Source organism: Pseudomonas sp. Pseusp21 (assembly GCF_059492145.1).
This window is the reverse complement of the sequence record NZ_CP168520.1, coordinates 4,909,399-4,965,697: the sequence shown is the minus strand read 5'-3', so window position 1 is coordinate 4,965,697 and position 56,299 is coordinate 4,909,399. Positions and strand designations below refer to the sequence as shown.

The following is a 56,299-nucleotide window of genomic DNA, read 5'->3' as shown; positions in this document are numbered from 1 at the left end:
GAAGGCCCGGCGCATCACGGCACCAAGGCAGTGGTCGAGCGTCTGGCCGCCCGTAACGAGCGTCTGGACTGGTGCATCGTCGGTGAACCGTCGAGCACCACGCTGGTGGGCGACGTGGTGAAGAACGGTCGTCGCGGCTCCCTTGGCGCCAAACTGACCGTACGCGGTGTGCAGGGCCACGTGGCCTATCCGCATCTGGCGAAGAACCCGATCCACCTCGCTGCCCCGGCTCTGGCCGAGCTGGCAGCCGAGCATTGGGATCACGGCAACGACTTCTTCCCGCCGACCAGTTTTCAGATTTCCAACGTCAACTCCGGCACCGGCGCGACCAACGTGATTCCGGGCGATCTGGTGGCGGTGTTCAACTTCCGCTTCTCCACCGAATCGACGGTCGAAGGCCTGCAAAAACGCGTCGCCGACATCCTCGACAAGCACGGCCTGGACTGGCACATCGACTGGGCGCTGTCCGGTCTGCCGTTCCTCACCGAGCCGGGTGCGCTGCTCGATGCGGTGTCGTCGAGCATCAAGGACATCACTGGCCGCGAGACCAAGGCGTCCACCAGCGGCGGCACCTCCGACGGTCGTTTCATCGCGACCATGGGTACGCAGGTTGTTGAACTGGGCCCGGTCAACGCGACCATCCACCAGGTCAACGAGCGCGTGCTGGCGGCCGATCTCGACGTGCTGACCGAGATCTACTACCAGACCCTGATCAAGTTGCTCGCCTGATGCTCGCGTGCCCGATCTGCAGTGAACCGCTGAACGCGGTGGACAACGGCGTGGTCTGCCCCGCCGGCCACCGCTTCGACCGCGCGCGCCAGGGTTACCTGAACCTGCTGCCGGTGCAACACAAGAACAGCCGCGATCCCGGCGACAATCAGGCGATGGTCGAGGCCCGCCGCGACTTTCTGAACGCCGGGCATTACGCGCCGGTGGCCAAGCGTCTGGCGGAGCTGGCGGCGAGTTATGCGCCGGCGCGCTGGGTCGATATCGGTTGTGGCGAGGGTTACTACACCGCGCAGATCGCCGAGGCTTTGCCCGACGCCGACGGTTACGCGCTGGACATCTCGAAGGAAGCGGTCAAACGCGCCTGCAAACGCAATCCGGCGCTGACCTGGTTGATCGCCAGCATGGCCCGGGTGCCACTGGCCTCCGGCAGTTGCCAGTTTCTGGCCAGCGTCTTCAGTCCACTGGACTGGGAAGAAGCCAAACGCCTGCTCAGCGTCGGCGGCGGTCTGATGAAAGTCGGCCCGACCAGCGGCCACCTGATGGAACTGCGCGAACGCCTGTACGACGAAGTGCGCGAATACACCGACGACAAGCACCTGGCCCTGGTGCCGGAAGGCATGGCGTTGGCGCACAGTGAAACCCTGGAATTCAGACTGACGCTGGACAAGCCCGAGGATCGCGCCAACCTGCTGGCGATGACGCCCCACGGCTGGCGCGCCAGTGCCGAGCGCCGCGCGGCGGTCATCGAACAGGCCGAGCCGTTCGTGACCACGGTCTCGATGCGCTACGATTATTTCGTTCTTCAATAACTTTTGGTCTCGGGCAACGACCCGGGGCCGGCTAAATCCGCGAATGGATTTTTCAGACCCGCAGTGAGGATATCCATGCGCCAACCGGACATCGAGATTTACCTGAAAGACGCCGACGTCGACCACAAGGCCATTTCCGCCTGGCTGGGCGCCGCTCTCGGCCCGTGCAGCGACTGGGTACAGAAAGGTCAGACGTACAAGTGCAAGGCCGGCAACATCCCGGTGACCTGGCTGCCGAAAGCCGTGGGCAAGTGGAACAGCCTGTACCTGGAAAGCGATGCGACCCCATGGGACGACGACATCGCCTGCGCCCGCGCAGCCTTTGCCGCGCTGAACGTCGAAGTGCGCTGTGCGCCGGGGACGTGGGTCGAGGAAGAAGGTGAGGAAACGGCGGATCGCTGGATCCGGATCAGCGCCGATGGTGAAGAAGAAATCACCTGGAAAACTGCATAAAAGCAGCTTCGAGCTGCAAGCCTCAAGCTGCAAGCCTGACCGCTTGAAGCTTGTAGCTCGAGACTGGCCGCAGGTCCTCCCTTACAGGCCTACAACGTCTTCAGCCTGCAACCCCTTCTGCCCTTCCACCACCGCGTATTCAACCTGCTGACCCTCGGTCAGCGAACGGTGGCCTTCGCCGCGGATCGCGCGGTAGTGCACGAACACGTCCACCCCGTCTTCGCGCTGAATGAAGCCGTAGCCTTTGGCGTCGTTGAACCACTTCACGTTGCCGGTTTCACGTGTTGCCATCTGTTCATACTCCTTTTTTATTATTGAACAGGCTTTTCGCAGGAAAGCCTTTGAGGAACGTCAGCCTGCGTCCGACGTCCATAAAAGGGCCCCGGCGACAGATCGCCGAGTATATGACAGGCGGCAAAACTCTCAACAGGAGATTACTTCGCCGCTTTTTTGCCGATTTTCGCCCAATACGGCAAACTGTCGCCCTCCCGAGCAAACGCTCGGTTTATCCACTCACGCAGAAGCCGTATGACCCGTTCCCCGTTCCGCCGTCTTGTGTTTGGCACCTTGCGCCGACTGTTGTATCTCTGGGTTCGCTCCGAGACGATCAACCAGTCGTCGTTCACCCTCAACCTCGACCGCAGTCGTCCGGTGTTCTACGTCCTGCAAAATCCATCGCTGACTGATCTGGCGGTGGTCGACACCGAGTGCACCAAGGCCGGCCTGCCGCGCCCGGTGCTGCCGGTGTCCGTGGGTTCGCTGATCGAACCGGCGGCGTTTTTCTACCTGACGCCGGATCCCGACTGGCTCGGCCGCCAGGACAAGCGCGGTGCGCCGCCGACCCTGACCCGACTGGTCAGCGCCCTGAGCCAGAATGCTGCCGAAGATGCACAGATCATTCCGGTCAGCGTGTTCTGGGGCCAGTCACCGGACAGCGAAAACAGCCCGTGGAAACTGCTGTTCGCCGACAGCTGGGCCGTCACCGGGCGTCTGCGTCGCCTGCTGAGCATCATGATTCTGGGGCGCAAGACCCGCGTGCAATTCTCCGCACCGATCCACCTGCGCGAATTGATCGAACACAACAAGGGCCACGAGCGCACCGTGCGCATGGCCCAGCGGATCCTGCGGGTGCACTTCCGCAATCTTAAAGCTGCGGTGATCGGCCCGGACATTTCACACCGCCGTAACCTGGTCAAAGGTCTGCTCAACCAGCCGCTGGTCAAGCAAGCGATCCTCGACGAAGCCGAGCGCGAAAACATCTCCCCGGAAAAAGCCAAGGCCCAGGCCCTGCGCTACGGCAACGAGATCGCCTCGGACTACACCTACACCGCGATCCGTTTTCTGGAAGTGGTGCTGAGCTGGTTCTGGAACAAGATCTACGACGGGATCAAGGTCAACCACATCGAAGGCGTGCAGAAGGTCGCCCAGGGTCACGAAGTGATCTACGTGCCGTGCCACCGCAGCCACATTGACTACCTGCTGCTGTCGTACTTGCTGTTCCGCAATGGCCTGACCCCGCCGCACATCGCCGCCGGCATCAACCTCAACATGCCGGTGATCGGCAGCCTGCTGCGCCGTGGCGGGGCGTTCTTCATGCGCCGCACGTTCAAGGGCAATCCGCTGTACACCTCGGTGTTCAACGAATACCTGCACACCCTGTTCACCAAAGGTTTCCCGGTCGAATACTTCGTCGAGGGCGGTCGCTCGCGTACCGGGCGCATGCTGCAACCGAAAACCGGGATGCTCGCAATCACCATGCGCAGCTTCCTGCGCTCGTCGCGGATGCCGATCGTGTTCGTGCCGGTGTACATCGGTTACGAGCGCGTGCTCGAAGGCCGGACCTACCTCGGCGAGCTGCGTGGCGCGAGCAAGAAGAAAGAATCGATCTTCGACATCTTCAAAGTCATCGGCGCGCTAAAGCAGCGCTTTGGCCAGGTGGCGGTGAACTTTGGCGAGCCGATCAAACTGGCGGAATTCCTCGACAGCGAACAGCCGGACTGGCGTCAGCAGGAACTCGGCCCGCAGTACAAGCCGGCGTGGCTCAACGAAACCACCAACCGCCTCGGCGAGAAAGTCGCACAGCACCTGAACGAAGCGGCGGCGATCAACCCGGTCAACCTGGTGGCGCTGGCGCTGCTCTCGACCACCCGCCTGGCGCTGGATGATCGGGCCATGGCGCGGGTGCTGGATCTGTATCTGGCGCTGCTGCGCAAGGTCCCTTACTCGCCGCACACCACGTTGCCGGAAGGCGATGGCCGCGCGCTGATCGAGCACGTGAAGGACATGGATCTGCTGTCCGAGCAGAACGATGCGCTGGGCAAGATTCTTTATCTGGACGAACAGAACGCCGTCCTGATGACCTATTACCGCAACAACGTGCTGCACATCTTCGCCCTGCCGGCTTTGCTGGCGAGCTTCTTCCAGAGCACCTCGCGCATGAGCCGCGAACAGATCCTGCGCTACACCCGCGCGCTGTATCCGTACCTGCAATCGGAGCTGTTCATCCGCTGGACCCTGGACGAACTGGATGCAGTCATCGATCAGTGGCTGGAAGCGTTCGTCGAACAGGGCCTGCTGCGTTTCGAAAAAGACGTGTACCTGCGCCCGGCACCGAGCTCGCGGCATTTCGTGCTGCTGACCCTGCTGTCGAAGAGCATTGCCCAGACCCTGCAACGCTTCTACATGACCGTTTCCCTGCTGCTCAACAGCGGCCAGAACAGCATCAGCGCCGAAGAACTGGAAGACCTGTGCACGGTCATGGCCCAGCGCCTGTCGATCCTGCATGGCCTGAACGCACCGGAGTTCTTCGACAAGAGCCTGTTCCGCCACTTCATCCAGACCCTGCTCGACCTCGACGTACTGCGTCGCGACGAAGCCGGCAAGTTGAGCTACCACGAACTGCTCGGCGAACTGGCCGAAGGCGCAGCCAAACGGGTGTTGCCGGCGGAGATTCGCTTGTCGATCCGTCAGGTGGCACTGCACCGCAGTGAAGATGCGGCCGATCAGCCCGCCGCCCCTGTGCAAAGCGACTAAATTCCTACAGGCGCCAGGCTTCTTCTGGCGCCGTCGATACGGAGATCTCCGATGAAAAAACTTTCCCTGCTTGCCGCCGCCACGCTGCTCAGCGCCTGCCAGTCGACCTCACCGGCCGGCAAGGTCAGCCTCGACGGCGAAGTGTTCTACCTGCAACGCATCGCCCTGCCACCCAGTGCGACCTTGAGCGTAAGCCTGCAGGACGTTTCGCTGGCCGACGCTCCGGCCGTGGTACTCGACGAACAGAAAGGCCCGGTCAAAGGCCAGGTGCCGCTGCCGTTCCACTTGAGCTACGATCCGGCCCAGGTCAAACCCGGCCACCGCTACTCGGTCAGCGCACGCATTGAAGTCAACGGCGAGCTGATGTTCATCACCACCGAAAACCATGCCGTGCAGCTTGATGGCAAGGATCCGCAGCCGCTGAAGATCCGCGTCGACGCCGCACGCTAACCCTCTCCGAACAAGGAAGCCGCCATGCTCCGCCCTACCCTTCGCTTCGCCGGCCTGTGCGCGGGCCTGATGATCTCCGCCAACGCACTGGCCCTGTCCCTCAGCGACCTGTCGCAAGGCGACGCCACCGGCGGCCTCAAGGACGCCCTGACCCAGGGCGCGCAACTGGCCGTCAAACAACTCGGCACCCCGGGCGGTTTCAGCAACAACCCGGACGTGAAGATCGAACTGCCGGGCAAACTCGGCAAAGTCGCCGGCAAGATGAAAGCCTTCGGCATGGGCGCTCAAGTTGAAGAACTGGAAACCGCCATGAACAAGGCCGCGGAAACCGCTGTCACCCAGGCCCAGCCGATCCTCGTCGACGCCGTGAAGAAAATGAGCGTGGAAGACGCCAAAGGCATCCTCAGCGGCGGCAACGACTCCGCCACCCAATACCTGGACAAATCCAGCCGCGAACAGATCCGCACCAAGTTCCTGCCGATCGTCAAACAGGCAACCGACAAAGTCGGCGTAGCCCAGAAATACAACGCCTTCGCCGGCCAGGCCGCGACCTTCGGGGTGGTGGATGCGAAAAGCGCCAACATCGAAAGCTACGTGACCGAACAAGCGCTCAACGGCCTGTTCGAAATGATCGGCAAACAGGAAGAAACCATCCGCAAGAACCCGGCCGCTGCGGCGACGAGTCTGGCGAAGAAAGTGTTTGGTACGCTCTAAACCGACACGACACGGGAGTGAGCTGTCTCACTCCTGTTGTTCAATCCGCCACCAGCGGAAACACGTAAAAAGTACACCCACTCGCGCCCCATTTTCTTCTTCTCGAAAACCTGCAGCTCAACCAACCCGCTCAACGTCGACACCGCTGTGTTGTAGGCACAACCAAGATGCTCCTTGACGTTCCCCGCCGTGAACTCCTTCGCCACCCCGCTCCTGGCCACCTGATAAATGGCCCGCTGCCGCTCTGTCAGCCGATCAAAAAAGCCCGAACAGGTCAGCCAGCGCTCGAAGTCTTCGCTGTACGCCACACTCTTGCGGTACACATCGGTAAACCCCTCCACCGCCCGCAGAATCACCGAACACTGAAACTCGATGAAGTACGTCAGGTCGAGCTCATCAGCCTCGCTGTGCAAATACGACCGCCCGTACTTTACCGGCGCGTTGCGCAGTAAAAGACTGATCGCGATATAGCGGAACGCCGAAAACTCGTGCTTGAACATGAACCAGTAAAACAGCGCCCTGGCGACCCGCCCGTTGCCATCGCGAAAGGGATGTTCATAGCCCAGGGCAAAGTGCAGCGAGATCGCCTTGATCAGCGGATGCAGGTAGTTTTTTTGCTGAGGTGAACCCTGTGGTTGATTGATCCACTGCGAGAGCAAATCCAGTCGCCTCACCAATCCGGCGGCAGGCGATGGCGAGTGGACGGTATTCCCCTCGCCGTCCTGCACCACGACTTCATCGTTCGTCCTGAAAAGCCCGGGGTCGTACAGCTCGTCATCAATACCCTCGACACCGACTCGGTGCATCGACGCAATCAACTCCACGCTCAAAGGCTCATAACGTTTTTCCCAGGCGAAATTCATCATTCGGTAATTGCCCATGACCATCCGCTCATCCGGCGTCCGGGGCTGACGCCGTTGCTTGAGCATGTCCTTGGCAACACGGGTAGTGGTCGCGGCGCCCTCCAGCTGACTGCTGCTGATCGCCTCATCCTCGATCAGATCGTTAAGCAAATAACTGAAATGCGCCCGCTCGCCTATCTGGCTGGTCATGTACTCCAGCGACGCCGTCGTGGTTTGCCGATCAACCACTGAAAGGGCCTTCTGCGCGGTGGGCGTCGGCACAAACTTTCCCCACTGGGCCGGCTCCCCCAAAGGCAGAAGATGAATGTACTGAGCGGCCCGCGCCTTCTTGACCAACGCCCAACACAATCGCGAATCCAGCCCGCTGGCCCAGCGATACCGCAAATCCTCAAAAGGCAGATACCGCCCCTGATCATCCAGCGGCTTGAGCAACGCAAGATAGTCCGCCAGACGCTGCTTGTGAGGCGCGCGCATCAACAACTCAAAGACCGGATCGGCCCGACCTTTCAATACCGGCGGTTTCTTCATCAACGCTGCTCAACCAAGGCTGAAAAACAGCCTCGAGTACAGCACTGCAAACACAGCGACTCAATATCGGAGGCGTCTGAAAAACATGTAGGAGAGAACACCCCCTCCTACAACGAGCAAATAAAGGCGTAAACCACAATGAGCGTTAGCTCGAGTACCGCTCTTGACGTGCCGGCCCCTTCGGCCGGCTGAGTGGAGGGATTTATCCGGGGGGGAGGCGCGTAGCGCCGTTCGACGAAGTCGAACACATCGAGAGGAGGTGCAGCGAAGCAAACCGGAGGCGATGCCCCCGGATGAATCCCGGAACGAAGGAACCCCGAGCCCCAGCGAGGGGCCGAACGCCGGGGCGCAGCGTTTTGGTTCCTTTTGGGCGTTTGCAAAAGGGACTCGCCGTAAGGGCGAAACCGCCAGTCGCAACACCCGCAGAAACGGATATTCACCCAAAACCCCAAGAGTCTGGTCGGCCCGAAGGCCGCCAAGCTCACCAAACCAAATCAAGACTCCTTGCGAACCCTGAACCAAGCCGCATACAACGCCGGCAAAAACAAAAGCGTCAGAGCAGTAGCAACAATCAACCCCCCCATAATCGCCACCGCCATCGGCCCGAAAAACACACTGCGAGAAAGCGGAATCATCGCCAACACCGCCGCCAAAGCCGTCAACACAATCGGCCGGAACCGCCGCACGGTCGCCTCGATAATCGCCTGCCACGGCTTGAGCCCGGCGGCGATGTCCTGCTCGATCTGATCCACCAGAATCACCGAGTTACGCATGATCATCCCCGACAGCGCGATCGTCCCGAGCATCGCCACAAACCCGAACGGCTGACGGAACACCAGCAGAAACAGCGTTACCCCGATCAACCCCAGCGGCGCGGTCAGAAACACCATCGCCGTGCGCGAAAAACTGCGCAATTGCACCATCAGCAACGTCAGCACCACGACAATGAACATCGGCACCCCGGCGTTCACCGACTTCTGCCCACGCTCCGAATCCTCCACCGTACCGCCGACATCCAGCAGATAACCGTCCGGCAATTCGGCACGAATCGGATCAAGCGTCGGCAGGATCTGCTTCACCAGCGTCGCCGGCTGCTCCTTGCCATAGATGTCGGCGCGCACCGTCACGTTTGGCAGACGATTGCGGTGCCAGATGATGCCTTCCTCGAAGCCATATTCCAGCGTGGCAATCTGCGACAGCGCGACGCTGCGACCGTTGTCGGTCGGCACCGCCAGACTCGGCAGCAACGACAGTTCGGTGCGCTCGTGCACGGTGCCGCGCAGGAGGATTTCGATCAATTCGTTGTCCTCGCGGTACTGGCTGACGCTGGAGCCGGTCAGCGAACTCTGGAGGAATTTCGCCAGATTCGCCGTGCTCACACCCAGTGCCCGGGCGCGATCCTGATCAATGTTCAGGTACACGACCTTGCTCGGCTCTTCCCAGTCCAGATGCACATTCACCACATGCGGGTTCTCGCGCACCTTGGCCGCCACCTTGCGCGCCAAAGCACGGACTTCCTCGATGTGCTCGCCGGTGACACGGAACTGCACCGGATAGCCAACCGGAGGACCGTTTTCCAGGCGCGTGACCCGCGAACGCAAGGCCGGGAACTGCTCGTTCAAGGTGTCGATCAGCCAAGTGCGCAGCGCTTCACGCTCCTCGATGGTTTTCGCCAGAACGACGAACTGGGCGAAGCTCGCCGCCGGCAGTTGTTGATCCAGCGGCAGGTAGAAACGTGGCGAACCGGTGCCGACGTAAGCGACATAGTTGTCGATGCCGGCGTGATCCTTGAGCATCGCTTCCAGTCGTTTGACCTCGGCGGTGGTGTTGGCCAGCGAAGCGCCTTCGGCAAGCTTCAGATCGACCATCAGCTCCAGTCGCCCGGAAGCCGGGAAGAACTGCTGCGGCACGAACCGGAACAACGCCAGCGACGCAACAAATAGCAGCACGGTGAGCACGATCACGGTTTTGCGCCGACGTACGCACCACTCCACCAGACGCCGTACCCGTTGGTAGAACGGCGTGCCATAGGGATCGGTTTGGCCGTCAGCCGTACCGTGTTTGGCCGCGTGAATTTTCGCCAGATCCGGCAGGAGCTTTTCCCCCAGATACGGCACGAACACCACGGCCGCTACCCAGGATGCGAGCAAGGCGATGGTCACCACCTGGAAGATCGAGCGGGTGTATTCGCCGGTGCCGGATTGCGCCGTGGCAATCGGCAGGAAGCCTGCGGCCGTAATCAGCGTACCGGTGAGCATCGGGAACGCGGTGCTGGTCCAGGCATAACTGGCAGCCTTGATCCGGTCGAAACCCTGCTCCATTTTGATCGCCATCATTTCCACGGCGATGATCGCGTCGTCCACCAGCAAACCCAGCGCCAGCACCAGCGCGCCGAGGGAGATTTTGTGCAGGCCGATGCCGAAGTAATACATGCAGGCGAAGGTCATCGCCAGCACCAGCGGAATGGTCAGCGCCACCACCATGCCGGTGCGTACGCCGAGGGAGAAGAAACTCACCAGCAACACGATGGCCAGTGCCTCGACAAGCACCTGGACGAACTCGCCGACACCGGTTTTCACGGCGGCGGGCTGGTCGGAGACCTTGCGCAACTGCATGCCGGCCGGCAGGTTTTTCTGGATGCGGGCGAACTCGATTTCCAGGGCCTTGCCCAGCACCAGAATGTCGCCGCCATCCTTCATCGCCACCGCCAGGCCGATCGCATCCTCGCCCATGAAGCGCATGCGCGGTGCCGGAGGATCGTTGAAACCGCGCCGCACGTCAGCGACATCGGAGATGCGGAACGTACGATCACCGACCCGGATCGGGAAGTTCTTGATCTCGTCGACTGTCTGAAAATTCCCCGACACCCGCAGCTGCAAACGCTCGCTGCCGGTTTCGAAAAACCCTGCGGTGGACACCGCGTTCTGTTCCTCCAGCGCCTGCTGCACGACTGCCAGCGGCAAGCCGAGGGTGGCGAGCTTGACGTTGGACAATTCGACCCAGACCTTCTCGTCCTGCAAACCGAGCAGATCGACCTTGCCCACGTCCTTGACCCGTTGCAGCTGGATCTGGATGCGGTCGGCGTAATCCTTGAGCACCGCGTAGTCGAAACCGTCGCCGGTCAGCGCATAGATATTGCCGAAGGTGGTGCCGAACTCATCGTTGAAAAACGGCCCCTGAATGCCCGGCGGCAGGGTCTGGCGAATGTCGCTGACTTTCTTGCGCACCTGATACCAGAGATCCGGAATCTCCACCGAATGCATCGAGTCGCGGGCAATGAACGTGACTTGGGATTCACCGGGGCGCGAGAACGAAACAATCCGCTCGTACTCGCCGGTTTCCATCAGTTTCTTTTCGATGCGTTCGGTAACCTGGCGCGAGACTTCCTGAGCCGTTGCGCCGGGCCAGCGGGTCTGGATGACCATCGCCTTGAAGGTGAACGGCGGGTCTTCGCTCTGGCCGAGCTTGGTGTAGGACAAGGCACCGACAATCGCCAGCAAAAGCATCAGGAACAGTACGATCTGACGATTGCGCAGCGCCCAGGCGGAAAGATTGAAACCCATCGGGGATTACTCCTTGTCCGCCAGATTGACCACACGGTTGGAGCGATCCACCGGACGCACCTGCTGCCCTTCCAGCAATACGTGAACGCCAGCGGCAACCACCCAGTCGCTGGCGTTCAGGCCTTCGAGCACCGGCACGGTTTTCTCACCGAACGGGCCGACGCGCACCGGGGTCTTTTTCAGGGTGTTGTTGGCGCTGACGACCCAGACGTAGGTCGCGCCGTTTTCGGCGGTCAGTGCCGAGAGCGGCACCGACAGCGGGATGACATCGGCGGTCTGCACGAAGACCCGGGCGCTCTGGCCCAGTTCTGCCGGGACCTTGCCGGCGGTGAATGCAATGCGTGCGGCGAAGGTGCGGGATTTCGGATCGGCGGCCGGCGACAGCTCACGGATCTGCCCGGCAAAGCGCTGGTTCTGTTGAGTCCACAGCTCTACCGACACCGGCTGGCCGACCTTGAAGCGACCGAAGCTCTGCTCCGGCAGGCTGATCAGCACTTCCCGTTCGCCGTCAGTGGCGAGAGTGAAAACGGTCTGCCCGGCGGCGACCACCTGCCCGACCTCCACCGAACGCTTGGCCACCACGCCATCCTGGGGCGCGCGCAGCACGGCGTAACTGGCCTGATTGGTCGAGACGTTGAATTCGGCCTTGATCTGTTTGAGGCGGGCTTCGCCGGAGCGGTAGAGGTTCTCGGCATTGTCGTAGGCCGAGCGGCTGACCATCTGCCGTTCCATCAGGGTCTTGTAGCGGTCACGCTCGGCACGCACCAGGTTCAGGTTGGCTTCGGCCGCCGCGACCTGGGCCCGGGTGGCTTCCAGTTGCAGGCGTACATCCTGCGGATCAAGTTCGGCGAGCGGCTGATCGGCCTTGACGCGCTGGCCTTCCTCGACCAGTCGTCGGCTGACTTTGCCGCCGATGCGGAACGCCAGATCGGGTTCGTAGCGGGCGCGAACCTCACCCGGATAACTTTCCATCGCCTGCGCCGAAGGCTCTGGCTGCACCACCATGGCCGGTCGCACGCTGACTTGCGTTACCTCTTCCTTGCCACACGCCGACAACAAAAACGCCAGACTGACTGGCACCGCAAAGGACAACGCATGGCGGAACATGGTGAAGGACCTTTCGCTAAGGAGGCTTGGAATAATTATACTGGCCGGTATGTTATTAATAGCAAACTCACCAGTCCAGTATTAAAAGCGAAGAATGTCGAACAATCTTTCCACTCCAAACGGCCCGGGCCGACCGAAGGATCCGGCCAAGCGCCAGGCGATTCTCGAGGCGGCGAAAATCCTGTTTCTGAGTCACGGCTATGCCAACACCAGCATGGACGCGGTGGCCGCCGAGGCCGGGGTGTCGAAGCTGACGGTCTACAGCCATTTCAACGACAAGGAGACGCTGTTCTCTGCCGCTGTAGTGGCCAAATGCGAGGAGCAATTGCCGCCGCTGTTCTTCGAATTGCCGGACGGCATCGCCGTGGAAAATGTGTTGCTGAACATTGCGCGAGGTTTTCATCACCTGATCAACAGCGATGAATCGGTGAACCTGCATCGCCTGATCATGGCCTTGGGCAGTCAGGATCCCAACCTGTCACTGATCTTCTTCGAGGCCGGCCCTCAGCGCATGGTGCAGGGCATGGAACGTTTGCTGCGGCGGATTCACGAAACCGGCGTGCTGAGCATCGACAACCCGCACAACGCCGCCGAGCACTTCTTTTGCCTGATAAAGGGTGCCGGGAATTTCCGTCTGTTGTACGGCTGCGGTGAGCCACTGACCGGCGAGGCGGCAGAAAGTCATGTGCAGGAAGTGGTCGGGCTGTTCATGCGGGCCTTTCGACCCTGAAAACAAAAATCCCACGCCATGCGTGGGATTTTCTTATGCGACGGCTCAGGCCTTGAGCGCTTTCTTCGGGTAGATGTCGTAACGACTGGATTTACCATCCAGCGCATGGCTCGGCTTCGGCCCTTCGATGCACGGCGCCTTGCGCGGGCGCTTGACCACCACCCGGTGCGTGGCCAGCGCCAACGCCGCTTCCAGCAACGCCGGTGCATCCGGATCATCGCCTACCAGCGGACGGAACAGGCGCATTTCCTTTTTCACCAGCGCGGTTTTCTCACGATGCGGAAACATCGGGTCGAGGTAGATCACCTGCGGCGGCTCGCCTTCCCAATTGCGCATCACGTCGATGGAGTTGCCCTTTAGCAGCTTCATCCGCGCCACGATCGGCGCCACCTCGAAGTCTTCAGCCGCACGGGCCAGACCATCTTCCAGCAACGCGCCGATCAATGGCTGGCGCTCGATCAGGTTCATCTCGCAACCGAGACTGGCCAGCACGAACGCATCCTTGCCCAGCCCTGCCGTGGCATCCAGCACCCGTGGACGCACGCCTTGGGCGATGCCGACCGCCTTGGCGATCATTTGCCCACTGCCGCCGCCGTACAACCGGCGATGGGCCGCACCACCCTCGACGAAGTCGACCCGCACCGGCCCCGGCGCATCCGGCCCCAGTTGTTGCAGCTGCAAACCCTGCTCGCCGACCTGCAGGGTAAACTCGCCGTCAGCCACCTGCAACGGCAGGTTCAGGCGTTGCGCCCACTGCTCGGCCTGCGCTTCGAACGTCGGGCCGAGGGCCTCGACATGGATGCGGCAGGCCGCGGGTTGCTCAATCATGGAAAACACGCTCAAAAAAGTTAAGGATCGGCAAAAACCGCCGATAACCCAATCAACGCGCATTTTGCCAGAGCTGAGCGTCAACCGAAAAAAATGTCAGGCATTCTTCCCACATCGATTGGCTACATTTCGCCCACAGGCGATTTCAGCCGTCATAACACTCAAGCATTGGGCGGCGTCAGCCACCTGTGGCAGGATTTTTTTGCCCAGGCACTGGCCGAACAGTCGAGTGATGTGGTGCCAGCGTGCGGCACGTTTCCACCGGTTGACCTGGAAAGCCCTGAAGAACCGACTGTCGGCAGCGAACTGTATGCGCACATCGTCAGCCAGCGCGAATGCGATGTGGTGGAAACCGAGGTGCGTCCGCCGGAGCCGCTGTTCCTGCCGATCGCCGAAATCGACATGACACTGGCCGAGCCGTACCCTCCGTTCCCGCCAGAAGAAATCAAGACTCAGCAAAAGCAGCAGGATTTCGACAACAGTTGGGTTCGCCCGGTAGTGATCAACAACGGCCAGCCTATTCCGGAGCCGGGCCCTGCCCCGCAGAAAAAACCGCTGTACCTGCCGATTGCCGAGTTCGACCTGGATCTGCTGCAGCCTTACCCGCCGTTCCCGCCGGAAGCCATCGTCGAGCAGCAGAAAGCCCTGGACTTCGATAACGGCTGGGTGCGCCCGATCGTTCAGCAGAACCTGCGCATCGCCGCCTGATCCCTCAGCGACACACGCTCCAGCGCCCGACATCGACATGAAAGTGATTGCGATGGGCGGCGTTGTAATCCGGACTCAACACCACACTGAACGCCTCGCAGGCGCCATCACGCACCTGACGTAGAAACTGCGCGTCCTGATTTTGCTTCGGCCAGTCCCTGAGCACACTGATCGCGCGACCATCCGCCAGGCGGAAGCCGGCGATGTCCAGCGCATCGGCGCGGGCATGGCGGCTAAGCGCGCCGCTATCGCGGTTGTAGACGTTGCGGCAGGCGAAGCTGCCGAGGTGATCGACCCGCGCCACCGACTGACCGTAGGCCTGCTGCGCCGCCGGTTGCAGCGTATGGTGCTCGAACATCGCGAACGCCACGGCCAACGGGCAACTGGCGAGAAAGCTGCTGCTGAGCCCCACCCCGCCGCCCTGCACGCGCAAAGCGCCGATCAGCGGGCATTTGGCATCGGGACTGTCGGCCTGTGGCGAAACCCTCAGGCCGGAGCTGCCCAATGCCTGCTGGCACAACAGCGGATCGCTGCGCAGGCGCATCAACTTGTAGCCCGTGAGCCAGTTGGGCGTCGCCTGCACATCCAGCGGCGCCCACGGGTTCCACTGCGGCGGCACATCGAGCCAGCCGCGCCAGACGCCGATCAGCCCGCCACCAATGATCAGCAGCCCTGCCAACACCAGCCAGCGCCCCATGCTCATCCCTTGAAGAATTGATTGGCCTTGGCGTACGGCATCGAACGGGAGGTGAAAGTGAAGGTGCCGGACTGCTGGATTTCTTCCGTCGCGCGGAAAAACTCACCCAACGCCGCCAGTGCCAGCGCCGAGCCGGTGCTGATCCGCTTCACGCCCATTTCTTCCAGCTGTTGCACCGTCAGCTTCAAGCCGCCGGACATCAACACATTGACCGGTTTCGGCGCCACCGCGCGCACCACCGCCAGAACTTCTTCGGCGGTGCGCAGGCCCGGCGCGTACAACACGTCAGCGCCGGCTTCGGCAAAGGCCTGCAAGCGGCGGATGGTGTCGTTGAGATCGGGATTGCCGTGCAGATAGTTTTCCGCACGGGCGGTCAGGGTGAAGGGAAACGGCAAGGTGCGCACCGCAGCGACGGCGGCTTCGATCCGTGCCACTGCGTGTTCGAAGCAGTAGATCGGCGAGTCTTCCCGGCCGGTGGCATCTTCGATCGAGCCACCCACGGCGCCCGCCTCGGCGGCCCGGATCAGACTCTGCGCCGATTCGGCCGGGGCGTCGGCGAAGCCGTTTTCCAGATCCACCGCCACCGGCAGATCGGTGGCCGCGACAATCGCCCGGACATTGGCCAACGTATCGTCAAGACTCAGGCCACCATCGGGCTTGCCTTGGGAGAACGCATACCCGGCGCTGGTGGTCGCCAGTGCCTGATAGCCAAGACTGGCGAGCATCTTCGCGGAACCGGCATCCCATGGATTGGGAATCACGAAAATCCCGGGGCGTTCGTGCAGGGCTTTGAAGGCTTCGGCTTTACGGGCTTGTTGTTGAGGGGCTTGGGCATCCATCGGCAGGCTCCTGGGCAGGAAAAAATCCGCCTCAGAGCAGGCCAAGTTGCTCCGCGGCGGGTTCTCTGTATAGCTCAGGCAAAGGTCGCAGGCCAGGCAAACGTTGCATCAGTTGTGCGTGAAAACGTTGCGCCAGCTTCGCCGCAAGAATGTTATCGGCGGTGTGCAGGAAGATGTACGGCGTGCGGCCCTCTTCGATCCACTCGGCAATCTTCGCCACCCACGGCACCAGGAACGGGTCGTTGGCCTCAAGTTCCGGATGGCCGATGAAGCGCACCTGCGGGAACTGGGTGAACGCCGCCGGACGCGTCGGAACGCGGGGCTTTTTCGATTGAGCGTGGATCACCGACGACTCGGTTGACAGGCAACTGAACAGTGCGCGCGGATCAAGACAGATGCGCTCCACACCGCGATCCAGCAACAGCCGGTTGAGCAGTCGCTCACTCTCACCCTTGGCGAAGAACTGCTCGTGGCGCACCTCCACCGCCAGCGGACAATCCAGCGCGTCGATGAACGCGGCGAGCTCCGGCAAGCGGTGCGGCGTGAAGCTTTTCGACAGTTGCAGCCACATTGGCGAGACACGCTCACCGAGTGGCTTGAGCAACTGGAGGAAGGTTTCGGCGGCGGTCAGTTGATCGCGCAGGTCGCCGCTGTGGCTGATGTCACCGGGAAACTTGGCGGTGAAGCGAAAGTGCTCCGGCATGACCTCAGCCCAACGCTGCACGGTGGCCGGCGACGGGCTGGCGTAGAAGGTCGTGTTGCCTTCCACGGCGTTGAACACTTGCGAATAGAGTCCGAGGAAATCGGAGGTCTTGGCGTCTACCGGATACAGATACTCGCGCCAGGCGTTTTCGCTCCAGGACGGGCAACCGAGGTAGTAAGGCAGATCCATCAGATGTACAGATCGAGGCCCAGCACGTCTGCATCCCAATCGACAAAACCGGCGGTGCTCAGGTAGCTGGCCAGGGCCATGGCCACGCTTTTCTTCATCGCGCGGTGATAAATCATGTCTTGTTGGCGGGCGGGCAGATTGCTCAGGCGTTGCGCGGTGGCTTTGGCGGCACGGGCAGCCAGTTGCTCTTCGGTCGGGAATTCCAGCTCGCCGTCGATATCGTCGACGGACTCATCCAGCGCCGGATTGCCTTTGCGAGGCTTGCGCTTGATGGGGTAGGAATGAGTGGAAACGCCGTCTATACGCATAAAGTCATGCTCGGTATCGATGATGGCAATTTAGCGGCACCTGACCGACTTAGCAAATCGCCGAGTGATAACTAGAACACATAAAAGGCAAAAGGTTTAAAGCGCGGGGTTAGAAACGGACGATTGGCAGATCGGGTGGGACCCTGCGGCGAATGCCACAGGGTGAATGGCCTCAGCGGGCTTTCGGGGTGGCCACTTTGTCGCGCAGGTAAACCGGCTGGGCGTCGTCTGCCGGAATCGCTTCACCGCGCTCCCAGGCAAATCGCGCCAGGGTCAGCAGGTCTTCGGCGTGGGGCAGCATGCCAGCGTCAGATCCAGTGAGGTTTACAGCGATGCGCTCACCATAACCCCAGCCAGTGCCGGCTCCGAACCAGTCACCCGAAGCATCGTCCGGCAGCGCAGCGACTTCCGGCGGCAGCACCGCTTCGGTGCCGACCAGACGCATCTCCCCGGCCGTCTCGCGATAGCAGCCCCAATACACCTCATCCATCCGCGCATCGATGGCGGCCGCGACCTGGCTCACGCCGTGCTCGCGGTAAGCCCGTTGCGCCAGCACGGCCAGGTTCGACACCGGCAACACCGGGCGATCCAGCGCAAAGGCCAGGCCTTGCACCACGCCAATGGCAATCCGCACACCGGTGAATGCGCCCGGGCCACGTCCGAAGGCGATGGCGTCCACCGCTTGCAGGGTGGTGCCGGCGTCGGCCAGCAGTTGCTGGATCATCGGCAGCAGTTTCTGCGCGTGCAGGCGCGGGATCACCTCGTAATGGCTCGTGACCTTGCCGTCATGCAGCAAGGCAACGGAGCAAGCTTCAGTCGCGGTGTCCAGGGCCAGCAAGGTGCTCATCGATGTGTCCGTAAATCAGGTGGGGGAAAAAGTGCGCCAGTATAAACAACTACGGCCCGCAAGCGGGCCGTGGATGATGCAGCGGATCAGGTTTTTCAGCTCAGCGCTTCAAGCACCTTGGCGGTGATCGCTTCAACCGAACCGACGCCAGGGATATGGCTGTACTTCGGCTTGCCACCGTTTTTGGCGGACAGGTTCTGGTAGAACTCCACCAGCGGCTTGGTCTGCGAATGGTAGACCGACAGGCGATGACGCACGGTTTCTTCGGTGTCGTCCTTGCGCTGCACCAGCTCTTCGCCGGTGATGTCGTCTTTGCCGGCCAGTTTCGGCGGGTTGTAGACGATGTGGTAAACGCGGCCGCTGGCCTCGTGAACGCGACGACCGGCGATACGCTGAACGATTTCTTCGTCTTCAACGGCGATTTCGACCACGGCGTCCAGCTCGACACCGGCAGTCACCAGCGCTTCAGCCTGAGGAATGGTGCGCGGGAAGCCATCGAACAGGAAACCCTTGGCGCAATCGGCTTGAGCGATACGGTCCTTGACCAGCGCGATGATCAGGTCATCCGACACCAGGCCGCCGGCATCCATGATGCTCTTGGCCTTGATGCCCAGCTCGGTGCCGGCCTTGACCGCAGCACGCAGCATGTCGCCGGTGGAGATTTGCGGAATGCCGAATTTCTCGGTGATGAACTTAGCCTGAGTACCTTTACCGGCCCCGGGAGCTCCCAGCAGAATGACGCGCATCGATGTGCTCCTCAATTTTTTATATAAAAAACAACGGATTCGCCTCGTGGGGCCAATCTCATAAAACGGGTCGTGGCCGCCCAAACGGCCAAAGGCTGATCAAGATACACAGCAGGCTGCGCCCACACAAGACGCCAAAAGTCGGAGAAACCGGCGCCCGCCGCGACCTTGCGACGCGGTTCCCCAAGTCGCAACCCCATCATTAACTGTCGCCTGACCGCATTTTTCCCACGGCCAATAAACGGCACCCGAGGTTCGCCCCGGGTGCCCCGCCCCACGCAGAAAACCTTAGCCGGTATTTCGCAAACCGGCGGCAATCCCCGCCACAGACACCAGCAACGCCTGTTCCACCGGGCTGCCCTGCTCGACATTCTGCTGCCGCGAACGCGCCAGCAACTCGGCCTGCAATAGATGCAGCGGGTCGAGGTAGGTGTTGCGCAGACGGATGAATTCCAGGGTGTCCGGGCTATGTGCCAGTAGCTGCGACTGACCGGTCAGGCCGAGGACAACGGAACACGCCTGCGACAATAGGTCGCGTAAGTGCGCCCCCAACGGCAGCAACTCCGGCTCCACCAGACGCTCGTCGTAGGACAGCGCGATATCGGCGTCGGCCTTGGCCAGCACCATTTCCAGCATGTCGATGCGGGTGCGGAAGAACGGCCACTGCTCGCGCATCTGCCCCAGCAATTCACCTTCGCCGCGCTCCAGCGCATTGTTCAGCGCGGTTTCCCAGCCGAGCCAGGCCGGCAGCATCAGTCGGGTCTGGGTCCAGCCGAAGATCCACGGAATCGCCCGCAGGCTTTCGATGCCACCAGCGCGGCGCTTGGCCGGACGGCTGCCCAATGGCAAGCGGCCCAACTCCTGCTCCGGTGTGGATTGACGGAAATACTCAACGAATTGCGGGTTCTCCCGCACTACCGCACGGTAAGCAGCGACGCCGTCAGCGGCCAGTTCGTCCATCAGATGCCGCCATTCGGGGGTTGGTGGCGGCGGAGGCAACAGGGTCGCTTCGAGCACCGCCGCCAGATACAGATTGAGGTTTTGCTCGGCGATGTCCGGCAGGCCGAATTTGAATCGAATCATTTCCCCCTGCTCGGTGGTGCGGAAACGTCCGGCCACCGACCCCGGCGGCTGCGACAGAATCGCCGCATGCGCCGGGCCGCCGCCACGGCCTACGGTGCCACCACGACCGTGGAACAGCAGCAGTTCGACTTGCTGCTCGCGGCAGATTTCCACCAGCCGTTCCTGCGCCCGGTATTGCGCCCAGGCCGCGGCGGTGGTGCCGGCGTCCTTGGCCGAATCGGAATAGCCGATCATCACTTCCTGCGGGCCTTGCAGCCGCGCGCGGTAACCCGGCAGCAGCAACAGACGCTCGATTACCGGACCGGCGTTGTCGAGGTCGGCGAGGGTTTCGAACAGCGGCACCACGCGCATCGGCCGCAGTACGCCGGACTCCTTGAGCAGCAACTGCACCGCGAGCACATCGGAAGCGGCACCGGCCATGGAGATCACGTAGGAGCCCAGCGAAGCGCCCGGCGCGGCGGCGATTTCCTTGCAGGTGGCGAGCACTTCGGCGGTGTCGGCCGAGGGTTTGAAATGCGCCGGCAGCAGCGGCCGACGGTTTTGCAGTTCGCGGGTCAGGAAGCTGATGCGCTGTTCTTCATCCCACTCCTCGTATTTGCCGAGGCCGAGGTAATCGGTGATTTCAGTCATGGCCGCGCTGTGGCGCGACGAATCCTGACGCACATCGAGTCGCACCAGGAACAGACCGAAGGTCACGGCCCGGCGCAGGCAATCGAGCAACGGCCCGTCGGCGATCACGCCCATGCCGCATTCGTGCAGCGAGTTGAAACACAGCTCCAGCGGATCGAGCAGGTCGCGGTTGTTGTGCAGCACATCGGCAGGCGCCGGCGTGGTCGCCGTCAAAGATGCATGAGCCCAGTTGCGCGTGGCGCGCAGCCGTTCACGCAATTGTTTGAGCACTGCCCGATACGGCTCGGCACTGTCGCCGGCCCGGGCCTTGAGCGCTTCGCTGGCCTGCTGCATCGACAGTTCGGCGGCCAGGTGATCGACGTCACGCAGGTACAGATCCGCCGCCATCCAGCGTGCCAGCAACAGCACTTCGCGGGTGACCGCAGCGGTCACGTTCGGGTTACCGTCGCGGTCACCGCCCATCCACGAAGCGAAGCGGATCGGCGCGGCTTCCAGCGGCAAGCGCAAACCGGTGGCCGCAAACAGCGCCTCATCAGCCTTGCGCATATGGTGGGGAATCGCCTGCCACAGCGAGTGTTCGATCACAGCAAAACCCCACTTGGCTTCGTCCACCGGAGTCGGGCGGGTGCGGCGGATTTCTTCGGTGTGCCAGGCTTCGGCGATCAGGCGTTGCAGGGTGTTGTGGATCTGCTCGCGCTCGGCCGTGGTCAGGTCACGGTGATCCTGCGCCGCCAGTTGCGCGGCAATCGCGTCGTACTTCTGGATCAGCGTGCGCCGGGCCACTTCGGTCGGATGCGCGGTCAGTACCAGTTCGATTTCCAGCCGCGCCAGTTGCCGGGCCAGGGATTCGGCACTGTGCCCTTCCTTGCGCAGGCGGGCGAGCAGTTCCGGCAGCACGCGGGACTCGAACGGCGCGGCCTGGGTCTCCTCGCGGCGATGGATGAGCTGGTACTGCTCGGCGATGTTCGCCAGGTTGAGAAACTGGTTGAAGGCTCGCGCCACCGGCAGCAGTTCGTCTTCGCTCAATTGATTGAGGCTGGCGCTGAGTTCGGCGTCCATCGAGCCGCGCCGGTCGGCCTTGGCGCCCTTGCGGATCTGCTCGATCTTGTCGAGAAACGCCTCGCCGTACTGGTCACGAATGGTGTTGCCCAACAGCTCACCGAGCAGGTGAACGTCTTCGCGCAAGCGTGCATCAATATCGGTCATCAGCATCTCTCCAGCAGTAATCGGTGACGGATCGCAAGTGAGTGGATGAACAGAGAGTGCCGCTCCGGGACGCTTCTTACAAGCAGACGACGAAGGGACTTTAAACCTTGAGGGTTGAAGCTAGTCTCAAGGGTAAGCCCCACAACGGCTTGCCGCCGGCTGACGCCGGACACTCACCAAGACCTGCCATGAGCAGGTGCGACATGAGGTTTTTATGAAAATCCGTGAACTCGCCCAGCATTGGGAAGAAACCGCCAAGGGTCGCCTGACCGATACCGGCTACACGATTCATCTGGATGTGGAAGCTGCCGCACGGCTGGCGGCGATCGCCGAGATGTACCCCAAACGTCACGCCGAAGAACTGCTCGGTGAGTTGATCGGCGCCGCCCTCGAAGAGTTCGAAGCGAGCCTGCCGTATGTGAAAGGCTCGACCGTGGTCGCCACCGACGAGGAAGGCGATCCGCTGTATGAGGATGTCGGCCCGACCCCGCGTTTTCTCGCGTTGTCGCGGCGTCATCTGCATGACTTGTCGGCTGCTGCCGGGAAGCAGAAACACTGATTCCTGACCCTTCAGAACGGTGGGAATGGTTTGCCCTCGATGGCGTCAGTTCAGCAGCACATGTGCTGTATTTGATGGCCTCATCGCTGGCAAGCCAGCTCCCACAGGGACTGTGTCCCCCCTCCGCTTTTGCGCCGTTTCTCGCCCGCGCGTACCTCTGCCCACCGCCAAAGTTCCCGGTTTAGAGCCCTGTCCGTTCGGTCAAAGTTTTTTTTGGCGATGGGCCATCTTTTCTGAACTTTTGAAAAATGCCTTCGGTCGGAACAGGTAACCACGCCTGGAACGAGCGTTTCAAAACGCGCTGACACATGACGGTTGTCACTCCTCGACCAGGATGGATTTCGAAGCTTCCAAGGAGTTAACCAATGGAGTTGAAGACCATGAAGACCCAAACCTCGTTCTCCCACCTGCGCGGTCTGAAACTGGCTGCTCTGGCCATCGGCACCAGCTTCGTGCTGGCCGGTTGTGCCGGCAATCCACCGACCGAGCAATACGCCGTCACTCAATCGGCAGTCAACAGCGCGGTCAGCGCTGGCGGTACCGAGTTCGCCGCCGTGGAGATGAAGCAGGCTCAGGACAAGCTGAAGCAAGCCGAAATCGCCATGCACGACAAGAAGTATGACGAAGCCCGTCGCTTGTCCGAGCAGGCCGAGTGGGATGCCCGCGTTGCCGAACGCAAGGCTCAGGCAGCCAAGGCCGAACTGGCTGTGAAGGACTCCCAGAAAGGTGTTCAGGAATTGCGTCAGGAAAGTCAGCGCCCAGTGCAGTAAGCGCGCATCCCGACCGCAAGGCTGAAACTCTTATCGATATAAAGGACGAACGATTATGCGTAAACAACTGATGATCCCCGCTCTCCTGGCTGCAAGCGTTGCCCTGGCTGCCTGCTCCACGCCACCCAACCCGAACCTGGAACAGGCACGCACCAACTACGCCGGCCTGCAGGCCAACCCGCAGGCAAGCAAGGTCGCTGCGCTGGAAACCAAGGACGCCAGCGACTATCTGGACAAGGCCGACAAGGCTTATCTGGATAAAGAAGACGCCGCCAAGGTCGATCAACTGGCTTATCTGACCAACCAGCGCGTGGAAGTGGCCAAGCAGACCATCGCTCTGCGCACCGCTGAAAACAACCTGAAGAACGCCGCCGCCCAACGTGCCCAGGCCCGTCTGGATGCCCGCGATCAGCAGATCAAACAGCTGCAGGACAGTCTCAACGCCAAGCAGACCGACCGCGGCACGCTGGTGACTTTCGGTGACGTGTTGTTCGCCACCAACAAGGCCGACCTGAAATCCAGCGGTCTGGTGAACATCAACAAACTGGCGCAATTCCTCCAGGAAAACCCTGATCGCAAAGTGATCGTCGAGGGCTACACCGACAGCACCGGTACCGCGAGCTACAACCAGTCGCTGTCCGAGCGTCGCGCGACTTCGGTGCAGGTTGCGCTGATCAAGATGGGTGTAGACCCGTCGCGTATCGTCGTACAGGGTTATGGCAAGGAATACCCGGTGGCGGACAACACATCGGTCTCGGGCCGTGCGATGAACCGTCGCGTGGAAGTGACCATTTCCAACGACAACCAGCCAGTGATGCCGCGTTCGGCCGTGAGCTCGACCTCGCACTGATTCGCTGAGCGGTAAATGAAAAGCCCCGCCTGAGTGATCAGGCGGGGCTTTTTTGTCTGACGCAGATTTACTCTTCGAGCTTCTGCGGCGTCTCCTGGCCCATGCAGCGCACGGCCCTTTTCTGGCTGTTGACCAGCACCCCGGTCAGGCCTTTCTGTTCGGTGTCGAACAGCACCAGCACGCCATCGATGCATTGCGCCACTTGTGGCGCCGGGGTCAGGGAGACCTTGTAGTCTTCGCCGGGAACGGTCTTGAGCATGGTGAAGTCGTTGAGCAGCAACGCATCCTCGGGTTTGGCGAAGTGCAGGTAGCCGTAGTACCACAGGGCGCCGACGGTGCCGAGGATGCTGCAGATGCCGGTGATGATCAGCGGGATGGCGTTACGTTCTTCACTCATTGCGGACTCTCTGGTGGTTCGTCTTCAGAATTCGGGGGTGTTGGATAATTCGGGATCTCGCCGAGGCGGCGCAGGCCGTTGAAGTGTTCGGGATCATCGAGGTAGCGCAGCATCACCTGACGCCAGACCGGGTCGCCGAAGGTCTGCACATGCCCGCCCCGGGTCAGCTGCAGCACACGCGGTGGCGGCGCAGCTTGATACAGACGGATGCCATTGGAAAGGGGCACCAGCGGATCATCGAGACTGTGGAAGATCAGTTTCGGCACGCCGTTGAGCTGCGGCATGGCGTTGATCGCACTGTCGCCGTCCGGCACCAGCCACGACAGCGGCACCTGAAACGGCCAGGTCAACCATGAGGTGCTGAGGGCGTATTGGCCGACGCTGCGGTAACTGGCGGGCACGCCGTCGAGCACCAGGGCCTTGAGCTGTTTTTGCCTTTGCGGATGTTGCACCAGCCAATGCACCGCCATCGCCCCGCCGAGACTCTGGCCCAGCAGCACCAGCGGCTTGCCTTTGACCTCCGGCGCCTTGTCCAGCCAGGCGAAGGCGGCATCGATGTCCTGATAGATCGCCGGCAGGCTCGGTTCGCCCTCGGACAAACCGTAACCGCGATAGTCCACCAGCAGCACCTGATAGCCGTTTTTCGGCAACCACCAGCTCCCGCCCAAGTGCATCGGCAAATTGCCGCCGTTGCCGTGCAGGTGCAGCACCGTGCCCTTGACCTCAACCCCGGGTTTTGCCGGCAGCCACCAGGCATTCAGCTTGAGGCCGTCGGCGGTGGTCAGGGTGACGGTGCGGTATTCGAGCTTGGCCTTTTCCGGCGTGAAAAGCTGACCCGGCTCTGGGTAGAACAGCAAGGAACTGCAACCGCCGAGGGTCAGGAGCAGGCAAAGGATGCCGAGGATTCTCATCCGGTGAAACCTCGCAAAATTTTGAGTTGGAATTAGATCGTTCCCACGTCGAGGCGTCGAACCGTCCGCGTGGGAATGCCGCCATGGACGCTCCGCGTCCACTGTGACGCGGAGCGTCACGGGATGCATTCCCACGCAGAGCGTGGGAACGATCAATCGGTGTGGTTACAGGATATTGGAGTAATCCGCTTCGATCCGGTCCAGGCTCAGGTGATTGAGGAAGTTGGAGAAGCACATCCACGCCGACAACGCGTTCATGTCGCGGAACTGGTCCGGCAGGTACTTCGGCGGCACCACCAGGCCTTCGTCCACCAGCTGACGCAGGGTTCGCATGTCTTCCAACGTGGTCTTGCCACAGAACAACAACGGGATCTGCTCGAGCTTGCCCTTGCGCACGGCCAACTGAATGTAGTTGTAAACCATGATGAAGCCCTTGAGGTAGGACAAGTCTTTGGTGAATGGCAGACCGGTCGGCGTCGAGCCACGGAAAACCCGACTGGCGTTGCCGTAGCTTTCCGCCATCTCGAAGCCCTGCTCGCGGAAGAACTCGAAAATCTGCAGGAAGTCCGCGCCCTCCTCGACCATGTGAATGGCGCGGGTGCGGTTGGTCAGTTTGCGCAGGCGGCTTGGGTAGGAAGCGAACGCGATGATTTCCATCAGGATCGCCAGGCCTTCCTGAGTCACGGTCGACGAGGGCGGGCCCTTGGACAGGAAGGTGCAGATCGGCTGGTTCAGACCGTTGAGCGTGGTGCCGACGTGCACCAGGCCTTCGTGAACTTCCAGCGCGCGCACGTCGCGGTCGTTGAACATCGCGTCGGTGCGGATCTTGATGTAGTCGGCGCCCGCCGCCGCGTCGGCGACGATACCGTCGGACTCGAACACGCGGATGGTTTCCTCGGCCTCGCCGAACACCTTGTTCAGGCGAGTTTGCAGCAGGTGCACGGCGTCTTTGGCGGTGAGGATCTTCGGTTCGTCCTTCAGGTCGCCACGGCCGTCGATGTTGTTCAGATAGTCCGACATCATCAGGCCGAGGTCGGCCAGGGTCGGGTCACCGGCGTGGAACGCATCGGACGCGGCGCCGTACAGTTCCTGGGAAATCAGGCCGAAATCCTCGGTGCCGCGCGCTTCGAGCATGCGCACCACCATCCGGTATTCCTTGCACATGCGACGCATGATCTGGCCGACCGGGTTGAACTGGCCGAGCTGACGGGTGATGTCGCGCTCGATGTTCTGGAATTCCAGCTTGACCTTGCTCGAATCGAAGGACAGCGGCCGGTTGAGGTAGTAGTCACGATCCACCGCAGGCAATTCCTTGCCCTTGGCCTTGAGAAAACCCTTGCGGATGTTCTCGTCCCACTTGACCGCGTCGAGCACGCGGATCGGCGTCTGCGCCAGCACTATGCGATCGGACAGAATGCGTATCGTCTGCTGGTAATCGTCCACCCGAAACTCCTGTAGAAAACGTGACGAACTGAATTATTTGGCTTTGGCCTGATGCTGATAGCGCGCCGCTTCGACGAAAACGTCGGAATTGGCCGGGTCGTCGAGGTAAGCAAAGACCTTTTCAAGCGGACTGTCGACCTGCACGCCCTCGCCGTCATCGGTCTGGAAGCCCTGGCCGTCGAGGGTCTTCTGGGCGATGGCCTGGTTGATCTGTTCGAGGTCGAGGTTGTAGATCACCAGCTCGCGCTTGTCGGTGATCTCGAAACCGGCGATGGTGAAGTGCCCGCCATATTGCGCCGGCACCCTCGCCGACAGGTACCAGCGGTTGCCGTGGCGCGACACCGTGAACGGATAGGCTTCACGCTCCCGGGGTTTGGCTTTGAAATACGCAACCGCCTGATAGCGGTCGTTGCCCAGGCGCGTCAGCTCCAGATTCATCGGCTCGCCCCAGGCATTGGTGCTCGACCATTTGCCGAGCAGGCCCTTGGGCGCCGGTTCACTGGCAGGCAGCGGCTCCTTGAAGGTCACCAGACATCCGCTGAGCAGCAGGAACGACAAGGCGATCATCACGCCACGCCAGGCTTTCATTCGACACTCCCTTGAACACCCGTTTCTTCTGATCGTTCCGACGCTCCGCGTGGGAACGATCAGGGTCGAGAATTACACCGACGCGAGTACCAGGTGCATATAGCGCGTCAGAATGCCGAGCATGTCCTCTTCGGCCAAAGGCTCGGCGTCGTTGAGCAGGCCCTGATATTCCATCCGTCCGATAATCGCCGTCAACACCTTGGCATCCTGCTGCGGCTCGCGCGAGCCCAATACCTGGAACAACTGGCAGGTGCCCTGCAACAGAATCTGCTGATGGGAACGCACCAGTTCCGCCAGACGCGGGTTGAGCAGCGCTTCCTGGCGGAATGCCTGTTCAGCCATCAAATGCTCGCGACGGTTGACCAGTTGCCGATGCACGTAATCAGCCATCAAACGCGCGATATCGTCGGCCAGTTGCGAACGGGACTCCGGGCTGCCGTCACCGCTGACCACCATTTCGCGCAGCAGGCCTTCGTTGTTGATCCACAGCTTGGCCATATAGGCCGCGCTGCGTTCGACGTACTGGGCGAAGGTATCGGTGAGCAGGTCATCGATGTCCTTGAAGTAATACGTGGTGGCCGACAGCGGCACACCGGCCTCGGCGGCCACCGCCCGATGACGCACGGCCCGCACACCGTCGCGCACGACAATGCGCATCGCCGCATCGAGAATGTCCTGTCGACGCTGTTCACTGCCCTGCCGGCTGGCCTTGCGGCCCTGGTACTGAACACTTTCAGCGACCGCAGTGGCGATTCCCGCTGCACCCTCTTGAGCCATTGCACCGATCACGACAGGCATACCTCTGTTGTTTTCTTCAAAATTAACCATTTGATACGTTTGTACCAGACAGGCAATAAAAAGCCGCCCATTTCAGGCGGCTTTTTTATTGAAACACTTACGCTTGCGGCCGCATGTGCGGGAACAGGATCACGTCGCGGATCGACGGGGAGTTGGTCAGCAGCATCACCAGACGGTCGATGCCGATACCTTCGCCGGCCGTCGGCGGCATGCCGTACTCCAGCGCGCGAACGAAGTCGGCGTCGTAGTGCATGGCTTCGTCGTCGCCGGCGTCCTTGTCGGCCACCTGCGCCATGAAACGCTCGGCCTGGTCTTCCGCGTCGTTCAGCTCGGAGTAGGCGTTGGCGATTTCACGGCCGCCGATGAACAGCTCGAAGCGGTCGGTGACGTTCGGGTTGTCATCGTTGCGACGGGCCAGCGGCGACACTTCGAACGGGTACTGGGTGATGAAGTGCGGCTGTTCCAGCTTGTGCTCGACCAGCTCTTCGAAAATCATCACCTGCAGTTTGCCCAGACCTTCGAAGCCCAGCACCTTGGCGCCGGCCTTCTTGGCGATGGCGCGAGCCTTGTCGATGTCGTTCAGGTCATCGGCGGTCAGCTCAGGGTTGTACTTGAGGATCGAGTCGAACACCGACAGGCGCACGAACGGCTCGCCGAAGTGGAACACCTTGTCGCCGTACGGCACGTCGGTGCTGCCCAGAACCAGCTGCGCCAGTTCGCGGAACAGTTCTTCGGTCAGGTCCATGTTGTCTTCGTAGTCGGCGTAAGCCTGGTAGAACTCCAACATGGTGAATTCAGGGTTGTGACGAGTCGAAACGCCTTCGTTACGGAAGTTGCGGTTGATCTCGAACACTTTTTCGAAGCCGCCAACCACCAGGCGCTTGAGGTACAGCTCCGGCGCGATACGCAGGAACATTTCCATGTCCAGCGCGTTGTGGTGGGTTTCGAACGGCTTGGCCGCGGCACCGCCAGGAATGGTCTGCAGCATCGGCGTTTCGACTTCGAGGAAGTCGCGCTTCATCAGGAAGCTGCGGATGTGCGCGATCACTTGCGAACGGACGCGGAAGGTCTGGCGCACGTCTTCGTTGACGATCAGGTCAACGTAGCGCTGACGGTAGCGCTGTTCGGTGTCGGTCAGGCCGTGGTGCTTGTCCGGCAGCGGGCGCAGGGATTTGGTCAGCAGGCGCACGCTGGTCATTTCGACGTACAGGTCGCCCTTGCCGGAACGGGCCAGGGTGCCTTCGGCGGCGATGATGTCGCCCATGTCCCAGGTTTTCACCGCGGCCAGGGTTTCTTCGGACAGGGTCTTGCGGTTGACGTAGACCTGGATGCGACCGGTCATGTCCTGGATCACCATGAACGAGCCACGGTTGAGCATGATGCGACCTGCAACCTTGACCGGGATCGCAGCCTCTGCCAGCTCTTCCTTGGTCTTGTCCGCGTACTGTTTCTGCAACGCATCGCAGTAGTTGTCGCGGCGGAAGTCGTTCGGGAAGGCGTTGCCCTTGGCGCGCTCGGCAGCAAGCTTTTCCTTGCGCAGAGCGATCAGGGAGTTTTCTTCCTGTTGCAGGGCTTGCGGATCGAGTTGTAGGTCGCTCATGTCTTTAAATTTTCCATCACAGGTTCGTTGCCCCCGCCGGCGACGGGGGACTTGAGGTCGGTTGAAAGCTTACAGCCCCGATTTCAGGCTGGCTTCCAGGTATTCGTCGATGTCGCCGTCGAGTACCTTGTCGCAGTCACTGCGTTCGATGTTGGTGCGCAGATCCTTGATCCGCGACGCATCGAGCACGTACGAACGGATCTGGTGACCCCAGCCGATATCCGACTTGGTGTCTTCCAGCGCCTGGGACGCCGCGTTGCGCTTCTGCATTTCCTGCTCGTACAACTTGGCCCGCAGCATTTTCATGGCGGTGTCCTTGTTGGCGTGCTGGGAACGTTCGTTCTGGCAGCTCACCACGGTGTTGGTCGGTACGTGGGTGATACGTACGGCCGAGTCGGTGGTGTTTACGTGCTGACCACCGGCACCGGAGGAACGATAGGTGTCGATCCGCAGGTCTGCCGGGTTGATTTCGATTTCCACCTTGTCATCGATCTCTGGCGAGACGAAAACCGCGGAGAACGAGGTGTGGCGACGGTTGCCGGAGTCGAACGGGCTCTTGCGCACCAGACGGTGTACGCCGATCTCGGTACGCAGCCAGCCAAAGGCGTATTCGCCCTTGATGTGCACGGTCGCACCCTTGATCCCGGCGACTTCACCGGCCGACAGCTCCATGATGGTCGCGTCGAAACCGCGTTTGTCGGCCCAGCGCAGGTACATGCGCAGCAGGATGTTGGCCCAGTCCTGGGCTTCGGTGCCGCCGGAACCGGCCTGGATGTCCAGGTAGGCGTTGTTCGGGTCCATCTCGTGGCTGAACATACGGCGGAATTCGAGCTTGGACAGGGACTCTTCGAGACCTTGAAGGACTTCGACGACGTCGTTGACCGCGCCCTCGTCGTTCTCTTCAACGGCCATGTCCAGCAGCTCGCGGCAATCGGCCAGGCCACCGTTCAGTTCGTCGAGGGTATCGACGATCTGCGCCAGCGCAGCGCGCTCGCGGCCCAGTTCCTGGGCGTATTCAGGTTTGTTCCAGACGGCAGGATCTTCAAGCTCGCGATTGACTTCGATCAGACGCTCATGCTTTTGATCGTAGTCAAAGATACCCCCGAATAGTTTCGGAGCGCTCGGACAGGTCCTTGATGGTGTTCAGGATCGGGTTGATTTCCATGACGGGCAGCACTCGTTGGCGAACTTTTGAAAGCCGGCGAGTATAACGTAATCAAGCTGTCACGGCAGCCCGTCTGGCGGCTCTTGAGGCGAATGAACCCAATGGTTCATTCGATCCCCACCTGATTGCGCCCGTTGTTCTTGGCCAGGTACAGGCCACGGTCCGCCGCCGAGATCAGCAACCGGCAGTCGCTGCCCGACTCCGGCACCATGGTCGCCAGGCCGATGCTGATGGTCAGGCTCGAGCCTTCGGCCGGGGCATTGTGCGGAATCTTCAGCGCCGCGACCGTCTGGCGCAGCTTTTCCGCCACCAGTCGGGCCCCGCCCGGCGAGGTGTTGGGCAGCACCAGCGCAAATTCTTCGCCGCCATAACGCGCCGGCAGATCGGACGGCCGGGCACTGGCCTCGCGGATGGCCGTGGCGACCTTGCGCAAGGCCTCGTCGCCTTCGACGTGGCCGAAGGTGTCGTTGTAGGACTTGAAGTAATCAACGTCGATCATCAGCAACGACAACTGGCTCTGGTCGCGCAACGAGCGGCGCCATTCCAGTTCCAGGTATTCGTCGAAGTGCCGGCGGTTGGACAGCCCGGTCAGGCCGTCGGAGTTCATCAGTCGCTGCAGGACGAGGTTGGTGTCGAGCAATTGCTGCTGGCTGACCCGCAACGCGCGGTAGGCCGCGTCCCGTTGCAGCAATGTCATGTAGGAGCGCGAGTGATAGCGGATCCGCGCCACCAGCTCGATGTTGTCCGGCAGTTTCACCAGGTAATCGTTGGCCCCGGCGGAGAACGCCGCGCTCTTGATCAACGGGTCTTCCTTGGTCGACAGGACGATGATCGGAATGTCCTTGGTCGCCGGGTGATTGCGGTATTCGCGCACCAGGCTCAGACCGTCGAGTCCCGGCATCACCAGATCCTGCAGGATCACGGTCGGTTTGATCCGCACCGCATGGGCCACGGCCTGATGCGGGTCGGAGCAGAAGTGGAAGTCGATGTTCTCTTCATTCGACAGCCCACGGCGCACGGCCTCGCCGATCATCGCCTGATCGTCCACCAACAACACCATGGCGGCGTTCTCGTCGGTTTTGATGTCATCGATCTGTAAGTCATTCATGGGCGGTCACCTGAGTGCTGCGGGGGCCAGGATTGCCGATGGACGTATTCATTTTGGGAAAATCTCCAGCAACCGTGGCGCTATCTTTTCCAGTGGACGGATTTCTACGGCCGCATCGATGGCCGCTGCGGCCTTGGGCATGCCGTATACCGCACTGCTTTGCTGATCCTGCGCGATGGTCAGGTAACCCTGTTGGCGCATGAGCTTAAGCCCTTGCGCCCCGTCGCGTCCCATCCCTGTCAATAAAACCCCTACTGCGTCACCGTTCCAGTAATTGGCGACGCTTTCGAAAAACACGTCGATCGAGGGGCGGTAGATCTCGTTGACCGGCTCGGCGGTGTAGGCCAGCGTGCCGTTCTTGAGCAAACGAATATGGTGGTTGGTGCCGGCCAGCAGCACCGCGCCGGCCTGCGGCGGTTCGCCTTCGCGAGCCAGGCGCACGTCCAGGCCGCTGGCGCTGGCCAGCCATTCGGCCATGCCGGCGGCAAACACCTGGTCGACATGCTGCACCAGCACGATGGCCGCCGAAAAGTGGCGCGGCAGGCCTTTGAGCAAGATTTCCAGCGCCGCCGGGCCACCGGCCGAAGAGCCGATCGCCACCAGTCGCTGGCGCGAGGCGGTACTGCGCGGTGCCGCAGGTGCGGGGCGCGAGCGGGCGGTTTTTTCGCCGATCAGCCAGCCGATGTTGAGGATTTTACGCAGCAGCGGCGCCGCTGCTTCCTGAGGATTGCCGCCGCCGATGGCCGGGGTGTCGACCACGTCCAGCGCGCCGTGGCCCATGGCTTCGAACACCCGGTGCACGTTCTGCTGGCGGTCCACGGTGACGATGACGATCGCACACGGGCTCTCGGCCATGATCCGGCGGGTGGCCTCGACGCCATCCATCACCGGCATGATCAGGTCCATCAGGATCAGGTCCGGGGTGTTCTCCGCGCACAGCCGTACCGCTTCGGCGCCGTTGTTGGCGACCCACAGCACCTGATGCGCCGGCTCGAAGGCCAGCGCGCGACGCAGGGCCTCCACCGCCAGAGGCATGTCGTTGACGATTGCGATCTTCATGCCCGCGCTCCTCCGATGAGCTCAACCACTGCGTCGAGCAGGGCGTCGTCATGAAAACTGGCCTTGGCCAGATAATAGTCGGCCCCGGCGTCCAGTCCACGGCGGCGATCTTCCTCGCGATCCTTGTAGGACACCACCATCACCGGCAGCGATTGCAGACGGTTGTCGCGGCGCAGCAGCGAAACCAGCTCGATGCCGTCTATGCGCGGCATGTCGATGTCGGTGATCAGCAGATCGAAATCCTCGGAGCGCAGGGCGTTCCAGCCGTCCATGCCGTCCACCGCAACGGCCACGTCGTAACCGCGATTGAGCAGCAGCTTGCGTTGCAGCTCGCGCACGGTCAGCGAGTCGTCGACCACCAGAATCCGTTTGCGCGCGGCTTCTGCGGCCTGATGGCCGTGACGCGCAATGCGCTCCAGACGCCCGGTATTGAGCAGTTTGTCCACCGAACGCAGCATATCTTCGACGTCGACGATCAGCACCACCGAGCCATCGTCGAGCAAGGCCCCGGCGGAAATGTCCTGCACCTTGCCCAGCCGCTCGTCCAGCGGCAGCACCACCAGCGTGCGCTCGCCAATGAAGCGCTCGACCGCCACGCCGTAGATCGCATCGCGCTCGCGGATGACCACGACTTTCAGCGTATCGCCGCTGTTCTGACTGGCCGGACGTTGCAATAACTGACTGGCCGCGACGAGCCCGACATGTCGGCCCTCGTGCCAGAAATGCTGGCGCCCTTCGACCTGCACGATGTCCTCCGGCGCCAGGTCGCACATGCGCTCGATGTGCGCCAGCGGGAAGGCGTAGGCCTCGTCACCGACTTCCACCACCAGGCTGCGCACCACCGACAGAGTCAGCGGCACCTCCAGATGGAAACGGCTGCCCTCGCCCGCCGTCTGTTCCAGCACCACCGCGCCGCGCAGCTGGCGAACCATGTGCTGCACGGCATCGAGGCCGACGCCACGACCGGAGACCTCGGTGACCTTGTCCCGCAGGCTGAAACCCGGCAGAAACAGGAAGGTCAGCAGTTCTTCTTCACTCAACTGGGCGGCGGTTTCGGCCGGCGACAACTGGCGTTCGACGATGCTGCGCCGGACCTTTTCCAGATCCACGCCGTTGCCGTCGTCGCTCAGTTCGAGCACCAGCAGACCAGCCTGATGCGAGGCGCGCAGACGGATCAGGCCTTCCTCGGACTTGCCCTTGAGCAGGCGTTCCTGTGGGGTTTCAATGCCGTGATCGACCGCATTGCGCAGCAGGTGCGTCAGCGGCGCTTCAAGTTTTTCCAGCACATCGCGGTCGACCTGGGTCTTCTCGCCCTCGATCTCCAGCCGCACCTGTTTGCCGAGGCTGCGACCGAGGTCGCGCACCATCCGCACCTGCCCGGACAGCACATCGGCGAACGGCCGCATGCGGCAGGCCAGTGCGGTGTCGTAAAGCACTTGCGCGCGCTGGCTCGCTTGCCAGGCAAACTCGTCGAGTTCGGCATTTTTCTCTGCCAGCAGTTGCTGGGATTCGGCGAGCAAACGGCGCGCGTCTTCCAGCGCCTCTTGAGCCTCAAGGCTCAGGGCGTGCTCCTTGAGATGAACGTTGAGACTTTCCAGCGCCCGCAGGCCGTTGTTCTGCATGCGTTTGAGGCGCTGCATCGTGGCCAGGTGCGGTTTGAGGCGCTGAGTTTCCACCAGGGATTTGCTCGACAGATCGAGCAGGCTGTTCAGGCGTTCAGCGGTGACCCGCAGCACCCGCTCGCCACCTTCGGTGGCGCGTTTGCTCTTGCGCGGCGCGGGTTCCGGTTCGGCAACCTCGACCGGGATTTCAACCGGCGCAGGCTCCGCCACCGACGGTGGCTGAAGCTGCAACTCGGCCATCAGCGGCGCACTCGCAGCGGCGGGCACTAGTGGCGGCGCCGTCGGATCGAGCAAACCGCCCATCAACGCCACGTAAGCCTCGATGTCCGCCGGTTGCGGGCCGTTGGCCGGGGTGGCGATGCGCATCAGCAAGTCGGTGCCCTGCAACAACGCATCGATATGTTCCGGGCGCAGGAACAACCGGCCTTCCTGCGCACTGACCAGACAATCTTCCATCACGTGGGCGACGCTGACGCCGCTGTCGATACCAACGATCCGCGCCGCGCCTTTCAAAGAGTGCGCCGCACGCATGCACGACTCGAGCTGATCGGCCTGGGTCGGGTTGCGCTCCAACGCCAGCAGCCCGGCGCTGAGCACCTGGGTCTGGGCTTCGGCTTCGAGGCTGAACAGCTCGAGCAAGGAGGCGTCGCGCATTTGCTCGGGGGTCATGTGAGGCTCCGGGACACGGCGGACAGCAACTGTTCTTCATCCAGCCAACGCAGGCTGCGACCTTTGAAAGGCAACACGCCTCGGGTGTATTTGGCGCTGGCCTGTGCGCCGGAGCGCGACGCGGCGTCGAGGATTCGCTCGTCGATGGCGTGAATCCCGTCGACCTCGTCCACCGGCACCACCACTGGCCCGCCCTGGGCCGAGATGATCAGCATGCGCGGCATGATCCGCGCGCCGGTCGCCGGGGCCGCGTTACTGTCGAGGTCGAGCAGTTCGACCAGCGACAGGCACGCCACCAACGCCCCACGCACGTTCGCCACGCCTAGCAAGGCCCGGGAGCGCTGGTGCGGCAGCGAATGAATCGCCTGCAACGGCGCGACCTCCACCAGACTGCGGGTGGCCAGGCCGAGCCATTCTTCGCCGAGGCGGAACATCAGCAACGACCGGGTCTTCAGCTCGGTTTCGACCTGGGTTGCCACCGGATCGCGCTCGTCCTGCTGCAACGCATAGCGGTCGAGCAGGCGCGTGGCCGCGGCGGAATACACCGAGCAATTGCGGCAATGGATGTGCTCGTCCAGCAGCGGACAGGACTTGTCGCCGTGGATGCCGATGCGGTTCCAGCAATCGTCGATGGCCCGGGCGTCTTCGTGGGTGACGTTCAAGGTGTCGGACGGGATCATCGTTTACGCTCACTGTCGGCGGTGCGGTCGCTGCGGGCGGCGCGCTCCTGCAATCGTCTGGCGCCGGCCGTGTCGCCCTGGGCCTGCAGCAGCGCAGCCAGGTGCATCAAGGCTTCGGGGTGTTGCGGTTCGAGGTACAGCGCCTTGCGGTAAAAGCCCTGGGCTTCGAGGGCGCTGCCGGCAACATCGCTGAGCAGGCCGAGCCAGTAAAACACCTGGGCCACCGGCTCATGGCTGCGCAAATACTGTTCGCACGCGGACCGGGCTTCGGCGCTTTTGCCTTCGTTGGCCAGGGCGGCGATGTTGGCCAGCAACGTCGCGGCGTCGGGGTTGGTGGTTTTAGCCGTCGCGGGCAACGGCGTCACGCCAGCAAACGGACGATTGCGCACCGGCGGCGGTGGCGTGCTGCGCAGCGGTTGGCGCACAGGCAACGGCAGCGCAATCGCGGTCGGCATCGGTAACGGTTCGGGTTGTGGGTCGCTGTGACGGCTGAAGGCAAAGGACTGTGGAATCCCGATCGAACGCATGCCCAACCGCCCGAGCAGGCTGCCCTCGGCCGGGCCGATAAACAGCACGCCGTCGACATGGGTCAGGCGCTTCAGCACGGCGAACACCTGCTGCTGGGTCGACTGATCGAAATAGATCAGCAGGTTGCGGCAGAACACGAAATCGAACGGCGGCTCGTTGACCAGCAATGCCGGATCGAGCACGTTGCCGACCTGCAGGCGCACCTGCTCGCGGACGATTTCATTCACCCGAAAGCCCTCGTTCTCGGCGAAAAAATGCCGCTCGCGAAAGTCCAGTTCCTGGCCGCGAAATGAGTTCTTGCCGTACAGCGCCCGCCGCGCCTTGTCCACTGACAAGGGGCTGACGTCCATGCCATCCACCTTGAATTGATGGGGCTTGAGGCCGGCATCGAGCAAGGCCATGGCAATCGAATAGGGTTCTTCGCCAGTGGAACACGGCAGGCTGAGGATGCGCAGCGCGCGCATGTTATTCAATTCGCCCAGGCGTTTGCGCGCCAGTTTGCCCAGGGTGGCGAAGGATTCCGGGTAACGGAAGAACCAGGTCTCGGGGACGATCACCGTTTCGATCAGCGCCTGCTGTTCATCCCGCGAGCCTTGCAGCATCTGCCAGTACTCATCGGCATTCACCGTTTGCGACAGGGTGATGCGCTGGCGCACGGCCCGTTCGATGATCGCCGGCCCGACCGAAGCGACGTCGAGGCCGATGCGTTCCTTGAGGAAGTCGAAGAAGCGCTGGTCGCTGCTCATGGCTGCTCCTCAAGCCGCGCCGGATCCAGCGGCGGGGTCGGGAACAACAGCGTGCGCACCGACTCGTCGAGCAAGTCGTTGACCCGCACCCACTGCACCAACCCCTGCGCATCCTCACGCACCGGGCCCAGGTACGGCGCCTGACGATTGTCGAGGCCGTACGGCTGGAAATCAGCCGGGTTGCAGCGCAGGGTATCGGTGGCCTGTTCAAGGATCAGGCCCAGCCATTGCGAGGGTTGCGAGTCATCCGCGCGGTAATGCACCAGCACCAGCCGTGTGCTGGTGCGCGCTTGCGCAGGATGGCCGAAGGTCAGGGCACTGAGGTCGATCACCGGCACCACCGTGCCGCGGTAGGCGAACACACCCGCCACCCAGTGCGGCGCCCGGGCAATCGGCTTCAACGGCAGGCGCGGCAGCACTTCGGCCACTTCCGTGGCGCGCAAGGCGTAGCGTTCGCTGCCGATGCGAAACAGCAGGAACAACGCCTGCTTCGCCACCGGTGCAGCGCTGCGTTTGGCGGTGATTTCGCTCATCAGACTTTGAATCGCGAAACGCCGCTGCGCAGGCCCACGGCCACCTGGCTCAGTTCGTCGATGGCGAAACTGGCCTGACGCAACGACTCGACCGTCTGGCTGCTGGCATCACCCAGTTGCACCAGCGCGTGGTTGATCTGCTCGGCGCCGGTGGCCTGGGCCTGCATGCCTTCGTTGACCATCAACACCCGCGGCGCCAGCGCCTGCACCTGATGGATGATCTGCGACAGCTGCTCGCCGACTTGCTGCACCTCAGCCATGCCGCGCCGCACTTCCTCGGAGAACTTGTCCATGCCCATCACCCCGGCGGACACCGCCGACTGGATCTCGCGGACCATCTGTTCGATGTCATAGGTGGCGACAGCAGTCTGATCCGCCAGACGCCGCACTTCAGTGGCGACCACCGCGAAACCACGGCCATATTCACCAGCCTTCTCCGCTTCGATCGCGGCGTTCAGGGACAGCAGGTTGGTCTGGTCGGCGACCTTGACGATGGTCACGACCACCTGATTGATGTTGCCGGCCTTCTCGTTGAGGATCGCCAGTTTGGCGTTCACCAGATCCGCTGCGCCCATCACCGAGTGCATGGTGTCTTCCATCCGCGCCAAACCTTGCTGCCCGGAACCGGCCAGCACCGAGGCCTGATCGGCGGCGGTGGAGACTTCGGTCATGGTGCGCACCAGGTCGCGGGAGGTCGCGGCGATTTCTCGGGACGTCGCGCCGATTTCAGTGGTGGTCGCAGCGGTTTCGGTGGCGGTGGCTTGCTGTTGTTTGGAAGTGGCGGCGATCTCGGTCACCGAGGTGGTGACCTGCACCGACGAGCGCTGGGCCTGGGACACCAGCGAAGTGAGCTCGGTCATCATGTCGTTGAAGCCGGTTTCCACGGCGCCGAACTCGTCCTTGCGGTCGAGGTTCAAGCGGCTGCTCAGATCGCCGGTGCGCATGATGTCGAGGATCTGCACGATGCGGTTCATCGGCGCCATGATCGCGCGCATCAGCAGCAGACCGCAGAAACCGGCCGCCAGCACGGCCACCAGCAGCGAGACAAACATGCTGACCTTGGCCGCCGCCACGGCCTCATCAATGTTGGCCATGGCCTTGTCGGCGACTTTCTTGTTCTCGCCAATGATGTCGTTGAGCTTCATCCGGCCCGAATACCAGGTCGGAGTCAATTGCTCGTGGAACAGCTTGACGGCGTCGGCTTCCAGATTGCGCTTGTGCAGATCGAGCACCGCATCCTGAATTTTCAGGTAGGCATCGTGATATTTCTCGAACGCCGCGAATTCGAGCTTGTCCTCGTCCGTCACCACCGTGCCACGATAATTGGCCATCTGTTCCTGAAGCCGGGATTCGAAGGCCTTGTAGTCGGCCGCGTCTTCGCTGCTGACGCCCTGCCCTTCCTTGAGCCCCAGCAGTTCCTGTGTTTGCAGATAACTGTCGACCCACGCGCCACGAATCATCGAGCTGTAATAGACGCCGGGAATCGCGTCGTCACGGACGCTGTTTTCACTGGCTTCGATTTTCAGCAGCCGCGAATACGAGACGACCACCATCAACAGCATGATGGCGATAATCACCGCAAAGCTCGCCAAAATGCGTTGGCGCAACGTCCAGTTCTTCACAGTCAGTCCTCGGGGCGGGTCGAAATGCGGGGGAGTATAGCTGAGGGCGGTGTTTCATTTATAAGACGGTTTGCCGCGCCCAGGCCTTCCGGTCATAAAACACGACGGGCTCTGGACTGGGACTTTCCGGCAATCGGCGGTCGGCGTGCCAGTGACGCAATGGCAAAAAGGGGCGATGGATTGGTCATTTCAGCTGCTGCAACGAAAGAACCCGCCATCCTGTGCGGGATTGCGGGTTCTGATATCGCTGACAACAGTTTTACTGGGTAGCTACACGAACCTGCTTCTCAAGCTCCACCTTCAACCCCGGCTCCAGCTTCAACTGCCGCGCCAGTTCATCCAGATAGCTCTTCTCCATGAAGTTCTCCTCATCCACCATCATCACGCTCGCCACGTACATCTCGGCGGCCATCTCCGGCGTGCTCGCCGCGCGGGCGACGTCGGTGGGGTCGAGGGGTTTGTTGAGTTCGGCGTGGAGCCAGTGCTTGAGTTCCTGATCGTTGTCGAGTTTGGTGAATTCGCCTTCGATCAGTTGGCGTTCGCGGTCGTCGATGTGGCCGTCGGCCTTGGCGGCGGCGACCAGAGCCTTGAGGATGGCCTGGCTGTGTTGTTCGACTTGCGCCGGTGGCAGGCGATCGAGGGTTTGCGGTTCGCTTTGTGGGGCAGTGCCTTTCTGGGCGTTCCAGTTGCCGTAGGCTTTGTAGGCAATCACGCCCAGTGCGGCGAGGCCGCCGTAGAGGGCGACTTTACCGCCAACCTTACGGGCCTTTTTACTGCCCAGCAGCAGGCCCATGGCGCCGGCCGCCAGGGCACCGCCGCCTGCGCCTGACAGCAAGCCGCCGAGTGCGCCGTTACTGGAAGATCCGCCCAGCAAGCCGCCCAAACCACCGGCAGCCGGTTTGTTCTGCGCCCCGCCCGCCTTGTTCTGCAACAGATCCTGGCCGGACTTAAGGAGTTGATCGAGCAATCCACGGGTGTTCATGTTCCGTCTCCAAACAGGGGTTATCCGGATCAATAAGGCCCTCAGCCTAGTTCGAAAGTGCCCGTGACTTGGGTGCGAGTGTGCTTCCAGATGTTGCCTGGCCCACCGCAGCCCTTCGCGAAAATAGATATACACTCGAGGCAATCTATAAAAACCGCCCACCGGGTAAACCTTCCATGATGACCTTGCGTCAGATCCGCCATTTCATCGCCGTGGCCGAGACCGGCTCGATCTCTGCCGCTGCGCAAACCGCGTTCATTTCCCAATCGACCCTGACCCTGGCCATCCAGCAACTGGAGGAAGAAATCGGCGTCAGCCTGTTCAATCGCCACGCCAAGGGCATGACCCTTACCCATCAGGGGCATCAATTCCTGCGCCAGGCACACCTGATTCTGGCCACCGTGGACAACGCCAAACGCAGCCTGCAACAAAGCACCGATCAGGTCGCCGGGCAGTTGATCGTCGGGGTGACCAGTCTGGTGGCCGGTTATTACCTGGCGGATTTGCTGACCCGTTTCCAGCGCGCCTACCCCAATGTCGAGATCCGGGTGATGGAGGACGAGCGACCGTACATCGAGCATTTGCTGGTCAGTGGCGAGATCGATGTCGGTGTGCTGATCCTCTCCAACCTCGAAGACCGCCACGCCTTGCAGACCGAAGTGCTGACCCACTCGCCGCACCGTTTGTGGCTGCCGGCCCAGCATCCGCTGCTGGAACACGACAGCATCAACCTCGCCGACGTCGCCCGGGAGCCGTTGATTCAGCTGAACGTCGACGAGATGGATCGCAACGCCCAACGTCTGTGGCGCGGCGCTGGGCTGCAACCGAAGATCACCCTCAGAACTGCGTCCACCGAGGCCGTACGAAGTCTGGTCGCGGCGGGTCTCGGCGTTTCGATCCAGCCCGACATGACCTACCGCCCTTGGTCGCTGGAAGGCGACATCATCGAAGCCCGGCCGATTGCCGATCTCAACCAGACCCTTGACGTCGGTCTGGCCTGGCGTCGTGGCACCGCCCGCCCCGCGCTGGTCGATCCTTTCCTGACCGTGGCCCGCGAGCAGCCCCACGGCGGACGCAAGCCATCTATTTAATCGAATGCCACCTTCAGTATTTAGAATTTGTCGACCCCGGAGCCGCGCACTAGTCTTGCTGCATCTATAAGACGGTCGGCTCCCGGAACAGGGAGCAACATGGCCATACAAGAAAAGAGATCACGGAAAATGGCTGGCGCGCAGACCCACATGCATACCGCGTTGCTGATCGACGGCGAACTGGTCGCAGGACAGGGTTTTGTCGAACCGATCCTCAACCCGGCCACCGGCGAAGTCCTGACCCAGATCGCCGAAGCCAGTACCGAACAAGTCGAAGCCGCCATCCTCGCCGCCCACCGTGCCTTTGCCGAGTGGTCGCGGACCACTCCGCAACAACGCTCGAACCTGCTGCTGGAAATCGCCAACGCCGTCGAAAAGCACGCCGATCACCTCGCCCGCCTCGAAGCCTTGAACTGCGGCAAGCCTTTGCATCTGGCGCGGCAAGACGACTTGACCGCCACCGTCGATGTATTCCGCTTCTTCGCCGGCGCCGTGCGCTGCCAGACCGGGCAGCTCAGCGGCGAATACGTGCCGGGCTACACCAGCATGGTGCGCCGCGATCCGATCGGTGTTGTCGCCTCGATTGCACCGTGGAACTACCCGATCATGATGGCCGCGTGGAAGATCGCCCCGGCTCTCGCCGCCGGCAATACGCTGGTGTTCAAGCCGTCCGAGCACACGCCGCTGTCGATTCTGGCGCTGGCGCCAGCGCTGGCCGAAATCCTGCCGCGTGGGGTGATCAACATCGTCTGCGGTGGCGGCGAAGGGGTTGGCAGTCATCTGGTCGGCCACCCGAAAGTACGCATGGTGTCGCTGACCGGCGATATCGTCACCGGCCAGAAAATCCTCCAGGCCGCCGCCAAAACCCTGAAACGCACCCACCTCGAACTCGGTGGCAAGGCGCCGGTGATCGTTTGTAACGACGCGGATCTGAAAGCGGTGGTCGAAGGCGTGCGCACTTATGGCTATTACAACGCCGGGCAGGACTGCACGGCGGCTTGCCGGATCTACGCCCAGGCCGGAATTCACGACAAGTTGGTGGCCGAACTCGGCGCGGCGGTCAGCAGCCTGCGCTTCGCTGGCAAACGCGATGCCGACAACGAAATCGGCCCGCTGATCAGCACTCGTCAGCGCGACCGCGTGGCCAGTTTCGTCGAGCGCGCCCTCGGTCAGCCACACATCGAGCGGGTAACCGGCGCGGCAGTGCATTCCGGCGCCGGGTTCTTCTATCAGCCAACCCTGCTGGCCGGTTGCAAACAGAGCGATGAAATCGTCCAGCGCGAAGTGTTCGGCCCGGTGGTGACCGTGACCCGCTTCGACGAACTGGCGCAAGCGGTGGACTGGGCCAACGACTCGGAATACGGCCTCGCCTCATCGGTCTGGACCCAGAACCTGGACAAGGCGATGCAGGTCGCCGCGCGGCTGCAATACGGCTGCACCTGGATCAACAGCCATTTCATGTTGGTCAGCGAAATGCCCCACGGCGGGTTGAAACGCTCCGGTTACGGCAAAGACTTATCCAGCGATTCGCTACAGGACTACAGCGTGGTGCGGCACGTAATGGCCCGGCACAGCCGGGAGCTTTAAGCGGCGAGCTACAAGCCGCAAGCCCAAAGCAGATCGCTGTTTCTTGCAGCTTGAAGCTCGTCGCTTGCGACTACTCTTAACAAAAACCTAAAAAACAAAGAGGTGTGTCTCATGTTCGTGCACAAGACCGCACTGCTCAGTGCAATCACCATGGCCCTGCTGGCCAGCGCCAGCCTGCAGGCCGCCGAGCCGCTGAAAGCCGTCGGCGCCGGCGAAGGCCAGCTGGATATCGTCGCCTGGCCCGGCTACATCGAACGCGGTGAAAGCGACAAGGCCTACGACTGGGTGACCGGTTTCGAGAAGGAAACCGGCTGCAAGGTCAATGTAAAAACCGCCGCCACCTCTGACGAAATGGTCAGCCTGATGGCCAAGGGCGGTTACGACCTGGTGACCGCGTCGGGCGATGCCTCGTTGCGGTTGATCGTCGGCAAGCGTGTGCAGCCGATCAACACCGCGTTGATCCCGAACTGGAAGTCCCTCGACCCACGCCTGAAAGACGCGCCGTGGTACGTGGTCAACAGCCAGACCTACGGCACCCCGTACCAGTGGGGCCCGAACGTGCTGATGTACAACACCAACGTCTTCAAGACCGCGCCGACCAGCTGGAACGTGGTGTTCGACGCGCAGAACCTGCCCGATGGCAAGCCGAACAAGGGCCGCGTGCAGGCTTACGACGGCCCGATCTACATCGCCGATGCGGCGCTTTACCTGAAATCCACCAAGCCTGAGCTGGGGATCAAGGATCCGTACCAGCTCACCGAAGATCAGTACAAGGCTGTGCTGGAACTGTTGCGCGCCCAGCAGAAGCTGATCCACCGCTACTGGCACGACACCACCGTGCAGATGAGCGACTTCAAGAACGAAGGCGTGGTCGCGTCCAGCGCCTGGCCGTACCAGGTCAACGGGCTGATCAACGAGAAACAGCCGATCGCTTCGACCGTGCCGAAAGAAGGCGCCACCGGTTGGGCCGACACCACCATGCTGCACGCCGAGGCCAAGCACCCGAACTGCGCGTACAAGTGGATGGACTGGTCGCTGCAGCCGAAAGTCCAGGGTGATGTGGCGGCATGGTTCGGTTCGTTGCCGGCGGTTCCGGCGGCGTGTCAGGGCAGTGAGTTGCTCGGGGCTGAAGGCTGCAAGACCAACGGGTTTGATCAGTTCGACAAGATCGCTTTCTGGAAAACCCCGCAGGCTGAGGGTGGCAAGTTTGTGCCGTATAGCCGGTGGACGCAGGACTACATTTCGATTATGGGCGGTAGGTAATACCCACACACCGATCGTTCCCACGTCGAGGCGTCGAACCGTCCGCGTGGGAATGCATCACCGGACGCTCCGCGTCCATTCGCAAGAGCTGACGCAGAGCGTCACGGGCTGCATTCCCACGCAGAGCGTGGGAACGATCAACTCGAACACTGTTTTTCAGAAGTCCAGGCAGGGCCGCTGCGACGGCCCTCGCCTTTTTGGAGCACCGCACCATGACGCTTGCAGTCCAGTTCACCAACGTTTCCCGGCAGTTCGGCGAAGTGAAAGCCGTTGACCGGGTTTCCATCGATATCCAGGACGGCGAGTTCTTTTCCATGCTCGGCCCCTCCGGTTCGGGCAAGACCACGTGCCTGCGCCTGATCGCCGGGTTCGAGCAACCGAGCGCTGGCTCCATCCGCATTCACGGCGCCGAAGCCGCCGGTCTGCCGCCCTATCAACGCGACGTCAACACGGTGTTTCAGGATTACGCGCTGTTCCCGCACATGAACGTGCTGGACAACGTCGCCTACGGCCTGAAGGTCAAAGGCGTAAGCAAAACCGAGCGCAACAAACGCGCCGAAGAAGCGTTGGACATGGTCGCCCTCGGCGGCTACGGCGCGCGTAAACCGGTGCAGTTGTCCGGTGGTCAGCGCCAGCGTGTTGCCCTCGCCCGCGCGCTGGTCAATCGCCCGCGAGTGCTGTTGCTCGACGAACCGTTGGGCGCTCTCGACCTGAAGCTGCGCGAACAGATGCAGAGCGAACTGAAGAAGCTGCAACGCCAACTCGGCATCACTTTCATCTTCGTCACTCACGATCAGACCGAAGCGCTGTCGATGTCCGACCGCGTGGCCGTGTTCAACAAGGGCCGCATCGAGCAGGTCGACACGCCGCGCAATCTGTACATGAAACCCACCACGACTTTCGTCGCCGAATTCGTCGGCACCTCGAACGTGATTCGTGGCGATCTGGCGCGCCAGCTCAGTGGTCATCCGCAGCCGTTTTCGATCCGTCCGGAACACGTGCGATTCGCCGAAGGCCCATTGGCCAGCCACGAGATTGAAGTCAGCGGTCTGCTCCACGACATCCAGTATCAGGGCAGCGCCACGCGCTATGAACTGACCCTGGAAAACGGTCAGACCCTGAGCATCAGCCAGGCCAACAATCAGTGGATCGACAGCAGCGCGCAGCACCAGACCGGTCAGCGCATCAGCGCACGCTGGGCGCGGGAAGCGATGATTGCGCTGCACGACACCGTTGCGAGCGGGGTGTGACATGACCGCCCTCGCCCTCCCTCAATCGGCGCCGTTGCGCAGGTTTTCCAACCTGCTCTATCGCAAGCCGAACCTGTACCTGTCGATGCTGCTGGTGCCGCCGCTTTTGTGGTTTGGCGCGATCTATCTGGGCTCGCTGCTGATGTTGTTGTGGCAAGGTTTCTACACCTTCGACGACTTCACCATGGCAGTCACTCCGGACCTGACCCTGGCCAACTTCGCCGCGCTGTTTCAGCCATCGAATTTCGACATCATCCTGCGCACCCTGAGCATGGCGGTCGTGGTGTCGATCGCCAGCGCCATCGTCGCGTTCCCGATTGCCTACTACATGGCGCGCTACACCACCGGCAAGACCAAGGCATTTTTCTACATCGCCGTAATGATGCCGATGTGGGCCAGTTACATCGTCAAGGCTTACGCCTGGACGCTGCTGCTGGCCAAGGGCGGCGTGGCGCAGTGGTTCGTTCAGCACTTGGGGCTGGAGCCGGTGCTGCAGTTCATTCTGGGGATTCCCGGTGTTGGTGGCAGCACCCTGTCGACCTCGCATCTGGGCCGGTTCATGGTGTTCGTCTACATCTGGCTGCCGTTCATGATCCTGCCGATCCAGGCCTCGCTGGAACGCCTGCCGCCGTCGTTGCTGCAAGCCTCCGCCGACCTCGGGGCCAAGCCGCGCCAGACCTTCATGCAGGTGATTCTGCCGCTGTCGGTGCCGGGCATCGCGGCCGGTTCGATCTTCACCTTTTCGCTGACCTTGGGCGACTTCATCGTGCCGCAACTGGTGGGCCCGCCGGGCTACTTCGTCGGCAGCATGGTCTACGCGCAACAGGGTGCAATCGGCAACATGCCGATGGCCGCAGCGTTCACGCTGGTGCCGATCGTGCTGATCGCCATTTACCTGTCCATCGTCAAACGTCTGGGGGCCTTCGATGCACTCTGAAAAGGCTTCAATAGGCTTGCGCATTGCAGCCTGGGGCGGGCTGGTGTTCCTGCACTTCCCGATCCTGATCATCTTCCTCTACGCCTTCAACACCGAAGACGCGGCGTTCAGCTTTCCGCCGAAAGGCTTCACGCTGCACTGGTTCAGCGTGGCGTTTTCCCGGCCGGACGTGCTGGAAGCGATCAAGCTGTCGCTGCAGATCGCGGCCATCGCCACGCTGATCGCGATGGTGCTCGGCACCCTCGCTTCCGCTGCGCTGTACCGCCGGGACTTCTTCGGCAAACAGGGCATTTCGCTGATGCTGATCCTGCCGATTGCACTGCCGGGGATCATCACCGGGATCGCGTTGCTGGCGACTTTCAAGACGCTGGGCATCGAGCCGGGGATGTTCACCATCATCGTCGGCCACGCGACCTTCTGCGTGGTGATCGTCTACAACAACGTCATCGCCCGTTTGCGCCGTACCTCGCACAGCCTGATCGAGGCGTCGATGGACCTCGGCGCCGACGGCTGGCAGACCTTCCGCTACATCATCCTGCCGAATCTCGGCTCGGCGTTGCTCGCCGGCGGCATGCTCGCGTTCGCGCTGTCGTTCGACGAAATCATCGTCACCACCTTCACCGCCGGCCATGAACGCACCTTGCCACTGTGGTTGCTCAACCAGTTGAGCCGCCCACGGGACGTGCCGGTGACCAACGTCGTGGCGATGCTGGTGATGCTGGTGACCATACTGCCGATCCTCGGCGCCTACTACCTGACCCGGGGTGGCGAGAGCGTGGCCGGCAGCGGCGGCAAATGAATTTCCTGACCCTTCCCACCCTGAATTTGCAGTAGAAAGAGGACAACAACATGCAAACCAAACTCTTGATCAACGGCCAACTGGTCAACGGCGAAGGTCCGGCGCAACCGGTGCTCAACCCGGCGCGCGGCGAAGTGCTGGTGGAAATCAACGAGGCCACCGAGGCCCAGGTCGATGCCGCCGTCCGCGCTGCGGACAGTGCCTTCGCCGAATGGTCGCAGACCACGCCGAAAGACCGCTCGCTGCTGCTGCTCAAACTCGCCGACGCCATCGAAGCCCACGGCGAAGAGTTGGCCAAACTGGAATCGGACAACTGCGGCAAACCCTACAGTGCCGCGCTGAACGACGAGATTCCGGCGATTGCCGACGTGTTCCGTTTCTTCGCCGGTGCCAGCCGTTGCATGAGTGGTTCGGCCGGTGGCGAATACCTGCCCGGCCACACCTCGATGATCCGCCGCGACCCGGTGGGCGTGATCGCGTCCATCGCGCCGTGGAACTACCCGCTGATGATGGTTGCCTGGAAAATCGCCCCGGCCCTCGCCGCCGGTAATACCGTGGTGCTCAAGCCGTCGGAACAAACCCCGCTGACTGCGTTGCGTCTGGCCGAACTGGCGTCGGATATTTTCCCGGCCGGTGTACTCAATCTGGTGTTCGGGCGTGGGCCGAGCGTAGGCAGCCCGCTGGTGACCCATCCGAAAGTGCGCATGGTGTCGCTGACCGGCTCCATCGCCACTGGTTCGAACATCATTTCCAGCACCGCCGACAGCGTCAAACGCATGCACATGGAACTGGGTGGCAAGGCCCCGGTGATCATCTTCGACGACGCCGACATTGATGCGGCGGTCGAAGGTATTCGCACCTTCGGCTTCTACAACGCCGGCCAGGACTGCACCGCGGCGTGCCGGATCTACGCCCAGCAAGGCATCTACGACAAATTCGTCGAGAAGCTCGGTGCAGCGGTCAGCAGCATCAAGTACGGCTTGCAGGATGATCCGTCGACCGAGCTCGGGCCGTTGATCACCGCCCAGCATCGCGACCGCGTGGCCGGGTTTGTCGAACGCGCCGTGGCGCAACCACACATTCGCTTGATCACTGGCGGCAAGGCTGTCGAAGGCAGTGGTTTCTTCTTCGAGCCGACGGTGCTGGCCGACGCCCAGCAGGACGACGAAATCGTCCGCCGCGAAGTGTTCGGGCCGGTGGTGTCGGTGACCAAATTCACCGATGAAGCGCAGGCGCTGGAGTGGGCCAACGATTCGGACTACGGCCTGGCGTCCTCGGTGTGGACAGCGGATGTCGGACGTGCGCATCGACTGTCTGCGCGGTTGCAGTACGGCTGCACCTGGGTGAATACACACTTCATGCTCGTCAGCGAAATGCCTCACGGCGGTCAGAAACTGTCCGGCTACGGCAAGGACATGTCCATGTACGGGCTGGAGGACTACACCACGGTTCGGCATGTGATGTTCAAGCACTAAAGGCATCGCCAGCAGGCTGGCTTCCACAGGTTCAATACAGTCCTTGTGGAAGCCCGCCTGCTGGCGATGGCGTCACCTCGGTTCCAGGAAGGAAACCGGCATTACGCACCACCAGGCATTCAAAACAATAACTACCGATCCGGGCGGCGCTCACCAGGCACCGCCACGGTTTCGGCCATCCGAAATCTGCCGATTTCACGGAGCAAACACACATGAGTGCATCACCCGATCTCTCAGCCGTCGTTGCCGACAGCGATGCCGAACAACTGCGTCAACTGGGCTACACCTCCAACTTCAACCGCAGCATGAGCCTGTGGGAAAACTTCGCGTTGGGCTTCACTTATCTGTCGCCGGTCGTAGGGGTTTATACCCTGTTCGGCCTGTGCCTGGCCGCTGGCGGGCCGCCGATGTTCTGGGCTTACTTGCTGGTCGGTTGCGGGCAACTGCTGGTGTGCCTGATCTTCGGCGAAGTGGTGTCGCAGTTCCCGATTTCCGGCGGCGTTTATCCTTGGGCACGTCGCCTGGTGGGCAAGAAATGGGCGTGGATGGTCGGCTGGATCTACTCCATCGCCCTGTGCGTGACCATCGCCGCCGTGGCGGTCGGTGCCGGCCCGTACCTCGCGGCCATGCTGGGTTTTGAGCCGAGCAACAACACCAACATCGTCATCGCCCTGGTGCTGACGCTGTTCGCCACCCTGGTGAACCTCAGCGGCACCAAAGTGCTGGCGCGGATCGCCATGTTCGGCTTCCTCTGCGAACTGGTCGGCGCGGTGATCGTCGGCGTGTACCTGCTGATTTTCGAGCGTCACCAGCCGATCAGCGTGCTGTTCAACACTTTCGATATCAGCGTCGAGGGCTCCTATCTGCCGGCCTTCCTCACCGCGTCGCTGGCGGGGATGTTCCTCTACTACGGCTTCGAGGCCTGCGGTGATGTAGCCGAAGAAACCCCGAACCCGAGCAAGAAAATCCCGGTGGCCATGCGCATGACCATCTACATCGGCGGTATCGCGGCGATGTTCGCTTGCCTGGCATTGATCCTCGCCGTGCCGGACATGCAAGCGGTGATCAACGGCACCGACAAGGACCCGGTCACCACCATCCTCAACAACGCCTTCGGCCCGATCGGTTCGAAAGTGGTGATGGGCGTGGTAATGATTTCCTTCATCTCCTGCGTCATCAGCCTGCAAGCGGCGGCAAGTCGTCTGCTGTATTCCTACGCTCGCGATGAAATGGTCATCGGCAGCCGACTGCTCAAAAAGATTTCTCCTACGACCCAGGTTCCGGTTGCCGCACTGTTCGTGTCCGGCGTCCTGCCCGGCCTGATCATCGCCCTCGGCTTCTTCCTGCAAGACGCCGTGGCCACCATCGTCAGCTTCGCCGCCATCGGCATCTACCTCGCATTCCAGATGATCGTCCTTGCCGCCCTGTACGCCCGCAGCAAAGGCTGGAAACCCAGCGGCAAATTCACCCTCGGCGCCTGGGGCTGGCCGGTGAACATCGGCGCGCTGGTGTATGGCGTGGGCGCAATCATCAACATGGCCTGGCCCCGCACACCGGATGCAGCGTGGTACATCAACTACGCGATGGTGCTGAGTACGGCGATCGTGATTGGGCTGGGGCTGGTTTACATGTGGATTGGCAAGCCGTATGACCATGGGAAGGCGCCGGCTGGGGATGCCTGGAAGGTGAGTCGCTAAAAAATTTTGGCCCCGGCACCGATAGAGTGCCGGGGTTCAAGAAAGCCGACGCAAAACATCAAAAGAAAAGCTCGGACTGATCGTATTTCAGCGAGGAAATACGATCGAACAGTTTGATTTTTTCGTTGGCTTTTTGCTTGGCGTGGTCAGACATGAATGCAATCAACTCTTCGAGCTGATTGACGTCTCCCACCACTTTGAATTCCTTCTCCTTGTTGACGAAGACAAGGGACTTCTTCTTTCTCGACAACAGTTCTATGACGTTGCTGAGCGTACCGGTGCTCTTCGCATCCCATATCATCAAGCCGTAGTCAGCGGCTTCGGCCATCACCACGTCTTTCTCAGTGAAGAAGGCCCTCGATCCTTTGGAGTGTTTGGAGTCCACTGTTCTGGCGGGCCACTGTCCGAGGTTGTTCCGCGGTGCGGGACCACTACAGAACACTGTAGTTTTGGATCGCTCGAGACTCAGCAGATATTCCTGAATGGAAGTATCGGCACCACCAGCATCACCAACGACCACCTCGAATTCAGACGCAACGATATTACTGATACGCTCCTTAACCTTCGGATCAAGGTTCTTGATATTGATAGAGCCAGCAATAAATACAGTCGTCATTGAATTCACTTCCAGGTTAGCGCCGCTACGTAGATCTTCCCCACCTTCAGAAGAATCCTTCGAGACCTGTGGCCCACCCGGGGAATGCCTGAGATTCATAAAGGAAAAATCACGCTTCAGGTGCAGTCTGGCTGACCGCCATACAAAAACAGGAAATTCCTACAGATGCAGGCTTCAAGAAGAAGCCACATTTCCTACGCTACGCGTCCACAGCGTAGACTTGGCGCCGCTAGCGCCTGACCGATAGGCTTTATCCCGTCGCTGCCCAATCAGCGGCCCGGGGTCGAAGCCGGAAATCTGTCAAAACGGTGCTTGCGTGCCCCCATTGAACTGCGGCTGCTTTGCAACTTCAGTTCTGCGTTATGGCGGGCCGTGTGGCGCGGGCCTTCCGGCTTTTCCGTTTCGACAGGAAGTAACCCGACTTCGAACGCCACTCGGTTCGCCACCCAATTTTTCGAAGAGTTGGTGGCGACTTTCCTACTCGAAACGGAAGTCATCTCATGCCAGCACCTACTCACAATCCGAATACTGAATATTTCACTCCCACCGTCTTCACCCGCCACAACCGCTTCCTCCACGTCCTCCTGCTCGATCATCAAGCCTGGTTCTGCGCACAGGATCTCGGCCGCATGATGGGCCATCCCTTGAACCTACGCGTCACGCTCAAACTCGACCCCGACCAACGCCGCACCGTCCGGCTGCGCAAGTACGGCAAAGTTGTCGAGACACCAATGGTCAGCGAATCCGGCATGTACGCGCTGCTCGTCCATCATTTCATCCCGGAAAACCGCAACCTGCGGCAATGGCTGAGTAATGAGGTGATCCCCATCCTGCGGGAAACCAACTCAGTAACAGCGGAAAACTGCCCGAGCCTGAGCTCGGTGCATTGGGCAGGCGTCACCGTGCCGCTGTTGCATTGGCAACAACAGGCTTGGGTGAAATGGCGTGATATGCCTGAATTGGTGCAAGTACAGCAGCCGTATCCAGCGCCGCGCTCTTGCGGCTGACTCTGAAAGTCAGTGGCTTTGACCCGGCGGCGATTAGGTCACCGGGGTATTATCCAAGCATTTCGCAACACATCCCGTCTTCCAGCGGCGTTCAAGTCCACTAGAGTTTTCCTCAACCTCGCACTCTGACTGGTTGACGCCGATGTTATTGCGGCCTAGGGTGTCTACGTCGTTTACAGCGTATACACACGCAGGAGATCTTCCATGGCCTCGCCCGTTTTATCCTTCCGCGTCGAAGAATTGCTCGCTCAACAATTGGATCAATTGGCCGCGGCCACTGATCGAGACCGCCAGTACCATCTCAAGCGTGCGTTGGTTAGATATGTGGAAGCGGAGTCTTGGCATCTGCAAGCCATCAGCGAGGGGATTGCTGATGCCGATGCTGGAAATCTTACCGATCTGGATGCCGTGAAGGCTAAGTGGGCAAAACGTGCCGAACGTAGTACTGACTGAACGAGCTGAAAACGATCTCGAAACAATTTTTGAGTATTACCAAGGCATCTTGGGTGCCAATCCAGCGTTTGGTGTCGTGAACTCCATTCTTGGAGCGTTTGATCAATTGAAGCAATTTCCGGGTTCAGGCCGGCCTTCAGTCGTACCGGATATACGCGAACTGGTGCTGACCCGTTATCCGTTCATTGCGCCATATCGCCTGGAGGATGGCCAGATCCAGGTCTTGAGAATTCTGCACCAGCGCGCAGAACAACCAGAAAATTGGTAAACCAGCCGTAGCAAGTACGGCTGGCTGTTCACCTCCCTAGAACCGCGAAACACTCCTCATCGCATCCACCAGATACCGCATCGCAATCCGGTCGCTCTCCGACAACTCCCGGTAACGCTCCACCAGTTTCAGTTCGTCAGGACTGAGCCGGCGTCTTCGCCGGACGTTGGTGAGGCAGGGAAAGATGCCTAACATTTCGGTGATGCCTTGTCCTTTTGCCATGGACGATGTCCTTTTCCAGTACGTCAGAAATTTTCGAAAACCGCATCGCCCTGCTCCTTTAAGCAGCGATTTGAGCCCTGCCGGTCGGATGAGTCGTGACCGGCGATGCCCATAGAATAGAAATTAAATCGGCGCTGAAAAGTGGTTTTTAGAGTAATTAGTCGAAAAAAGCAGATATGCCCTATAAATCAGAAAAGACTGTGGGATAAGTAACCGTAACGTCTTGTTTCATTGAGACGCTGTCGCCGTGATATCAATGAATTTTGCAAAATCGGCGAACCGATTAAGCTAGCGGGCATCTGTTACTAGTCCGTAGCGTTTGGCCGAAGGCTTGTCCGAACCGTAATTTCTGATCCAGTACGTGCCAGGAACGGCGCGGGATTGTCCACGACAGGTTGTATTTATGCACCGCAGGAATTTGCTCAAAGCGTCCATGGCCATTGCGGCTTACACCGGCCTTTCCGCCTCCGGCCTGCTCGCCGCACGCGCCTGGGCCGCCTCTGGCGGTGCCGCCGACGGTGAAGCCCAGGCCTTCGACTTCGAAACGCTGAAGCGTCAGGCCAAACAACTGGCCGGCAACGCCTATCAGGACACCAAACAGGTGCTGCCGCCGACCCTGGCGACCATGACCCCGCAGAACTTCAACGCGATCCGCTACGACGGCGAGCATTCGCTGTGGAAGGAGAACAAGGGTCAGCTCGATGTGCAGTTCTTCCACGTCGGCATGGGTTTCCGTCAGCCGGTGCGCATGTACAGCGTCGATCCGAAGACCCGCACGGCCCGCGAGGTGCATTTCCGCCCTCAGTTGTTCAACTATGAAAACACTTCGGTCGACACCCAGCAGCTCAAGGGCGACCTGGGTTTTGCCGGCTTCAAGCTGTTCAAGGCGCCGGAACTGGATCGGCATGACGTGGTGTCGTTCCTCGGCGCCAGCTACTTCCGCGCGGTGGATGCCACTGGCCAATATGGCCTCTCCGCCCGTGGCCTGGCCGTCGACACCTACGCCAAGAAACGCGAAGAATTCCCCGACTTCACCAAATTCTGGTTCGAAACTCCGGATCAGAACGCGACCCGCTTTGTGGTCTACGCCCTGCTCGACTCGCCGAGCGCGACCGGCGCCTATCGCTTCGACATCGATTGCCAGGCTGAGCGCGTGGTGATGGAAGTCGACGCCCACATCAACGCCCGCACCGCCATCGAACAACTGGGCATCGCGCCGATGACCAGCATGTTCAGCTGCGGCACCCACGAGCGCCGGATGTGCGACACCATTCACCCGCAAATTCATGACTCGGATCGTCTGGCCATGTGGCGCGGCAACGGCGAGTGGATCTGCCGCCCGCTGAACAACCCGGCGACCCTGCAATTCAACGCCTTCGCCGACACCGATCCGAAAGGGTTCGGTCTGGTGCAGACCGACCACGAATTCGCCAACTATCAGGACACCGTCGACTGGTACAGCAAACGTCCGAGCCTGTGGGTAGAACCTACAACCGCGTGGGGCGAAGGCTCTATCGATCTGCTGGAAATTCCTACAACCGGCGAAACCCTGGACAACATCGTTGCGTTCTGGACGCCGAAGAAACCGGTAGCCGCCGGGGATTCGCTGAACTACGGCTACAAGCTCTACTGGAGTGCCCTGCCGCCGGTCGGTACGCCGCTGGCGCGGGTGCATGCGACCCGTTCGGGCATGGGTGGATTTGTCGAGGGTTGGGCACCGGGTGAGCATTACCCGCCGGTCTGGGCCCGTCGTTTTGCCGTGGACTTCACCGGTGGCGGCCTGGATCGCCTGCCGCAGGGCACCGGGATCGAACCGGTGGTGACTTGCTCCAACGGCAAGGTACAAGACTTCAGCGTGCTGGTGCTGGATGACATCAAGGGTTACCGGATCCTGTTCGACTGGTACCCGACCAACGACAGCGTGGAGCCAGTTGAGCTGCGACTGTTCATACGCACCAATGACCGCACGCTGAGCGAGACCTGGTTGTACCAGTACTTCCCGCCGGCGCCGGACAAGCGCAAGTACCCTTGATGCGTTGAGCCGTCAGGCCAACGGGCAGTACAAGTGAATATCGTGGGGTTCCAGATCAAACAGCTCGGGATCCGGTTGCTTCAGCAACCAGCAGCCCTGGCGCTGATAAAACTCCACGGTATTGCGCGACTCGGTCGCCGAGACGTACAACGCCTCGGCGCCGACCTCTCGGCCATGCTCGCAAGCCAGTGCAAACAATCGCCCGCCCAATCCCTGCCCGCGCCAGGCACGGCTGATGTGCAAAAACTTCAACTGCCGCATCTTCAGGCCCTGATTGTGAATAACCCGGTTATCCACAACCACCGCTGCCACCAGTGTCTCCCCATCGAAAATCCCGTGTAGCCAACCGCCGCTGCGCCAGCATTTTTCCAATACCCGCGCATTCTCCTCCGCCTCCCCTTCGGGCCAGCCGCGCATGTCGAAACGCGCCGGATACAGAATCAGCTCACCGTTCTCTACGCGATAGCACTCCTCAACCAACTCACTGCGGTCGATCAGTGCCAACAATGGCAAGTCCGATTCAGTCAGCTCACGTTCGATCAACATTGCGTTCCATTCCTTTGCAATTTCGGACGGCAGGCAAGAAAAAACCCGCCGGTTCAATGGCGGGTTTTATAGGCTTTGCGACCGGTCGGAATCAATCCCGCAGATCAGACTCATGAATCGGCTGATCACGATGGGTCGCACGTTGATACTGCGCAGGCCACACCGCTTTGCGCCCGCCCAGGTCATCGTCGGCATGCAGCGGCCAGTACGGATCACGCAACAGCTCACGGGCGAGGAAGATGATGTCGGCCTGACAGGTCCGCAGGATGTGCTCGGCCTGAGCCGGCTCGGTAATCATGCCCACGGTGCCGGTGGCGATGCCTGACTCCTTGCGTACCCGTTCGGCGAAGCGCGTCTGATATCCCGGCCCCACAGGGATTTCGGCGTTGGCTGCCGTGCCGCCCGACGAGACATCGATCAAATCAGCCCCCAAGGCCTTCAGGCGGCGCGCCAGCTCCACGGTTTCATCCGGATTCCAGCCGTCCTCGACCCAGTCGGTAGCCGAAAGGCGCACAAACACCGGCAGTTCTTCCGGCCACACTGCGCGCACCGCATCGGTCACTTGCAGCACCAGACGAATGCGGTTTTCGAACGAACCGCCGTACTGGTCACGGCGTTGGTTGCTCAGCGGTGACAGAAACTGGTGCAACAGATAACCGTGCG

54 protein-coding genes (2 of these 54 running past the window's edge) are annotated in these 56,299 nt (G+C 61.4%); 23 read left to right on the top strand and 31 right to left on the bottom strand.

The genetic code is table 11. The annotated features are described in order from the left end of the window. The 3 genes from dapE to ACEN93_RS22445 all read left to right on the top strand — a co-directional run. Nucleotides 1-729, top strand: the 3' portion of a protein-coding gene (gene dapE / locus ACEN93_RS22455) for a succinyl-diaminopimelate desuccinylase (RefSeq protein WP_011332670.1). The gene continues 423 nt to the left of window position 1, outside the view; 729 of the gene's 1,152 nt are visible here — the last part of the coding sequence; its start codon lies off the left edge, out of view; the stop codon is at nucleotides 727-729. After that, complete coding sequence (locus tag ACEN93_RS22450; RefSeq protein ID WP_134334027.1) at nucleotides 729-1,538, top strand: putative RNA methyltransferase; 810 nt, start codon at nucleotides 729-731, stop codon at nucleotides 1,536-1,538. Before dapE ends, ACEN93_RS22450 begins: the two co-directional genes overlap by 1 nt. Nucleotides 1,539-1,613: 75 nt before the next feature. Further along, a complete protein-coding gene (locus ACEN93_RS22445; RefSeq protein ID WP_039769649.1) occupies nucleotides 1,614-1,991 on the top strand; it encodes a hypothetical protein in 378 nt (125 codons plus the stop codon). Between the two features lie 81 nt (nucleotides 1,992-2,072). Here ACEN93_RS22445 and ACEN93_RS22440 read toward each other — a convergent pair whose 3' ends face one another. Beyond that, the gene (locus ACEN93_RS22440) at nucleotides 2,073-2,282 is read right to left on the bottom strand and encodes a cold shock domain-containing protein (protein WP_007954750.1); all 210 of its coding nucleotides are present in this window, start codon (nucleotides 2,280-2,282) and stop codon (nucleotides 2,073-2,075) included. Nucleotides 2,283-2,519: 237 nt separating this feature from the next. On the opposite strand from ACEN93_RS22440, the gene plsB reads away from it, so the two are divergent. Genes plsB through ACEN93_RS22425 form a run of 3 tightly spaced genes read left to right on the top strand, consistent with a single transcriptional unit; the run spans nucleotide 2,520 to nucleotide 6,188 of the window. Continuing rightward, complete coding sequence (gene plsB / locus ACEN93_RS22435; RefSeq protein ID WP_103386562.1) at nucleotides 2,520-5,024, top strand: glycerol-3-phosphate 1-O-acyltransferase PlsB; 2,505 nt, start codon at nucleotides 2,520-2,522, stop codon at nucleotides 5,022-5,024. Between the two features lie 51 nt (nucleotides 5,025-5,075). Further along, a complete protein-coding gene (locus tag ACEN93_RS22430; protein WP_085605193.1) occupies nucleotides 5,076-5,474 on the top strand; it encodes a YbaY family lipoprotein in 399 nt (132 codons plus the stop codon). A gap of 24 nt (nucleotides 5,475-5,498) precedes the next feature. Further along, on the top strand, nucleotides 5,499-6,188 hold the full coding sequence (locus ACEN93_RS22425; RefSeq protein WP_011332665.1) for a DUF4197 domain-containing protein: 690 nt from the start codon (nucleotides 5,499-5,501) through the stop codon (nucleotides 6,186-6,188). On the opposite strand, the gene ACEN93_RS22420 is transcribed toward ACEN93_RS22425, so the two are convergent. The 3 genes from ACEN93_RS22420 to ACEN93_RS22410 all read right to left on the bottom strand — a co-directional run bounded on the left by ACEN93_RS22420 (nucleotide 6,185) and on the right by ACEN93_RS22410 (nucleotide 12,249). Next, complete coding sequence (locus ACEN93_RS22420) at nucleotides 6,185-7,579, bottom strand: Fic family protein (protein WP_495610517.1); 1,395 nt, start codon at nucleotides 7,577-7,579, stop codon at nucleotides 6,185-6,187. The two genes, ACEN93_RS22425 and ACEN93_RS22420, sit on opposite strands and share 4 nt — an antisense overlap. A gap of 494 nt (nucleotides 7,580-8,073) precedes the next feature. Next, nucleotides 8,074-11,142, bottom strand: coding sequence for an efflux RND transporter permease subunit (locus tag ACEN93_RS22415; protein WP_103386457.1), 3,069 nt, complete (start codon nucleotides 11,140-11,142; stop codon nucleotides 8,074-8,076). A gap of 6 nt (nucleotides 11,143-11,148) precedes the next feature. After that, nucleotides 11,149-12,249: an efflux RND transporter periplasmic adaptor subunit gene (locus ACEN93_RS22410; protein ID WP_103386456.1), complete on the bottom strand. Its 1,101-nt coding sequence runs from the start codon at nucleotides 12,247-12,249 to the stop codon at nucleotides 11,149-11,151. 94 nt (nucleotides 12,250-12,343) lie between these two features. On the opposite strand from ACEN93_RS22410, the gene ACEN93_RS22405 reads away from it, so the two are divergent. Beyond that, entirely contained in the window at nucleotides 12,344-12,979 is a 636-nt protein-coding gene (locus ACEN93_RS22405) for a TetR/AcrR family transcriptional regulator (protein WP_085612275.1), read from the top strand. Between the two features lie 45 nt (nucleotides 12,980-13,024). Here the strand turns inward: ACEN93_RS22405 and ACEN93_RS22400 are convergent, their stop codons facing one another. Continuing rightward, on the bottom strand, nucleotides 13,025-13,807 hold the full coding sequence (locus tag ACEN93_RS22400) for a class I SAM-dependent methyltransferase (protein WP_495610516.1): 783 nt from the start codon (nucleotides 13,805-13,807) through the stop codon (nucleotides 13,025-13,027). Nucleotides 13,808-13,900: 93 nt separating this feature from the next. Between ACEN93_RS22400 and ACEN93_RS22395 the strand changes: the two genes are divergently transcribed. Further along, entirely contained in the window at nucleotides 13,901-14,515 is a 615-nt protein-coding gene (locus tag ACEN93_RS22395) for an energy transducer TonB (RefSeq protein ID WP_495610515.1), read from the top strand. Between the two features lie 4 nt (nucleotides 14,516-14,519). Here the strand turns inward: ACEN93_RS22395 and ACEN93_RS22390 are convergent, their stop codons facing one another. The 7 genes from ACEN93_RS22390 to ppc form a co-directional block, all read right to left on the bottom strand. Next, on the bottom strand, nucleotides 14,520-15,212 hold the full coding sequence (locus ACEN93_RS22390; protein WP_495610514.1) for an extensin-like domain-containing protein: 693 nt from the start codon (nucleotides 15,210-15,212) through the stop codon (nucleotides 14,520-14,522). A 2-nt stretch (nucleotides 15,213-15,214) separates the two neighbouring features. Continuing rightward, nucleotides 15,215-16,051, bottom strand: a complete 837-nt coding sequence (locus tag ACEN93_RS22385; protein WP_039769629.1) for an isocitrate lyase/PEP mutase family protein — start codon at nucleotides 16,049-16,051, stop codon at nucleotides 15,215-15,217. Between the two features lie 31 nt (nucleotides 16,052-16,082). Then, nucleotides 16,083-16,943 carry a DUF72 domain-containing protein gene (locus ACEN93_RS22380; RefSeq protein WP_039769627.1) on the bottom strand — a complete coding sequence of 287 codons (861 nt, stop codon included), beginning with the start codon at nucleotides 16,941-16,943 and terminating at the stop codon, nucleotides 16,083-16,085. After that, nucleotides 16,943-17,251, bottom strand: a complete 309-nt coding sequence (locus ACEN93_RS22375) for a hypothetical protein (protein WP_007954720.1) — start codon at nucleotides 17,249-17,251, stop codon at nucleotides 16,943-16,945. Before ACEN93_RS22375 ends, ACEN93_RS22380 begins: the two co-directional genes overlap by 1 nt. Nucleotides 17,252-17,423: 172 nt before the next feature. Then, a complete protein-coding gene (gene tsaB / locus ACEN93_RS22370; RefSeq protein ID WP_039769625.1) occupies nucleotides 17,424-18,098 on the bottom strand; it encodes a tRNA (adenosine(37)-N6)-threonylcarbamoyltransferase complex dimerization subunit type 1 TsaB in 675 nt (224 codons plus the stop codon). Between the two features lie 95 nt (nucleotides 18,099-18,193). Then, nucleotides 18,194-18,844: an adenylate kinase gene (adk, locus tag ACEN93_RS22365; RefSeq protein ID WP_064593717.1), complete on the bottom strand. Its 651-nt coding sequence runs from the start codon at nucleotides 18,842-18,844 to the stop codon at nucleotides 18,194-18,196. A 288-nt stretch (nucleotides 18,845-19,132) separates the two neighbouring features. Next, a complete protein-coding gene (ppc, locus tag ACEN93_RS22360) occupies nucleotides 19,133-21,763 on the bottom strand; it encodes a phosphoenolpyruvate carboxylase (protein WP_495610513.1) in 2,631 nt (876 codons plus the stop codon). 214 nt (nucleotides 21,764-21,977) lie between these two features. On the opposite strand from ppc, the gene ACEN93_RS22355 reads away from it, so the two are divergent. The 3 genes from ACEN93_RS22355 (at nucleotide 21,978) to lptF (ending at nucleotide 23,942) form a co-directional block, all read left to right on the top strand. Continuing rightward, entirely contained in the window at nucleotides 21,978-22,322 is a 345-nt protein-coding gene (locus ACEN93_RS22355; protein ID WP_011332654.1) for a hypothetical protein, read from the top strand. A gap of 365 nt (nucleotides 22,323-22,687) precedes the next feature. Further along, the gene (locus ACEN93_RS22350; RefSeq protein WP_011332653.1) at nucleotides 22,688-23,092 is read left to right on the top strand and encodes a DUF4398 domain-containing protein; all 405 of its coding nucleotides are present in this window, start codon (nucleotides 22,688-22,690) and stop codon (nucleotides 23,090-23,092) included. Nucleotides 23,093-23,147: 55 nt separating this feature from the next. Beyond that, entirely contained in the window at nucleotides 23,148-23,942 is a 795-nt protein-coding gene (gene lptF / locus ACEN93_RS22345; protein ID WP_074691263.1) for a lipotoxin F family OmpA-related lipoprotein LptF, read from the top strand. 67 nt (nucleotides 23,943-24,009) lie between these two features. On the opposite strand, the gene ACEN93_RS22340 is transcribed toward lptF, so the two are convergent. From ACEN93_RS22340 to ACEN93_RS22270, 15 genes are all read right to left on the bottom strand, one after another. Beyond that, nucleotides 24,010-24,339: a PA3694 family proteiin gene (locus ACEN93_RS22340; protein ID WP_074691261.1), complete on the bottom strand. Its 330-nt coding sequence runs from the start codon at nucleotides 24,337-24,339 to the stop codon at nucleotides 24,010-24,012. Further along, nucleotides 24,336-25,250 (bottom strand): alpha/beta hydrolase, encoded by a 915-nt coding sequence (locus tag ACEN93_RS22335; RefSeq protein WP_074691259.1) that lies wholly within the window; start codon nucleotides 25,248-25,250, stop codon nucleotides 24,336-24,338. Before ACEN93_RS22335 ends, ACEN93_RS22340 begins: the two co-directional genes overlap by 4 nt. A 165-nt stretch (nucleotides 25,251-25,415) precedes the next feature. Next, nucleotides 25,416-26,693, bottom strand: a complete 1,278-nt coding sequence (locus ACEN93_RS22330) for a flavohemoglobin expression-modulating QEGLA motif protein (protein ID WP_039769617.1) — start codon at nucleotides 26,691-26,693, stop codon at nucleotides 25,416-25,418. 33 nt (nucleotides 26,694-26,726) lie between these two features. Then, nucleotides 26,727-27,281, bottom strand: coding sequence for a hypothetical protein (locus tag ACEN93_RS22325; RefSeq protein ID WP_495610512.1), 555 nt, complete (start codon nucleotides 27,279-27,281; stop codon nucleotides 26,727-26,729). A gap of 72 nt (nucleotides 27,282-27,353) precedes the next feature. Next, complete coding sequence (locus tag ACEN93_RS22320; protein WP_011332647.1) at nucleotides 27,354-28,058, bottom strand: TetR/AcrR family transcriptional regulator; 705 nt, start codon at nucleotides 28,056-28,058, stop codon at nucleotides 27,354-27,356. Between the two features lie 118 nt (nucleotides 28,059-28,176). Continuing rightward, a complete protein-coding gene (gene lysS, locus ACEN93_RS22315) occupies nucleotides 28,177-29,679 on the bottom strand; it encodes a lysine--tRNA ligase (protein ID WP_039769614.1) in 1,503 nt (500 codons plus the stop codon). Between the two features lie 69 nt (nucleotides 29,680-29,748). Beyond that, nucleotides 29,749-30,844 (bottom strand): peptide chain release factor 2 gene (gene prfB / locus ACEN93_RS22310; protein WP_102621447.1). Its coding sequence is split into 2 segments (ribosomal slippage): nucleotides 29,749-30,771 and nucleotides 30,773-30,844, totalling 1,095 coding nucleotides; the frame shifts between segments, so codons are not numbered across the junction. A 106-nt stretch (nucleotides 30,845-30,950) separates the two neighbouring features. Beyond that, nucleotides 30,951-31,952 (bottom strand): response regulator, encoded by a 1,002-nt coding sequence (locus ACEN93_RS22305; RefSeq protein ID WP_039769610.1) that lies wholly within the window; start codon nucleotides 31,950-31,952, stop codon nucleotides 30,951-30,953. Between the two features lie 48 nt (nucleotides 31,953-32,000). Next, nucleotides 32,001-33,011, bottom strand: a complete 1,011-nt coding sequence (locus ACEN93_RS22300) for a chemotaxis response regulator protein-glutamate methylesterase (protein WP_103386450.1) — start codon at nucleotides 33,009-33,011, stop codon at nucleotides 32,001-32,003. Beyond that, nucleotides 33,008-35,302, bottom strand: a complete 2,295-nt coding sequence (locus tag ACEN93_RS22295) for a hybrid sensor histidine kinase/response regulator (protein ID WP_495610511.1) — start codon at nucleotides 35,300-35,302, stop codon at nucleotides 33,008-33,010. The genes ACEN93_RS22300 and ACEN93_RS22295 overlap by 4 nt, the downstream gene beginning before the upstream one ends. After that, a complete protein-coding gene (locus ACEN93_RS22290) occupies nucleotides 35,299-35,982 on the bottom strand; it encodes a chemotaxis protein CheW (protein WP_007954679.1) in 684 nt (227 codons plus the stop codon). Before ACEN93_RS22290 ends, ACEN93_RS22295 begins: the two co-directional genes overlap by 4 nt. After that, the gene (locus ACEN93_RS22285) at nucleotides 35,979-37,256 is read right to left on the bottom strand and encodes a CheR family methyltransferase (protein ID WP_495610510.1); all 1,278 of its coding nucleotides are present in this window, start codon (nucleotides 37,254-37,256) and stop codon (nucleotides 35,979-35,981) included. The genes ACEN93_RS22290 and ACEN93_RS22285 overlap by 4 nt, the downstream gene beginning before the upstream one ends. After that, entirely contained in the window at nucleotides 37,253-37,789 is a 537-nt protein-coding gene (locus tag ACEN93_RS22280) for a chemotaxis protein CheW (RefSeq protein ID WP_064593700.1), read from the bottom strand. Before ACEN93_RS22280 ends, ACEN93_RS22285 begins: the two co-directional genes overlap by 4 nt. After that, a complete protein-coding gene (locus ACEN93_RS22275; protein ID WP_039769604.1) occupies nucleotides 37,789-39,411 on the bottom strand; it encodes a methyl-accepting chemotaxis protein in 1,623 nt (540 codons plus the stop codon). The genes ACEN93_RS22280 and ACEN93_RS22275 overlap by 1 nt, the downstream gene beginning before the upstream one ends. A 259-nt stretch (nucleotides 39,412-39,670) precedes the next feature. Further along, a complete protein-coding gene (locus ACEN93_RS22270; RefSeq protein ID WP_074691245.1) occupies nucleotides 39,671-40,393 on the bottom strand; it encodes a tellurite resistance TerB family protein in 723 nt (240 codons plus the stop codon). A 176-nt stretch (nucleotides 40,394-40,569) separates the two neighbouring features. On the opposite strand from ACEN93_RS22270, the gene ACEN93_RS22265 reads away from it, so the two are divergent. The 8 genes from ACEN93_RS22265 to ACEN93_RS22230 all read left to right on the top strand — a co-directional run bounded on the left by ACEN93_RS22265 (nucleotide 40,570) and on the right by ACEN93_RS22230 (nucleotide 50,492). After that, a complete protein-coding gene (locus ACEN93_RS22265; RefSeq protein ID WP_007954670.1) occupies nucleotides 40,570-41,484 on the top strand; it encodes a LysR family transcriptional regulator in 915 nt (304 codons plus the stop codon). Nucleotides 41,485-41,583: 99 nt separating this feature from the next. Further along, complete coding sequence (locus tag ACEN93_RS22260) at nucleotides 41,584-43,071, top strand: gamma-aminobutyraldehyde dehydrogenase (protein ID WP_495610509.1); 1,488 nt, start codon at nucleotides 41,584-41,586, stop codon at nucleotides 43,069-43,071. A gap of 111 nt (nucleotides 43,072-43,182) precedes the next feature. Beyond that, nucleotides 43,183-44,334 carry a putative ABC transporter substrate-binding protein YdcS gene (ydcS, locus tag ACEN93_RS22255; protein WP_103386445.1) on the top strand — a complete coding sequence of 384 codons (1,152 nt, stop codon included), beginning with the start codon at nucleotides 43,183-43,185 and terminating at the stop codon, nucleotides 44,332-44,334. 212 nt (nucleotides 44,335-44,546) lie between these two features. Then, the gene (locus tag ACEN93_RS22250) at nucleotides 44,547-45,584 is read left to right on the top strand and encodes an ABC transporter ATP-binding protein (RefSeq protein WP_495610508.1); all 1,038 of its coding nucleotides are present in this window, start codon (nucleotides 44,547-44,549) and stop codon (nucleotides 45,582-45,584) included. 1 nt (nucleotide 45,585) lies between these two features. Next, entirely contained in the window at nucleotides 45,586-46,521 is a 936-nt protein-coding gene (locus tag ACEN93_RS22245; protein ID WP_039769593.1) for an ABC transporter permease, read from the top strand. Beyond that, a complete protein-coding gene (locus ACEN93_RS22240; RefSeq protein WP_495610507.1) occupies nucleotides 46,511-47,320 on the top strand; it encodes an ABC transporter permease in 810 nt (269 codons plus the stop codon). The genes ACEN93_RS22245 and ACEN93_RS22240 overlap by 11 nt, the downstream gene beginning before the upstream one ends. 50 nt (nucleotides 47,321-47,370) lie before the next feature. After that, entirely contained in the window at nucleotides 47,371-48,795 is a 1,425-nt protein-coding gene (locus tag ACEN93_RS22235) for a gamma-aminobutyraldehyde dehydrogenase (RefSeq protein WP_236189719.1), read from the top strand. 212 nt (nucleotides 48,796-49,007) lie between these two features. Beyond that, nucleotides 49,008-50,492 (top strand): APC family permease, encoded by a 1,485-nt coding sequence (locus tag ACEN93_RS22230; RefSeq protein ID WP_495610506.1) that lies wholly within the window; start codon nucleotides 49,008-49,010, stop codon nucleotides 50,490-50,492. Nucleotides 50,493-50,550: 58 nt separating this feature from the next. Here the strand turns inward: ACEN93_RS22230 and ACEN93_RS22225 are convergent, their stop codons facing one another. Further along, complete coding sequence (locus ACEN93_RS22225; RefSeq protein ID WP_064382403.1) at nucleotides 50,551-51,108, bottom strand: hypothetical protein; 558 nt, start codon at nucleotides 51,106-51,108, stop codon at nucleotides 50,551-50,553. Between the two features lie 500 nt (nucleotides 51,109-51,608). Here ACEN93_RS22225 and ACEN93_RS22220 point away from each other — a divergent pair, with 500 nt between their 5' ends. From ACEN93_RS22220 to ACEN93_RS22210, 3 genes are all read left to right on the top strand, one after another. Next, nucleotides 51,609-52,115 (top strand): BRO-N domain-containing protein, encoded by a 507-nt coding sequence (locus ACEN93_RS22220; protein ID WP_039769582.1) that lies wholly within the window; start codon nucleotides 51,609-51,611, stop codon nucleotides 52,113-52,115. Nucleotides 52,116-52,319: 204 nt separating this feature from the next. Continuing rightward, nucleotides 52,320-52,568, top strand: coding sequence for a CopG family ribbon-helix-helix protein (locus ACEN93_RS22215; RefSeq protein ID WP_039769579.1), 249 nt, complete (start codon nucleotides 52,320-52,322; stop codon nucleotides 52,566-52,568). Continuing rightward, nucleotides 52,546-52,836, top strand: coding sequence for a type II toxin-antitoxin system RelE/ParE family toxin (locus tag ACEN93_RS22210; protein WP_074691233.1), 291 nt, complete (start codon nucleotides 52,546-52,548; stop codon nucleotides 52,834-52,836). The genes ACEN93_RS22215 and ACEN93_RS22210 overlap by 23 nt, the downstream gene beginning before the upstream one ends. Before the next feature lie 36 nt (nucleotides 52,837-52,872). Here the strand turns inward: ACEN93_RS22210 and ACEN93_RS22205 are convergent, their stop codons facing one another. Further along, a complete protein-coding gene (locus ACEN93_RS22205) occupies nucleotides 52,873-53,058 on the bottom strand; it encodes a hypothetical protein (protein WP_039769577.1) in 186 nt (61 codons plus the stop codon). Between the two features lie 403 nt (nucleotides 53,059-53,461). Between ACEN93_RS22205 and ACEN93_RS22200 the strand changes: the two genes are divergently transcribed. Then, nucleotides 53,462-55,090, top strand: a complete 1,629-nt coding sequence (locus ACEN93_RS22200) for a glucan biosynthesis protein D (protein ID WP_064593655.1) — start codon at nucleotides 53,462-53,464, stop codon at nucleotides 55,088-55,090. A 12-nt stretch (nucleotides 55,091-55,102) separates the two neighbouring features. On the opposite strand, the gene ACEN93_RS22195 is transcribed toward ACEN93_RS22200, so the two are convergent. Together ACEN93_RS22195 and ACEN93_RS22190 are read right to left on the bottom strand one after the other, a co-directional pair. Further along, nucleotides 55,103-55,636 carry a GNAT family N-acetyltransferase gene (locus tag ACEN93_RS22195; RefSeq protein WP_495610505.1) on the bottom strand — a complete coding sequence of 178 codons (534 nt, stop codon included), beginning with the start codon at nucleotides 55,634-55,636 and terminating at the stop codon, nucleotides 55,103-55,105. Between the two features lie 91 nt (nucleotides 55,637-55,727). After that, nucleotides 55,728-56,299, bottom strand: partial view of an NADH:flavin oxidoreductase/NADH oxidase gene (locus ACEN93_RS22190; protein WP_495610504.1) — the 3' portion only. 535 nt of this gene lie beyond the right edge of the window; 572 of the gene's 1,107 nt are visible here — the last part of the coding sequence; the start codon falls outside the window, past its right edge; its stop codon occupies nucleotides 55,728-55,730.

Bases quoted from the DNA above. Each gene is read 5' to 3' on its own strand.
- ACEN93_RS22320 (WP_011332647.1), bottom strand. From the start codon at position 28,058: ATGGCTCAAGAGGGTGCAGCGGGAATCGCCACTGCGGTCGCTGAAAGT.
- ACEN93_RS22410 (WP_103386456.1), bottom strand. From the start codon at position 12,249: ATGTTCCGCCATGCGTTGTCCTTTGCGGTGCCAGTCAGTCTGGCGTTT.
- lysS (WP_039769614.1), bottom strand. From the start codon at position 29,679: ATGAGCGACCTACAACTCGATCCGCAAGCCCTGCAACAGGAAGAAAAC.
- ACEN93_RS22305 (WP_039769610.1), bottom strand. From the start codon at position 31,952: ATGAATGACTTACAGATCGATGACATCAAAACCGACGAGAACGCCGCC.
- ACEN93_RS22245 (WP_039769593.1), top strand. From the start codon at position 45,586: ATGACCGCCCTCGCCCTCCCTCAATCGGCGCCGTTGCGCAGGTTTTCC.
- ACEN93_RS22220 (WP_039769582.1), top strand. From the start codon at position 51,609: ATGCCAGCACCTACTCACAATCCGAATACTGAATATTTCACTCCCACC.
- plsB (WP_103386562.1), top strand. From the start codon at position 2,520: ATGACCCGTTCCCCGTTCCGCCGTCTTGTGTTTGGCACCTTGCGCCGA.
- ACEN93_RS22400 (WP_495610516.1), bottom strand. From the start codon at position 13,807: ATGATTGAGCAACCCGCGGCCTGCCGCATCCATGTCGAGGCCCTCGGC.
- ACEN93_RS22300 (WP_103386450.1), bottom strand. From the start codon at position 33,011: ATGAAGATCGCAATCGTCAACGACATGCCTCTGGCGGTGGAGGCCCTG.
- ACEN93_RS22355 (WP_011332654.1), top strand. From the start codon at position 21,978: ATGAAAATCCGTGAACTCGCCCAGCATTGGGAAGAAACCGCCAAGGGT.
- ACEN93_RS22325 (WP_495610512.1), bottom strand. From the start codon at position 27,281: ATGAAAGCCTGGCGTGGCGTGATGATCGCCTTGTCGTTCCTGCTGCTC.
- ACEN93_RS22225 (WP_064382403.1), bottom strand. From the start codon at position 51,108: ATGACGACTGTATTTATTGCTGGCTCTATCAATATCAAGAACCTTGAT.
- ACEN93_RS22415 (WP_103386457.1), bottom strand. From the start codon at position 11,142: ATGGGTTTCAATCTTTCCGCCTGGGCGCTGCGCAATCGTCAGATCGTA.
- ACEN93_RS22420 (WP_495610517.1), bottom strand. From the start codon at position 7,579: ATGAAGAAACCGCCGGTATTGAAAGGTCGGGCCGATCCGGTCTTTGAG.
- ACEN93_RS22235 (WP_236189719.1), top strand. From the start codon at position 47,371: ATGCAAACCAAACTCTTGATCAACGGCCAACTGGTCAACGGCGAAGGT.
- adk (WP_064593717.1), bottom strand. From the start codon at position 18,844: ATGCGCGTCATTCTGCTGGGAGCTCCCGGGGCCGGTAAAGGTACTCAG.
- ACEN93_RS22390 (WP_495610514.1), bottom strand. From the start codon at position 15,212: ATGGGGCGCTGGCTGGTGTTGGCAGGGCTGCTGATCATTGGTGGCGGG.
- ACEN93_RS22450 (WP_134334027.1), top strand. From the start codon at position 729: ATGCTCGCGTGCCCGATCTGCAGTGAACCGCTGAACGCGGTGGACAAC.
- ACEN93_RS22205 (WP_039769577.1), bottom strand. From the start codon at position 53,058: ATGGCAAAAGGACAAGGCATCACCGAAATGTTAGGCATCTTTCCCTGC.
- ACEN93_RS22350 (WP_011332653.1), top strand. From the start codon at position 22,688: ATGGAGTTGAAGACCATGAAGACCCAAACCTCGTTCTCCCACCTGCGC.
- ACEN93_RS22440 (WP_007954750.1), bottom strand. From the start codon at position 2,282: ATGGCAACACGTGAAACCGGCAACGTGAAGTGGTTCAACGACGCCAAA.
- ACEN93_RS22200 (WP_064593655.1), top strand. From the start codon at position 53,462: ATGCACCGCAGGAATTTGCTCAAAGCGTCCATGGCCATTGCGGCTTAC.
- ACEN93_RS22250 (WP_495610508.1), top strand. From the start codon at position 44,547: ATGACGCTTGCAGTCCAGTTCACCAACGTTTCCCGGCAGTTCGGCGAA.
- ACEN93_RS22430 (WP_085605193.1), top strand. From the start codon at position 5,076: ATGAAAAAACTTTCCCTGCTTGCCGCCGCCACGCTGCTCAGCGCCTGC.
- ACEN93_RS22445 (WP_039769649.1), top strand. From the start codon at position 1,614: ATGCGCCAACCGGACATCGAGATTTACCTGAAAGACGCCGACGTCGAC.
- ACEN93_RS22240 (WP_495610507.1), top strand. From the start codon at position 46,511: ATGCACTCTGAAAAGGCTTCAATAGGCTTGCGCATTGCAGCCTGGGGC.
- ACEN93_RS22395 (WP_495610515.1), top strand. From the start codon at position 13,901: ATGTCAGGCATTCTTCCCACATCGATTGGCTACATTTCGCCCACAGGC.
- ACEN93_RS22280 (WP_064593700.1), bottom strand. From the start codon at position 37,789: ATGAGCGAAATCACCGCCAAACGCAGCGCTGCACCGGTGGCGAAGCAG.
- ydcS (WP_103386445.1), top strand. From the start codon at position 43,183: ATGTTCGTGCACAAGACCGCACTGCTCAGTGCAATCACCATGGCCCTG.
- ACEN93_RS22290 (WP_007954679.1), bottom strand. From the start codon at position 35,982: ATGATCCCGTCCGACACCTTGAACGTCACCCACGAAGACGCCCGGGCC.
- ACEN93_RS22215 (WP_039769579.1), top strand. From the start codon at position 52,320: ATGGCCTCGCCCGTTTTATCCTTCCGCGTCGAAGAATTGCTCGCTCAA.
- ACEN93_RS22380 (WP_039769627.1), bottom strand. From the start codon at position 16,943: ATGGATCTGCCTTACTACCTCGGTTGCCCGTCCTGGAGCGAAAACGCC.
- tsaB (WP_039769625.1), bottom strand. From the start codon at position 18,098: ATGAGCACCTTGCTGGCCCTGGACACCGCGACTGAAGCTTGCTCCGTT.
- ACEN93_RS22260 (WP_495610509.1), top strand. From the start codon at position 41,584: ATGGCCATACAAGAAAAGAGATCACGGAAAATGGCTGGCGCGCAGACC.
- ACEN93_RS22375 (WP_007954720.1), bottom strand. From the start codon at position 17,251: ATGCGTATAGACGGCGTTTCCACTCATTCCTACCCCATCAAGCGCAAG.
- lptF (WP_074691263.1), top strand. From the start codon at position 23,148: ATGCGTAAACAACTGATGATCCCCGCTCTCCTGGCTGCAAGCGTTGCC.
- ACEN93_RS22385 (WP_039769629.1), bottom strand. From the start codon at position 16,051: ATGGATGCCCAAGCCCCTCAACAACAAGCCCGTAAAGCCGAAGCCTTC.
- ACEN93_RS22265 (WP_007954670.1), top strand. From the start codon at position 40,570: ATGATGACCTTGCGTCAGATCCGCCATTTCATCGCCGTGGCCGAGACC.
- ACEN93_RS22295 (WP_495610511.1), bottom strand. From the start codon at position 35,302: ATGACCCCCGAGCAAATGCGCGACGCCTCCTTGCTCGAGCTGTTCAGC.
- ACEN93_RS22405 (WP_085612275.1), top strand. From the start codon at position 12,344: ATGTCGAACAATCTTTCCACTCCAAACGGCCCGGGCCGACCGAAGGAT.
- ACEN93_RS22340 (WP_074691261.1), bottom strand. From the start codon at position 24,339: ATGAGTGAAGAACGTAACGCCATCCCGCTGATCATCACCGGCATCTGC.
- ACEN93_RS22195 (WP_495610505.1), bottom strand. From the start codon at position 55,636: ATGTTGATCGAACGTGAGCTGACTGAATCGGACTTGCCATTGTTGGCA.
- ACEN93_RS22285 (WP_495610510.1), bottom strand. From the start codon at position 37,256: ATGAGCAGCGACCAGCGCTTCTTCGACTTCCTCAAGGAACGCATCGGC.
- ACEN93_RS22335 (WP_074691259.1), bottom strand. From the start codon at position 25,250: ATGAGAATCCTCGGCATCCTTTGCCTGCTCCTGACCCTCGGCGGTTGC.
- ACEN93_RS22230 (WP_495610506.1), top strand. From the start codon at position 49,008: ATGAGTGCATCACCCGATCTCTCAGCCGTCGTTGCCGACAGCGATGCC.
- ACEN93_RS22425 (WP_011332665.1), top strand. From the start codon at position 5,499: ATGCTCCGCCCTACCCTTCGCTTCGCCGGCCTGTGCGCGGGCCTGATG.
- ppc (WP_495610513.1), bottom strand. From the start codon at position 21,763: ATGACCGATATTGATGCACGCTTGCGCGAAGACGTTCACCTGCTCGGT.
- ACEN93_RS22270 (WP_074691245.1), bottom strand. From the start codon at position 40,393: ATGAACACCCGTGGATTGCTCGATCAACTCCTTAAGTCCGGCCAGGAT.